The sequence below is a fragment of the Micromonospora sp. LOL_013 genome (assembly GCF_048060315.1).
In the GTDB taxonomy this organism is placed as follows: domain Bacteria; phylum Actinomycetota; class Actinomycetes; order Mycobacteriales; family Micromonosporaceae; genus Micromonospora_E.
This window is the reverse complement of record NZ_JBHMIQ010000045.1, coordinates 1-54,644: the sequence shown is the minus strand read 5'-3', so window position 1 is coordinate 54,644 and position 54,644 is coordinate 1. Positions and strand designations below refer to the sequence as shown.

The window sequence follows — 54,644 nt, the reverse complement described above, 5'->3', positions numbered from 1 at the left end:
TCCACGGCGAACTCGGACACGTCCCGCCCGCCGAGTACGAAGCGCTACACGCGATGACCCAACCGGTCACCGCACCCCTGAAAACCAGCTAACCAACTCTCCATCAAACCCGGGGCTTGACAGACAGATTGGATGACCCTGGTGGCCCGCGAGTGCCGGTCCAGCCTCGCGCCCCTCCCGTTGCCCGTCGCCACGCTACAGCGGGCGGCCGGGGTACCGATGGCGGTAGCGACGGGTGAGCGCGACGTGTTCCTTCCGCCATCGCGACTACGACGGGCGGTGTCACGGTCCCTTGGCGTCGACATGGAGGTGCTGCCAGGCGCGGGGCACCTGGTGCCGGACGAGCACCCCGAACAGGTGCTGAGCCTCGTTGATGAGGTGATTGGACGCGTTATCTAGTGTCCTGCGCCGGAAATTCGCCTGATAAGTGGGTAGGGTGGGGGGGATGCCGAGAACTGGTCGTCCCACCCCGCCGCTGACGCTGACCGACGAAGAGCGGACTACGTTGACCCGCTGGTCACGGCGGGCGACGTCGTCACAGGTTCTGGCGATGCGTGCACGGATCATCCTGGCGTGCGCCGAAGGGGCGTCGAACACGGACGTCGCATCGAGTCTCGGCGTACATTCGTCCGCTGTGGAGTAAGTGGCGGCGGCGTTTCCTGAAACTACGCTGGACGGCCTGGTGGACGAGGAACGGCCGGGCCGCCCGCCGTCGATCAGCCTTGACCAGGTCGAGGATGTGGTGGTCGCGACCCTGAAGCAGACGCCACGTGACGCCACCCACTGGTCCCGCGGGTCGATGGCGGACAGGTCCGGGTTGCCCAAGTCCACGATCGGGCGGATCTGGCACGACTTCGGCCTCAAGCCCCACCGTACCGACACGTTCAAGCTGTCCACCGCATCGGTGCCGCCGCCCTCCACTGGGCGCGACGGTGGCCGGTGTTCGGCCGCGAGGTACGGCGCTTCGGTACGGCCATGGAACGGCCTCCTCTCATTTCCACACAGGAGATAACGGTAGCTCTTTTCATTAAGATCGCCGGCCGGTCGGGCGACCGGAACCGCCGACCGACCACCAGCCGGTCGACCGGTCACCCACAGCGGCCGGTCACCCGTCGTGGTCGGGGGCACGCCCCCCGGACCGTGATCGGGCAGGTCACGATCGGCGTGGTCGGCGTGGAACAGCGCCTCGGCCAGCAACTGCCGGACATGCACGTCGGCGGCCGAGTAGTAGACGAAGGTGCCTTCCCGCCGACCCCGGACCAGCCCGGCCAGCCGCAGCTTGGCCAGATGCTGGCTGACCGCCGTCGGCGCGGCACCGACCAGCTCGGCCAGGCAGGCGACCGACGACTCACCCTGCAGCAGCGCCCACGATCCCCGGGGTCATCGCAGCGGTGGTCAACGCGGCCGGCTCTGCCGACCCGGCCGGCGGCGGTGGCTCGTCCATCTCCAGCAGCAAATCGGCGAGCATTCGCTCGGCCAGACGCAGCACCGCCGACCGGTACGGCACCTGCTCGAACACGGCGGTTACCGGCAGCTCCACCGAGCTGAGGAACATCGCCCCCCGGCCGACCAGCCAGCTGCGCTCACCGGCGGTGCTGCGTTTCGCACCCCGGGCCACGAAGCAGACCATCGGCTCGTACAGCAGATCGGTCGGCCCGGCCCGGTCGTCGTCGAAGCGGACCAGCCGCAGCCGGGGCACGGCGCTCTCGACCGCCGGCACCGGGCGGCAGTGCCGGGTGACGTCATCCGGCGGGCGCACGCCGTCCACCCGGTGTCGGTGCTGCAGACCGAGTACTCGGTGTTCGATCGGGCGGTGGAGCCGCAGGTGCTGCCGACGGTCCGCGAGCTGGGCATCGGGTTCGTTGCGTACTCGCCGCTCGGCTGCGGCTTCCTGACCGGCGCGGTCCGGCCCGCCGCCGAATACCCGGACGGGGACATGCGGACCGGGGACGAACGCTGGCAGCCGGGCAACTACGAACAGAACCTGGCCGCGGTGCGCGAGCTGACCACGATGGCCGCCGCCAAGGGCGTCGCGGTCACCCAGCTCGCCCTGGCCTGGCTGCTTGCCCAGGGCGATGACATCGTGCCGACCCTGGGCACCCGCAACCCGCAACGGCTCGCCGAGAACGTGGCGGCGGCCGCCGTACCGCTCACCGTGGCCGAGGTCGACCGGATCCGCCAGATCCTGCCGCACGGCGCGGCCGGCTCCCGCTACCCGGCCGCCCGGATGCCGGTCTGATGACATTCGACGCGCGGCTCGATCTGCTCGTGGTTCAGGCCACGAGCTGGCCGAGCAGCCACAGTCCGGCGATGGCGAGCGCGGCACCAGCTCGATCAGCATCGCCAGCCCGACCGCCAGCACCGCCCGCTTCGTGGCCGGCCAGGCGGCGGCGAAGTCACCGAGCCGCTGCCGCTCGGCCAGCCAGACGCCGAGCACGAAGCCGATCACCAGGCCGAGTACCGGGACGAAGAAGAAGCCGACCAGGCCCAGCTCGCCGCCGACCAGCAGCGACCGGTTGGGTACGCCGGCCCAGCAGAGCAGCAGAGCAGCAGACCGGGCAGGATCGGCACGATCACGCCGATCAGCCCGACCAGAATGGCCAGGCCGCTGAGCAGGACGACCAGCGTCTGCGTGTCGTCGAGATCCACACCGACAGGGTGACCGACGGCCGCCAGTGTGGCGAACCCGGCGGCGGCAGAGGGCTGCGATTCGGCTACGGATCCGAAACAATGTCCGAAACCTCGGGAGGATCGCGTGGCCGCTGCTGCACCGGCAGACGATGTTCATCCGGCCTGGCTGCCGGCGCAGGCGTGGCGCGCCATCGGGTCGCGGCACACTCTGGTCTCCGGCACCGAGAAGTCCGTCGCCACCGTGTACGCCGAGGTGCAGGCGGCCTGCGACCGGTTTGGCGGATCGGTGACCCGGCTGTCGGTCGACGGTGAGGCGGACCTGATGCTGGCGTTGACCGGTGCCGCCGGTCCCGGGGCGACAGCCGGTGCGGTCGACGACCTCGGTGAGGAGGGCTACACGATCGGCCGGGCCGGCAGCCTCACCACGGTCACCGCCGCCGCTCCCGCAGGGCTGCTGTACGGGCTGTTCCACGTGGTCCGGCTCGGCGAGTCGGCGTTCGGCGACGACATGGCGACGCGGACGCACCGGCCGGCGATCCGGCGGCGGATGCTCGACCACTGGGACAACGTCGACGTGCACCCGGTGATGGGGCAGGTGGAGCGGGGCTACGCCGGCGGGTCGATCTTCTGGCGGGACGGCGCGATCACCGACGACACCGACCGGGTCCGGGCGTACGCCCGGTTGCTCGCCGCCAGCGGCGTCAACGCGGTCACCATCAACAACGTCAACGTGGGGCGTACCGAGGCGCGGCTGCTCACCGACCGGCTCGACGACGTCGCCACGTTCGCCGGCATCTTCCGCCCGTACGGCATCCGGTTGCACCTGTCGGTGACCTTCGCCGCGCCGATGGTGCTTGGCGGCCTGGCCACGGCCGACCCGCTCGACGAGGCGGTACGCGACTGGTGGGCGGCAACCACCGCCCAGGTCTACGCCAGGGTGCCCGACTTCGGCGGATTTGTGGTGAAGGCTGACTCGGAGGGCCAGCCCGGCCCGTTCGCGTACGGGCGCAGTCACGCTGACGGCGCCAACCTGCTCGCCGACGCCCTCGCCCCGTACGGCGGGGTGGCGCACTGGCGGGCGTTCGTCTACAACCACCGGCAGGACTGGCGGGACCGCACCACCGACCGGGCGCGGGCCGCGTACGACCAATTCGCCCCGCTCGACGGCCAGTTCCGCGACAACGCGATCGTGCAGGTCAAGTACGGGCCAATCGACTTCCAGCCCCGGGAGCCGGTGTCGCCGGTGATCGGCGCGATGCCGGCTACCCGGCTGGCCGTGGAGCTGCAGGTCACCCAGGAGTACACCGGGCACCAGCTGCACGTCTGCTATCTACCTCCGCTGTGGAGTGAGATACTCGGCTTCCGGTTCGACGGCGACAGCCTGGAAGCCGACGGTGACATCAGCGGTGACCTGGGTTCGTCGGTCGCCGCAATCACCAGGCGTGGCGGCACCCTGGCCGCCGTGTCGAACGTCGGCGATGACCCGTTCTGGTGCGGACATCCGCTCGCCCAGGCCAACCTGTACGCGTTCGGCCGGCTCGGCTGGGATCCGACCGCCGACCCGGCCGCGCTGCTCGACGAGTGGATCGACCTGACCTTCCCCGTCGGCGACGCGGCCGGCAGCGTCGCCGATCCGGGCCGGTTGCGGCAGGCGCTGCACGCGATAATGGACGGTTCGTGGCGTACCTACGAGCGGTACACCGCGCCGCTGGGTGTCGGCTTCATGGTCAGCCCCGGCAACCACTACGGTCCGTCCGTCGACGGGTACGAGTACTCCCGATGGGGCACCTACCACTTCGCCGACCGCGACGGCGTCGGCGTGGACCGGACCCGGGCCACCGGCACCGGCTACACCGGCCAGTACCCGAAGCCCTGGTCGGAGGTGTACGAGTCGTTGACCGATTGCCCCGACGAGTTGCTGCTGTTCTTCCACCACGTGCCGTACGACCACCTGCTGCACAGCGGCTCGACGGTCATCCAGCACATCTACGACACTCACTTCGCCGGAGTCGACGAGGCGATCGCCATGCGGGAGCGGTGGCTGGACATCGCCGACACCGGCCTCGACCCGGCCCTGTACGCCCGGGTCGCCGACCGTCTCGACGAGCAAGTCCGCTCGGCGCGGGAGTGGCGCGACCAGATCAACACCTACTTCTTCCGCAAGTCCGGCATACCCGACGCGCTCGGCCGCCGGATCCACTGACCGGCCTCGTCACCGGTCGAGCCCGGTCACCCGGCGAGCAGTGCGCCGGAGCCGATGCGGAACGGGACGGCCGCTCGGCGGTCAGCACCTCGCCTTTCGTCGTAGTCATGTGCTCGACGTCGTGTTCACCGTCGAGCCGGAACAGCCGCAGGGTGACAGCGGAGCTCCCCCGCGCCATGATCATTTGATGGCTTGCTGGGAGAATCCCGGCGTGTCGCCCAGCAGAGCATCAAACGATCATCAGAACGACGAACCGCTATGCTGACCGGTCCCAGGCTCGCGGATCACGGCCCAGCAGTGCGAGCAGTTGGATCTGGTGGTCCGTGGTGGGACCCGGATCGTGGCCCAGTACGTCGAAGTCTGGCCGGGCGATGTCGAGCCTGCCGAGTTCGGCAAGGTCGATGCCGTCAAGCACCGGGACCACCGCGAGGTTACCGCGGACCACGTGGTCGACCAGCGCCCGTACGTCCCACTCGGAGCACGGCGTCGGGGCGCTCCACTGGTCGGCGCCGATCTGCGCGACGAGGTCGCAGAAGTACCCGTTCTGCTAGATTCCAGTGGAGTTCTTAATCTTCGGAGGTCAGGTGGGGTATCGAGGTCCGTTGCCGCAGCGACTCGTCGACCGGGTCAACGCCTGTACCGCAGCCCTGTACTCGTCGCCACGGTGGGGGCGGCTGGTCCGTCGGCGCATCACGATGATTACCTACACCGGACGCCGGTCCGGTCGCACGTTCAGTACCCCGGTCGGCTACCGCCGGGCCGACGGCACCATCACCATCACCGTCGTAGTGCCAGACGCCAAGAAGTGGTGGCACAACTTCACCGGTGCCGGTGGCCCGGTTTCGCTGCACCTGGAAGGGATCGACCGATCCGGTCATGCCGTCGCCCGCCGCGACGACCGCGGCCGGGTCACGGTGACCGTCGAACTGGACTCCTGACCGGCGCGGTGCGCCGGCTCAGCTCGACGGCAGCTCCACCCCGTCCGGGGCGCGCATCCGCCAGGCGTCGGTGACGAGTTCGGCTAGCCGGTCGACGTCGACCCGCGCCAGCCGGAGCATCACCAGCGGCAGTCCGTCGTAGCCGGGTGTGGTGAAGAACAGGTCGGGCTCGCCGAGCAGCAACGCCTGCTTCTCCGCCTCGTCGCCGACGTACAGCACGGCGACGTCGGTCCGGATCACCCGTGGCTTGCCGGGCCGACGCTCCGGATAGGACCAGACGAGGCCCTTCCCGGCGACCCGAAAGTCAAATCCATCGCTGTCGATCTCGACGACCTGCGGTAGGGCCGACGCCAGTCGCCGGACGTCATCGGCGTCAGCCATCGGGGCACCCGTACCGCACCGCGCTTCGCATCCCCACAGGTTAGCCAGCCGGCTCCGTCGCCACCACGAACACCCTCGGAACGGGAACGTGACGAGCCATCGAGCGTCCGCCGCCACCGATCGGATCGCCTTATGCGACGGGGCGTCGAAGTTGCCCGGCACCTGAACCGGACCGGTGACCCGAGCGCCCGGGCGGCGGCGACCATCTCGGTCGACGAGTCGATCCCGGTCACGGTGGCTCCCGACCAACGGTCTGCAAGGTGGACGGCGAGGGTGCCCGGCTCGCAGCCGAGGTCGACGACCACGGCCGGGTCGGCGACGGCGACCCTGGCCAGCAAATCAGCGAACGGGCGGGAGCGGTGGTCAGTGAAGCGCAGGTAGGCGGCCGGATCCCACATCGCTGTCTCCTCCCGGCCGATCCGATGTCCGACCGGCGTCACGGCCGGGCCGGCGTCCGACCGTCGCGGTACGCCGCCCACTCGTCGGCCAGCATCGCGAAGTCGAGTTCCGTACTCCATTCGCCTTTGAACAATTCGTTGCGCACCAGCCGGGCCTCCTGACGCATCCCGAGGCGTCGGGCCAGCCGGGCCGACGCCTCGTTGCGCTCGTCGACCCGGGCCACGATCCGGTGCAGGCCCAGGTGGTCGAAGCCGAGACCGAGCAGCGCCCGTGCCGCCTCGGTGGCGTAGCCCCGGCCGGCGGCGTCCGGGTGTACGACGTACCCGATCTCGCCGCCGCGATGGATTCGGCTGCGCCAGAAGAGCACGACGTCCCCGATCAGCCGGCCGGTGGCGGCCACCTCGACGCCGAGGGTGAGGGCCTGACCTTCGTCGCTGAGGCCGGTGTTGGCCCACTGGGTGGCGAGCCGCTGGACGACGACGTCGCGGGTCATCGGCTCGAGCGGCACGTACCGGCAGACGGCCGGCAGACTGCGGTAGGCGAGCAGCGCGTCGACGTCGTCGCCGGCCAGCGGTCGCAGCAGCAGCCGCTCGGTGCGGACCGGATAGTCAGGATGCAGGGCGGGATCTTCGGAATGCAGGGCGGACTGCTGCACGGTCGGCACGCCGCCCATGCTGCCACCACGCCCACCGTCGATCGCCTGCCACCACACCCGCCGCCATCCGATTTGCCGGGCCGTCCAGCAGCTGAGCCAGCCGGTCGACGGACGTGAGATCCAGCTCACATCGACGCTCAAAGCCGGGCCCGTCGCCCGGTCCGTCTTGCCAGTTGTGAACGACGACAGGAACGACGACAGGACGGGGCGACGAGGGTGACGGGTCGGATTCTCTTCGTGGAACTGCGCCGTACCGCGGTGGTGTGGTTCGGTGTCGGGCTGGCGTTCGCGGCGGCCTCGTTGGCCGTCGACGGGGAACGCTGGGACGGGTACTGGATGGCGGGGGTGCTGGCCCATCACGACACGCTGGAACTGATCTGGCCGCTCGCGCTCGCGGTCGGTGCCTGGCACGGGCGCCGGGACCACGCCAGCAGGATGACCGAGCTGATCGCGACGAGCGCCCGACCAGGCCTGGCCCGGGTGGCACCCCGGGCGGTCGCGCTCGTCGGCTGCCTCGCCGGCGGATTCACCGGCGGAGTGCTCGAGGTGCTGGCCCTCGCGGCGCTGGCCGCAGACCATCAGCCGGCCGGCTGGGTCTGGCCGGTGCTGCTCGGCGCGGCGAGCGTCGCGGCGGCCGGTCTGCTCGGCCTCGGCCTGGGTCGGCTGCTGCCGTCCCGGCTGACCGCCCCGCTGCTCGCCATGGGTGCGCTCGCCGCCGTCGTCGCACTGCAGTTGCTGGCCGACAGCGGCGACAACCGGGCGTTGCTGCTCAGCCCGACATCCCTCGGGCCGGTTGACGGCTACTCCACGATCGACGACCGAGCCGTCGCGGGCATGCTGGTGTGGTACGTCGCTCTGGCGGCGACCGGGTGGGCGGTGTACGCCGCCGCCACTCGCCGGTCCCGGCTGCTCGCCGTGCTGCCGGGCGTCGCCGGGCTGCTCGTCGCCCTGATCGTGCTGCCACCGGTCAATGAGGCTGCGCACCCCGACCTACGGGCCACCGAACTGGTCTGTGCCGACGGGACACCCCGGGTCTGCGTCAGCCGGGTCGACGCGTCGGTCCTGCCGGAGCTGGTCGGGCCGGCCCGGCGGGCGTTGGCTCTGCTGGCCAAGCTGCCCGACCCGCCAACCGCCGTCGTGCAGCGGGTCGGCCCGCACGGAGCCTCGACTGTGGAGCGCCGGAAGACGGCCAATTTCCATCTGCTCATCTACGGCGACGGAACGATCGCCACCGGGCTGCGCACGCTCGAAGCCGAAATCCTCGACGGCGCCGGGACCGTCGCGTGCGGTGCCGCTCCCGGCGACGTCGAGGGCTGGGAGCCGATTCAGGCGGCCCGGGCGGCGGCCGGCCTCTGGCTCGCGGGCCGGGACGCGGCACCGGACGAGTTCTGGGATCCCGTACAGGGCATGGTCGACGAGGCGCTGGCCACGCTGCGGTCGCTGCCGGCGGACGAACAGCCGGCCCGGGTCGCCGCACTTCGGGAGGCCGCGCTGAACTGTCGACCCGACCTCTACGAGGTGCTGACCGCCAACTGACGCGTATGGGCGGTAGACCCCATTTCGGATCGTGAGGGGTTGACGGCGAGGAGTCATCGACATCAACATGTTCGCCATTGGCGTTCAACGATCTTCGATGCCAACCGGTTGATCCCGGCCCTGCGATCCAGGAGACGATCGATGTCAGGACGCAAGCCCTCCCTACCACGACTATTGCCCCGGGCACGCCGCCTGCTGGCCGTCACCGCTGGTGCCGTGCTGGCCGGCGGGCTGCTCGGCGTACCACTGCCCGTCTCGGCCGCGCCCACCGACGGCGGTGCCGACGCCCCCGGTGCCGGCGCCGCCGCAGTCGCCGAGGAGCTACAGACCACAGTCGCCGAATCGACCGGCGACCGGGTCCAGGCGCTGCTGATGCTGCCCAACCCGCAACGCTATCCGACCAACCCGGACACCGCCGTCGACCAGCTGCGCGCCCACTCCGAGGAAATCCAGGCCGAGGTCGAGACGGCGCTGGAGGAGCACGCCGAGACCGCCGGCGACGTACGGGTGGTCAACCGCTTCTGGATCACCAACATGCTGCTCGTCGAGTTCACCGCCGACGCCTCCCGGCTGTCGGCGCTGGCGAGCCTGCCCGGTGTGCAACGGGTGCTGCCGAACTTCACCCTGAGCGTGCCGGAGACCGAGATGACCGCCGCCGCCGACCCGGCCGCGTCGATCGTCGACGACCGGATCACCTGGGGCATGGACCGCATCGGCGTCGAAAAGGTCTGGACCGAGCTCGGTCTGGACGGCACCGGCGTCCGGGTGGTCACCCTCGACACCGGGGTCGCCATCGACCACCCCGACCTGGTCGGCAAGATGGCCACCGACGACCCGACCGACCCGACCTACCCGGGTGGCTGGATGGAGTTCAACTCTGCCGGCGGTCTGGCGGCCTCCGAGCCGCACGACTCGTCCACCCACGGTACGCACGTCTCCGGCACCATCCACGGTGGTGCGGCGTCCGGCGTGACAATCGGCGGTGCCCCCGGCGCCGAGATGGCGCACGGCCTGGTGATCCCCGACGGAAGCGGCTCCTTCGCCCAGGTCGCCGCCGGCATGCAGTGGGCGGTCGCACCGACCGACTCCGCCGGCAACCCGGCGGGCCGGCCGGCCGACGTGGTCAGCATGTCGCTCGGCGCGGCGACCTACGCGACGGAGATGGTCGCCCCGACCCGGGCGATCGTCGCCGCTGGCGCATTCCCGTCGTTCGCCATCGGCAACGAGGACATCTTCGGCAGCTGCGGCGTCGGTTCGTCCAGCCCCGGCAACGTCTACGAGGCCGTCGGCGTCGGCGCCACCGACATCGACGACAACGTCGCCGACTTCTCCTGCGGCAATGTGGTCAACAAGTCCAGCTGGGCCAGCCCGCCTGCGGACTGGCCGGACAGCTGGGTCACCCCGGACCTGTCCGCCCCGGGCGACGAGGTGTGGTCGGCCCACCCGGACGGCAGCTACCGCTACGCCAGCGGCACCTCGATGGCGACCCCGCACACCAGCGCGGTCGCCGCGCTGCTGCTGCAGGGCGCACCGGAGCTCAGCGTCGACGCGACCCGTACCGCGCTGATCGACACCGCCTTCTGGGACGACCGGTACGCCGACGTGGCACCGGACACCCGCTACGGCCACGGCCGGATCGACGCGTACGCCGCCGCCGTGCAGGTGGCGCTCGACAGCGGCGTCACCGGCCAGGTCACCACCGCCGGCACCGGCGCCCCGGTCGCCGACGCCACGGTCACCGTCACGCCGGGCGGGGCCTCGGTGCGTACCGGTGACGACGGCAGCTTCACCCTGCGGCTGGCGCCGGGCAGCTACACGCTGACCGCCACCGCGTTCGGTCACGAGACCGCCAGCGTCGCCGACGTCGTCGTGGTCGAGGAGTCGTTCACCACCGTCGACCTGGCAATGGTGCCGCTGCCGATCGGGGTGGTCACCGGTGCCGCGACGTTCGACGAGAGCGGCCACGGCGTACCCGGGGTGACGGTCACGGTCTCCACCGACGGCGCGCCGGTCGGCAGCCCGGTGGTCACCGGCGCCGACGGTAGCTACCGGCTCGAACTGCCGGCCGGCAGCTACCGGGTCACCGCCGAGCATCCCCGGTTCGACGTCTCCCCGGCCGTCGAGGTGGCCATTCCGGAAGGCGGCGCGGTCACCGCCGACTTCACGCTCAGCCCGCCGCCGCAGACGGTCGCCCTGGTCGGCAGCTACGTCGACACGTACGCCGACGAGATCTTCGCCCCGCGCGGCATCGAGACGGTGAGCTACGACTGGGACGAGCTGGTGGCCGCCGCCGACCATCCGGTCGTGGTGCTCGGCTACGGGGTGAGCAGCGACTACGACGAGGCGACCTTCCAGGCGTTCCTGGACGCCACCGACGCCGCCGGCACCGGGGTGATCTTCACCGACCACGCCTACAGCACCGGCAACGGCATCCGGCAGCTGTCCCAGCACACCGGGCAGCCCGTCTCGACCGGCTCCATCACCGGCGGTACCGGCGTGGCCGAGTCGTACTACGAGGTGACCGCCGAACACCCGATCCTCGACGGGTACGCCGTCGGTGACCGGATCCCGCTGGACGACAGCACCCAGGCCAAGTGGATCGCCTGGTTCGGCGACTACTCCGGCGACGGCCGGCAGACCCTCGCCGACCTGGGACGCAGCGACACCACCGGGATCTACGGCGGCGGCATCGGCGTCGACCAGCGGGCCACCAACCGGCACGTCCTGCTGTCCACCCACGGTGTGTCGGTGACCCGCGGCCCGGTCGACTGGACCGAGCAGGCCACCCAGGTGTTCCTCGACGCGATCGACTGGGCAGCCCGCCCGGCCGAGGAAGGGCAGCCGTACTTCGCCGTGCACGGGTTGACGGTCGACCCGGAGGTGGTGAAGAGCAACGAACCGGTACGGGTCACCGCCCAGGTGAAGAACATCGGCGCGGCGGCCGGTCCGTACCAGGCGGTGCTGCGGGTCGACGGTGAGTCGGCGGCGACCACCACGGTCAACCTCGGCTCCGGCGTCAACCAGACGGTCAGCTGGACGGTGCAACGGGCCGAGCTCGGCAACTACGCCGTGACGCTCGAGTACCTGACCGGGTCGTTCCGGGTGCGTCCGCCCCGGGTGAGCCTCACCGCGCGTACCGTCGACGCTCCGGACGCCGAGCCCGGCCCGCTGGCCGACGCCGCGGTCGAGCTGGTCCACGACGGCGCCGTGATCCCGGTCGGTGCGACCGACGACGCCGGCACCCTCACCTTCGAGACTCCGGCCGCCGTCGACCGCTACACCCTGGTGGTGCGCAAGGCCGCGGCCGACGGTGGTACGTCGTACCTGCTGCACAAGGCGATCACGGTGTTCGACGACGACGAGGTGCTGTTCGCGCCCCGGGTGCTGGCCGGTGGGCCGGCCGGGGCCGAGGCGGCCCAGGATCTGTCGACCCGGGTGGACCTCGCCGCCGACCTGGTCGGCGGCGACCATGAGGCGACCGTCTACCTGCGCCCGGCCGGCACCGCGCCGTGGGCGTACTCGTTCGGGCCCGGACCGCTGGTCGCGACGCTGGACAGCTACCAGGCGGTCACCGTGCACCAGCTGCCCCGGTTGGAACGTGACTGGTGGCTGGTCAGCGAGATCCTGCCGGAGATGGACTGGGTCGACCCGTTCGACGCCACGTTCGGCTTCGGCGGCACGGCGCAGGTCGAACTGGCCGCGTCAACCCCGGAGCCGGGCTCGGTCGAGGTGGACTGGTCGGTGACCGACGCGCACGGACACCCGTTCGCGACGGTGCGCGCCACCGACGTACGGCCGTTCGCCGACCTGCCGGCGGTGACCCGCCTGGAGGACGTCGTGCCGGCGGTACGGGCGTTGGCGCCAAACGAGGCCCGGCCGGTGCTGCGGCTGTCCGACCCGACCGGGGCCGAGATCCGGGCCGGTTACCTCGACTGGGCGGCCCAGCCGTACGGGTTCGAGGTCGACGACCCGCAGCCCGGTCGGTACCAGCTCCAGCTGGAGCTGGACACCGGCTGGTACAGCGGGCTGGTCGACGCCGAGTCGTCCCTGGTGCTGGCCGAGGCGGCGACGATCACCTCGACCTACCCGCAGACCGCCGAGGTGGACGGCTGGTTCCACCCGGAGGTCCGGGTGGTCAACCCGAGCGGGATCGACCAGGGCACCGCCGAGTCGACGCTGACGATCACCCACCCCGACGGTGACCTGCTGGCCCGCGACGTCGCGGTGCAGCTGCGGGTCGACGGGGCCTGGGTGCGGACTCCGCTGACGGTGCAGGACGGTGCTCTGGTCGGGACGATCTCGCCAGAGGTGGCGCTGACCGCCGGCACCGACCTGACCTGGGAGCTGCACGTACGCACCCGCCGGCCCGGCGCGTTCACCTTCACCCATCAGCTGGCCGGCGATGCGGTGGCGGTGACCGCCAGCTCGGCGGTGACGGTGGGCTGACGACGTCCGGCCGGTGAGGATAAGGTCTGGCCGTGCGGACCAAGCAGGAGTTGAGCGACGCCATCCGGCAGCGACAGCGGGCGGTGCTGATCGTCAACGCCAGGTCCCGCCAGGGCCGCCAGTTCTACACCGACGCCGTCCGGCGGCTGACCGACGCCGGATTCGAGCTGATCGCCAGCTACCCGGTCGACGAGCCGGGTGAGCTGGAACGCAGCCTGGACGAGGCAGTCCGAATGGCCCCGGACCTGCTGATCGCCGGCGGTGGGGACGGCACCATCGGGGCCGCCGCCCGGCTGCTCGCCCACCGCGATATCGCGCTCGGGCTGCTGCCGTTGGGCACCACCAACAACTTCGCCCGTACCCTCGGGATCCCGATCGACCTGGATGCGGCGGTCCGGGTCATCAGCTCCGGCAAGGTGATCGACGTCGATCTCGGCCTCGCCGGTGACCTGCCGTTCGTCAACCATGTCGGCATCGGGTTGTCCGCCGAGGTGATGCTGCGCACCCCGCCCCGGCTGAAACGGGTGGTCGGCAAGTTCGCCTATCCGACGACGGCGGCGGCGTTGATGGCCCGGCACCGTCCGCTACGGGTCAGCGTCCGCACCGCCGGCAGCAACCGGGACTTCCAGACCCACCAGCTGTACGTCGCCAACGGCGGTCACCAGGCCGGCCGGCCGATCACCGCGGACGCCAACGCCGACGACCGGCTGCTGGTGGCGTACCCGGTCGGTGGTGCGACCCGGCACAGCCTGCTGGCCGCGACGGTACGCAACGCGGCGACCGGTCACCGGCGTACCCTGCGGCACGACCCGTTCCTCGCGGTCGGCGAACTGCTGGTCGAAACGGACCGGCCGGCGCCGGTGGAGATCGACGGTGAGGTGTGTGGCGAGACCCCGATCCGGCTGCGGGTCGACGCCAACGCGTTGCGGGTGATGGCCGCCGCGGGGACCGTCGACCACTGACCCGACCGCGCGGTCGGGCCGCACGACTCCGGCTGGCCGCCGGTCTCGCCCACTGGAGGGCCAGGCCATCGTCGGCGGTGGACATGTAGTTCGACGCAGCACGTACCATGCGCTGGTGTCGACCGTCGCCGCCGCGATACGGCGGGTCCATCTCCGGTCAGTGGTCCGACCGGTCTGGCTGTTTCTTCCGAGTCTTCCTCCGTCACCGCAGGCCCAGGCGGTCGGCCGCACGCCTGGCGGCACCACCCGGCCGCTGGCTGCTCCAGGCATGGCGGCGGACCCGCCAGCTACCAACGCCACCGCCGGAACCGGTACTCGCACCGCACACGGGGTGCCAGCCGCGGTACTACCAGTGATGACGACATGTGGGCCGTCGCGCTCTGTTCAGGCACCGCCGGACTCGACCACGTCGCCGGCGGCGACCGGGTTGACCGAGTCGACCGCAGGTAAATTGGCGACGAAGGGTTCCCGGTCCGCATCGGACATCCGCAGTTCCCGCCGCGACGGCACGACCTCGCCACTCATCTGACCACTCTACGACGCGTTCGCCCACCCCCGGCCGCGCGCGGCGCGGTCCGGCCCGCTGCCTCGGGCCGGACCGCGCCGACGTCAGTGCCGGATCGGCATCAGCAGCGAACAGCTCCGGTCGTCGTCGGGCAGTCGCACGGCCAGCGGCCGGATCGGTCCGTCCAGGTCCAGCACCAGCTGACCGCCGCCGGCGGCCGCCACCGCCTGCAGCAGGAACTCCCGGTTCACCGCGACGTACCGATCCGGTGCGGCGTGCCAGGCCGCCTCGTCGACGCATTCGACGGTGCCGTCGTCGGTCGCCGCCAGCACCGCGACCGGGTGGGTGACGCCGAGGTGTTCGCGTACCACCGCCGGGGCACGGCCCGGCTCCAGCGCCCGTCGCAACTCGGTGGCGTCCACGGTGACCTGCCGTCGGCCCTCGGCGCCCCGGACCGGCAGCAACGGCCGGTAGTCGGGAAAGTCGTGGTCCAGCGGGTCGGTGGTGATCCGCCAGCCCGGGGCGGAGGCGTTGACGCCGTCCGGACCGAAGGCAAGTTCCGCTGTTGGGTTACGGTCGACCTGGCTGCGTACGCCGGTCACGAAGCCGCCGGGCACCAGGACCGACGCCGCTGGGCCGTCGACCGCCGTCGGGACGAGTTCGGCGACCGCAATGCGGTAACGGTCGGTCGCGGCGAACCGTACGGCGTCGGCGGAGACCTCGACGTGCACCCCGGCCAGGGCGGGAATCTCGGGGTCGATGCCGACGGCGAACCGTACGGCGTCCAGCGCGCCGGCCAGGTCGGCGGCGTCGACGGTGACGTGGGTGGTGGTGGTCATGATCGTCCGATTCTCCTCGGCATCGAGCAGGGCATGGATGCGGGAGAGCTCCCGACGGGCATCGGCCAGCCCGTCCTGCAGCCGGCGCAGGTGCACGTCGAGCAGCCGCCGGGCCACCGTGACGTCGGGCAACGCCCGGACCGCCTCGGTGATCTCGGCCAGCGGCAGGCTGACCCGGCGCAGCCCGGCCAGCAGCCGGGCGGCGCGCAGCTGACTCACGGCGTACCACCGGTAGCCGGTGCGCGGATCCACCGCGGCCGGCACCAGCACGCCGGCGGCGTCGTAGAACCGCAGCGCGCTGACGGTCAGCCCGCTGGCGCGGGCCGTCTCGCCGATGCTGTGCATGTCGCTCTCCACGTCCATGGACTCTGCGGCCTAGACCAGGTCGAGGGTCAAGGCCAGCCGGGTACCGGAGCCGACGGGCCGGGCCAGCGGCGGGATGCCGGCCCGTGGCAGCATTGCAGTTCCGACCAGATCGATGTGCGCGTCCAACGAGACCGACGTGCCCCGCCGGGAGGCAGGATGACCCCGCACGCACCTGCACCGCCCGCGATCGCCGGGCTGCCGCCGCTCGCCTGGCAGCACACGCCGGTGGCAGCGGATCATCACGCCGGTCGGCAGGCCCTGTCGCTCACCGCCGGCCCCGGCACCGACTGGTTCGTCGACCCGGTCGGCGAGTACCGCACCCACAACGCCCCGGCGCTGCTGTTCGCCTGCCCGGACGGCGAGTTCGCGCTCTCCGCCCGGGTCACGGTCGACTTCACGGCCGCGTTCGACGCCGGCGTGCTGTGCCTGCGCATCGACGAGGAACACTGGGCGAAGCTGTGCTTCGAGTACTCACCGCAGGGTCGGCCGATGGTGGTGACCGTGGTGACCAACGGCACCTCCGACGACGCCAACGCGGTCACCGTCGAGGCGTCCAGCGTCCACCTCCGGGTGCTGCGCAAGGGGTCGGCGTACGCGTTCCACTACTCAGTCGACGGCATGTCGTGGCAGTTCGCCCGACTGTTCCGGCTGACCGGTGCCGCCGATGCGCCGACCCGGGTCGGCCTCCTCGCCCAGTCGCCCACCGGTGACCGCTGCACCGCCACGTTCGAGCAGATCAGTCTGGACGACGTGGTTCCGGACGATCTGCGCAGTGGGCGGTGACCCGGACGGTGGTCCCGGACCGGGCTGGGTGGCCTGTGCTACCGGCTCGGCTCGCTGCACCTCGCCGACCGGGATCCGGCGGCGGCGGCGCTGGACGACGCGGTACGCGCGTACGCCGGGCTGGTCGGTGCCGTGCCCGACGCGGAGCTGACGCTGGCCGACGTGCTGGCCCGCCGTGGTCTCGCCCAGTCGGTACGGGGATGGGCCGCCTCGGCAGAGGTCGACGTTGACGCAGCGGTCCTGGCCTGTCTGTCGGTGACCGGCGGCGATCCGGCCCACCCGCGACGCCGGGACCTGGCCCGGGTGCTGGCGTCCAACGCCGCGACGCTGGCACCGGACGGTGACCCACAGCTCGCGATCGCCTCGGCCAACGCCGCACTGGGCTACTACGGCCATCCCGACGCGGGCGGCAACGACGCGGACGACAGCGTCGACAGTGGGTACGTACACAGTGCAGCGGTGGTGTCGGCGTTGCTGAACTTCGTCGACGGCCGGGTCGTCGAGGGCTTCGTACCGGCGGCGGTGATCGCCGCCGGCCTGCCGCCGGGCCAGGCCCGGCAGGCGCTGGAGGCCGAGTTGCGGGTGGTCGACGGGCTGCTGTCGATGGCCGGTGGCCCGGTGCCGTTCCCGCCGGAGATGGGTCGCAGCCTGGCGCGGCTGGTGCTGCTGACCGTGCGGGACCGGGGCCTGCTGTGGGTGCCGGCCGACGACTGGCTGGACCGGGCGGCCCAACCGACGCTGACAGCGGTGGCGCAGCGGCACACCGCCGGGGCCGGGCAGGCGACACCGCTGGAGACGGCGACGACACCAGCGATCCGGCGTTGCTCTGGACCGCATCGACGCGGTGGCTGTCCAAGCTGTCGTTGGAGGCGGCGGTGCAGCTGGCGACGGTCGCCGTCGACGTACTGCCCACGGCGTCGGCGTACGCCGACGGACGGCGGCTGGCACCGGCCGCGCACGCGTTGCTCGCCAGCGCATACCGGGCCGCCCCCCCCCGACCGGCCACCGCCGGAACCGGCGGCGTACCTGCCGGTCTGGCAGCGGCTGCTGGAGGTGGCCACCGGCAGCTGCCGGGCGGCCGGTGACCACCCGCTTGCCGACGACTTCGACGCATGGCGCGCCCGGTTGGGGTGACCGGGCGCGCACCTGCGCGACGGTTACCGGCAGGACTCCCACCTGCGTGACGGTTACCGTGCCGGATTCGCACCTGCGTGGCGGTTACCGTGCAGGACGTACCCGCAGGCCGTGCCGAGGACCAGCTCGGCGATGGCAGCGGCGACCAGACCGGTGGCCGGCATCCCGTCCAGAGCGATGCTGAGCAGCCGGGACAGTCCGTACGCCAGATAGACGGTCGCCCCGATCAGCGCCGCGGCGAAGGTCAGCCGGCGGACGAACGCCCCGAGGGTGACCAGGATCCCGGTGGCCAGCAGTGCCCCGCCGGCTGCCCGGGTCTCGCTGAGCAGGCTGCTGTTGCCGGCGAAGTCGATGCCGTTGCCGGCGTGGAAGGCGTCCGGTGCAGTCAGGACCGCGCCCCCGATACCGACCACGACCAGACCGGCGACGACGAGAATCACCTTCTGGCTGCGGCTGCCGGTGCGGGTGTTGATCTGGGGCGGCGCCGGCACCGGGCCGGCGACGGTGGTCACTGCTGCCACGCCCCGGCGGCGGCCGCCTGCCGGCAGAAGTCGGCGAAGTCCCGCGGTGCCCGGCCCAGCGCCCGCTCGACGCCGTCACCGAGCGACGCGTTGCGCCCGTCGAACACCTCCACGCACAGGTCGGTGAGCAGCCGCGCGTAGTCCGGCCCCAGCTGCGAGACCAGGGCGATATGGAACTGCTCGGCGGTGACCGGCTGGTAGCCGACGGCCCGGCCGCTGGCCGTGGCGATCTCCGCCGCCACCTGCGCGAAGGTAAGCAGGCGCGGCCCGGTTACGTCGTACGTCCGGCCGTCATGCCGGCGGTCGGTGAGCACCGCCACCGCGACGTCGGCAACGTCGTCGACGTCCACGAACGGCTCGGCCACCCCGCCGGCGGGCAGGGCCACCGTCCCGGCCAGGACCGGGCCGAGCAGGTGTCCTTCGGTGAAGTTCTGGTTGAACCAGCTGGCCCGCACGATGCCGTAGGTCAGCCCGGAACTGGCGACGATCGCCTCACAGCGGCCGGCGTTGGTCTCGCCCCGACCGGAGAGCAGGACCAGCTTGCGGACACCGGCGTCGCGGGCGGCGGCGGTGAACTTCTCGACCACGGTGGGCGCTTCGGGTGCGGCGAGGTCCGGCGAGTACGACAGGTAGACGGCGTCCGCCCCGCGCAGCGCGGCGAACCAACTGGCCGGCTCCGCCCAGTGAAACGGCTGCTCGCCCTGGCGGCTGGCCCGGACCACGGGGTGGCCGAGTGTGGTGAGCTGGTCGGCGATGCGCCGGCCGGTCTTGCCGGTCGCCCCGGTGACGAGCACTGACGGTCGTGACATGGCGTGGGAACTCCTGTTCGGTCTTAGGTGTCGTGGACGGCCATCTACCGCCCGCTGCTGGCCACCGCCCAGGTCGGGCGAAGCGTCCGACTCGGGCGGGTGATGTCTTGTCGACCAGCCTGCCGGGGTGGCATCGGCGGAACAATGATCCTGATTCCTGATTTCTTTGCTCATCGTCCAGACCTGTGGATGTTCGGCATACTCTCCGGGAAACTGGGCAGGGTGTGGACGACACCCAGCTGCGCGATCCCGGCGATGAGCGACCCGCTCGGCGAGACCCTGCACATGTTCCGGCTGACCGGCACCCTCTACTGCCGGGCCGAGCTGACCGCCCCGTGGGGCATCGACGTGCCGGCTCTGCCGGGCTGCATGACGTTGCAGGTGGTCACCGCCGGCCGGTGCTGGCTGGAGGTGGGCGATGCCGAGCCGTACCTGATCGGGCCGGGCAGTCTGACGCTGATTCCGGACGGTGTCCCGCACCGGTTCCGCAGCGCCCCGGACGCATCGACGCGGCCGTTGTTCGACATTCCGGTGCAGCAGCTCAGCGAGCGCTACGAGATCATGCGACACGGGGGCGGCGGCGAGCTCACCCAGGTGACGTACGCGGTGCTGCGCCCGGACCACGTCGCCGCCCGGCGGTTGATCGCTCAGCTACCGCCCGTGCTGCATCTCGACCGGTTCGACGACGACGAGTCGGGGTGGCTGCACAGCACGTTGCGGCTGGTCGCCCGGGAGGCACAGGCGCTGCAGCCGGGGGGTGAGACGATGCTGACCCGGCTGGCCGACATACTGGTGATCCAAGCGATCCGGTCCTGGTTGGACGCCGCTGCGGAGGCGCGCCAGGGTTGGCTGGCCGCGCTCCGCGACGACCAAATCGGCCGGGCGCTGACCGCGCTGCACCGCGAGCCCGGGCAGGACTGGACGGTCGGCACCCTGGCCCAGCAGGCGGGCATGTCCCGGTCGGCGTTCGCCGCCCGGTTCACCGAACTGGTCGGTGAACCGGTGATCCGCTACCTGGCGACCTGGCGGCTGCAGCTGGCCCACGACCACCTGCGGCGCTCCGCCGACCCGCTGCCGGTGGTCGCCCGCCGGTTCGGCTACCACTCGGAGGCGGCGTTCTGCCGGGCCTTCAAAAGGGCGTACGGGGTTGCGCCGGGCCAGGTCCGTCGGGAACGGCTCGGCGCCGGGAACGACTGACCCGACGCGAGGTCGCGGACCGGTGAACCGGCACACTAGGTGGATGGCACACCTGCGGGTCGACTTCTACTCCGACGTGCTGGAGCAGGCCACCTCGATGACCGTCCTGCTACCCCAGCACACCAGGACCCGGATCGGCGCTACCGCGCGGGCCGGCGACGCCGATTCCCCGGTGCTCTATCTCTTGCACGGGCTTACCGACGATGCCACCGCGTGGACCCGGTACAGCTCCATCGAGCGGTACGCCGAGGAACGCGGCCTGGCCGTGGTGATGCCCCAGGTGCATCGCAGCATGTACGCCGACGAGGTGCACGGAGCACCGTTCTGGACCTTCCTGTCCACCGAACTGCCGGCCGTGGTCGACTCGTTCTTCCGGGTTTCCCGACGGCGGGAGGACACCTTCGTCGCGGGCCTGTCGATGGGCGGGTACGGGGCGTTGCGCTGGGCGCTGCGCCAGCCGCACCGGTTCGCGGCGGCGGCCAGCCTGTCCGGCGTACTCGACGTGGCCGCCCGCCAGCACGGACCGTCGGTGTCCACCACCGACCCACTGATGCGGCGGGTCTTCGGCGAGCAGGACATCGCCGGCAGCGACGACGACCTGCTCGCGGTGCTCGACCGGGCCGACCCGGCGGCGGTGCCGCAGCTCTGGCTGTGCTGCGGCACCGAGGACGTGCTGTACCCGGACAACGTCCGGTTCCGCGACGCCTGCGTGGCGCGGGGTGTCTCGCTCACCGTCCACTTCGAATCCGGTGACCATGTGTGGAGCTACTGGGACGCCAAGATCCGGGACGTACTCGCCTGGCTGCCGCTGTGACCGATGGAACCGACGCGGCGCGAATGGCCGCCGGGCTGGGCGATCAGTTGACCACGCTGACCTTCACCGATCTCGGCACCGAACAGGTCACCAGGACGATCATCGACGCCGTGGTGCGGTGGGGTACCGAGCAGGGCTGGCGGGTGTACCGGCGGGCAGCCAGCGTACTGCCGCTGCCGCCGCCGATGCACGGCCGGCACTCGGTCGTCGACGTGGCCTGTGCCCGGCCCGACGCGCCGCCGCTGGTGGTCGAGGTGGACCACACCGACCGACGCCGTACGGTCGAGAAACTGCTCGCCGAGGCCGCAGCCGGTCGAGTGGCGATCTGGGTCCGATGGGGCAGCCGTGGCTTTACCGCCCCGCCCGAGCCGGTGCGCATGGTCACCGTGCCGGTCACCGCCCGAGCCGCGGAGCGACCGGGCGTACGGTTGTTCAGCCGGCAGCCGGCGCGGCCGTTGGCGCCGCCCGATCACCGGCCCGGCCCGGTGACCGCAGCCGGGCCTCCGTCGTCCCTGTTCGACCCGGCTGACGGCGAGCCGCCCACCGGTGGTTGACCGCCCGGCTGGGCCGGCCGGCGGATCATCCCGCTGCGGGTGCCGGAGCCATCCCCGTTGTCCACGCGCTGAGCACGCGAACCGGTCCCGGCACCCACAGATCGGGACACGGAGGCACGGTGGCTCACGCCCTCCCGCGCAGGAGCGGACCACGTCGGATCTCGCTGTGAACAGTCTCGGCCACCGTGAACGTCCGCAAAAGGCGCATCGCGTGACAGAATCTGGTGCTGATGTCACGGCGAGGACAAGGTGACTCGCTCAGGAAGGACGGTGACATCCGTGTCCGCTGTGGAGGTCAAGTCGGAGCTGCGCACCCTGCGGGCCGGTCGCGGCGTGTCGGCGCCCGATCTGTCCGGTCGGCTCGGCGACCGCCTGCGTACGCTCTGCGGCAACAGTGCGGTGAACCGCGACGACGAGCCCGCCGATTTGCGCGAGCGGGTGATAGCCGAGCTGAACAGCCAGGTCCGACGCCTACCGGACGACATGGCGCTGGCGGCGCGGGTCGCGCTGGGGCTGCACCCGCAGGCGCAGGACGCGCACTTCCGTGGCCGGGTCGCCTGGCTTGCCCGGCGGCTGGGTCGCGAGGACCGGACCGCGCTGCGTCGGATCAACGAAGCGGAAGTGCTGCTGGCCGAGGCGATCGGCCAGGAGCTGGGCCGGCGCAGCTCCAGCCCGGTCGGAGCCGGTTGGCACGTCGCCGGGCTGCGGGTGCTGGTCCGGCTGGACACCCCGACGATGGAGGCGTACGAGGAACGGCGGATCGTCGCCGACCGGGACGGCGTCGACGAGATCATGCTCGGCATGTCGCTGCCCTGCCCGCCGGGCAGCGACGGGCTCGACATCCGGGCAGATGTGCACTGGGGTGGGCGGCTGATCAGACACGAACGACCGCTGCCGCAGCGGTCGCAGTTGGTCGTCGGCCTGCCCCGGCCACTCGCCGCCGGTGAATCATGCGACTTCAGTGTGGTCACTCGACTGGGTCCGAGCCAGATCGCCTCACCGCACTACGTGCTGACGGCCACCCGACGGTGCCGACGGTTCGAGCTGCGAGTGAGATTCGACCCGGTCCGGTTGCCCAAGTGGGTGCGGCGGGTGACCGGGGAGCCCGTTCGGTTACTGGACACACCGCAGCCCGGCAGCGAACTGCTGCAGCCGGACGCGGTCGGCGAGGTCTACACGGAATTCGACGATCCGGAACTGTATCTCGCGTACGGCATCCAGTGGTTTCCGGCACTACAGCCGTGACGCAGGATCGGAACGTTGGCACGGGTCAGTCGGTCTCCATCACGCATCACCTCCGCTGACGTCGACAGGCAGAATCCGGTGAAACTGCCATTGGCAGACAGCGATCGACTGCGTCTCCCCGGCCGGTGCCGGGAATCGCGCCGATCAGACGGGACAAGGTAGTGGTTGGTCGACAACGGTTGCCCGGCATCGGCCCGGCAAGTGCCGGCTAGCCGACGCTAGGCGGTCGGACCCGACCAGGGTGTGACGCTGGCCGGGGGCTGCACACAGGTGGACTGCACCGCAGACCGGCTGGGCCGGGCGGCGAGCGTGGACACCAGGAACGTCGCGCAACGCGACGGCCCGCTGATTCCTCGTGGCCGGCTTTCCGGCCACCGATAGGTCAGTTACCGCTGACCGAGGCTACGACAGCGCGATCCGGCCGGCACGGCCGTCGATCGCCAGGCGAGACAGCGTCGAATCGCTGGGCCGGGTCGTCGGGCAATGAATGCATCGGGCAATGAATGCACGTGGCTCAAGGTCAATCATGATCTGTCTCCCCGTGAGTCGCCGTACAGTAACCTTATCACCGCCCGCCAAGTTTGCCATCGTAAATACGGCGACAACCCGGTCACAGTCCTCTGTCCACAAGGCTGGCCGGTCCGGACAGGCCGGTCGGTCCGGGCGACATCTGATAACCTCGCCGTAGCGTCGCGTGCCGGTGGCAGTCCGTGTCAGGCATGGAGGTGCCGGACCGAAGGGAGCACGACGATGACAAGCGCCGTTTCCTTGCCCTCCACAAGTGAGTGAGGGCGACGAAGCCAGGCTGGTGGCCTGGAGCCGCGAACTGCGCGGTGTGCACAACCGGCTCCGCGAGGCGCTGACCTACACCCGAGAGGCGTTGGCCGCCGGCCGGCCGGCGGAGCCTGCGACCCGGGATTTGCTGCTGTTCTGTCACGGATTCTGCGCCGCTCTGACTGCCCACCACGAGGGCGAGGACGGTCGACTGTTCCCGGCCATCGCCGCACAGCATCCCGAGCTGCACGACACGCTACGCAACCTGCGGCAGGACCATTCGATGATCGCGTACCTGCTGACCGGGCTGCAGGCCGCCGTGGCGCGAGCCGCGCCGCCCGCCGAGCTGGACCGGCACCTGGATGGCCTGGCCGCGATCATGGAGTCCCACTTCAGGTACGAGGAACGCCAACTGCTGACGGTGCTGGAGACGCTGGCGCTGGACGCGGATCCGGGCAGCGTGCTGGGGCCGCTGTAACCCGGCCGGCCGGGCGCCGCTGCGCGTCTGGCCCGCCCGTCCGCCGGAGCCCACCGCGCGTCAGCTCCGGCTGCCCGGCGTGGCCCGACCCCGGCTGCGGCGGGCGAGCCTGCCCTGCAATGCCCGGCGGGCGACCGGCTTCAGGTCGTCGACGACGTCGACCAGCACCGCCATCTGTTCCAACGCGGCCAACGGCGATCCGGCCAGCACCCGGCGGAGCACCAGCTCGATCTCGTCGGTCCACAGCCGCAGCGCGGCCGCCGCAGCCGGAGCGAGCCGCTCGTCGGTCTGCGAACGGAACGTCGGTGCCCTGCTCGGGAAAGAGGATGTGGCGGGTCGCGCCGAGGTGCAGCAACGGCCCGGTGACCGGCGGGCCGCGCCAGAACCGGTCCATCACCCCGGTGCCGACGCAGCCGATGGACTGCTCGCGACCAGTGGTACGGCCAGCAGCGCCAGCCGGTGATCAAGTGCGGCGGCGGCGACCACCAGGGTGAGCCGGACGGCGACCTCGGCGAGTGCCCGGTCACGACCGCGCTCCGGCGGTACGCCCTGCTCCAGCCACAGTCGCAGCCGGTCGAACGACCATGCGGTGGCTTTGCCTGAGACCGGGCGGAAGGCCCGGTCGGCGAGCGGGCCGAGGCGACCCCACCCGGGCGTGTAGTCGTAGCCGGTCCGGAACCGGACGCCGTTGAGGGTCGGCTGGTAGCGCCAGAAGCCGTGGCCGGACCGGATCAGCGACAGCTTGTGGTCGCAGGTGAACCGCAACGCGGAGGCAGCGGAGCCGTCGGGTCGGCGGCGCTCGCCGGTGGACTGTCCGGTGCCGGCGACGGTCAGGCCGGGCAGCAGCGGGTGGCGTACCGGAACCGTCCCTGCGACCCGTACGGCTCGATCCGGGTGAAGCGCAGGTCCCACCGGGCGTGCCGGGCCGGGTCCTGGGTGTACGCCACACCTGGTCAACCGGGGCCTGGATCAGCGCCTCGATGTACAGCACGCCTGACCTCCCTGGTTTGAGCGAATGCTCAACTGAGAGGTTGGCACGAGTCTTGAGCAGTCGCTCAAATGATCGGTGGCCGCGCTGACCTGCAGGCGGCGATCAGTCGGCCGGGGCCCACGGACTGACCGCGATCCGGCCGGTGGTGCCGATGTCGAGGCCGCCGTCGGGCTCCAGCACCTGCGCCGGTACGCCCGCAGCCGGCGCCACGGCCAGGAAGCTGCCGTGCGTCGGCGAGACCCGAACATCGTCCACTGTGTTGCGCCAGACCAGGACCGCGCCGGCCCGCTGACCGGGCTGCACCGTGATCGGTACGGGGCTGCCGGCCACGGTGTCGATCCGGGCGATCACCTCGGCACCCTCGATCACCTCGACCGCCAGCGGCTGCAGTTGCTCGTCGAGGACCGTGAGCTCCGGAAAGCCGTCGACGTGCACCGGTTCCTCGGCACAGTTGACCAGCCGAATCGGCATCGCCCGCAGACCCATCGCGGCGTCCACCTCACCCAGACTGAGCAGCGCTCCGGAGTCCGGGCAGTCAGGTGACGGATCCGCCGACGGCACCGGCGTCGGCGTGGGGACGGGTGCCAGATCGTTGTCCGGTGGCTGCGGACCTGGTTGCGGCAGCTGACCGGCACAGCCGGCGAGCAGCACCGCCGTCAGCAGTAGCGCACCGGCCCGTCGGCGAATCACCGGTCGCCCGTCTGGTTCCCGGAGACAGGCTCGCCGCCGCCGTCGCTGCCGCCGTCCTTCTCGTCCTTGTCGTCCTCGTCGAACGGTTCGTCGCTCCACCGCCACCGGGCCTCGTCGCCCTCGACGTGCAGCAGGAACTCCGACACCGCCGCCCCGTCCGAGTCGATCAGCACGACCGCAGCCCGAACCTGCTGGTACGCCCGTTCCCAGGCGCCGTCGTCCGGACCGTCCTCGACCACCCGCATCGCCCGCAGCTCCGCGTCGAAGATCGGCCGCAGCGGCGCGAACGACTCGGTCGGCCGGAGGGTGGCGTACAGCCAGGGAAAGTCGCCGTCGGTCACCGCCAAATCAGCCAGCAGCACGCCGTCGTGGTCGCGCAGCGACCAGCTCACTCCGAATCCCATGCCACCCATCTCTTCCGCCGCGCGCCGCCGTCGGCACAGTAGTACAGCCGGGCACCTACCGTGGTGCCCCGTCCCAGGCCTGAGGACCGGCCCGCCGGGTGCCGTCCGGCCCTGCCGCCGACCGCGTCGACCCGGGACCGTGAGGGTATGACCGCGCGAGCGCACCACCGACGCCCCGAGGCGAAATGCCCGATCCGGCCAAGCGAGCCCTGCACGCTGTGCCTGCCCGGCGCCACCGGTCCGGCCGACTGCGGCCTCGTCTACCTGGTGATGAGCGACGACGAACTCCGCGCTGGGCTGCACGAGAACCGCCGGGTCGCGGCCTAGCTGATCACGTCCGCTAGGCCAGCGCCAATCGGGCGGGTTGGGATCGGACGCTCCACCGCTGCCCCGCCCCGTACATCCGGTTCTACCCGGTACGCCCCGGCACCGGGCAGGCTGCTGACCGCCTCGACCAGTTCAGTGCCGATGTAGTGCAGGCCGACCCCGTCGTCGGTGGCGTACCCGGCCGGCAGGTCGCCCGACGCGACGCACTCCAGGTACCGCCTCCGGCGCGGCTGTTCCGCCAGGTCATGGTGTACGCCGTTGCTGTACGGCAACAACCCCAACGTCTCGGTGACCGGGTCGAGCCGCTCAGAAAAAGAGTCCGTCACCCCGCCGGTGTGCCAGCAGATACTGCCAGCACTCCCCCCGCCCAACACCACACCGGCCGCCCAGCACTCGCGGAGGATGGCGTCGACCCGGTGCGCCCGCCACACGGCGAGCAGATTCACCACGCTGCCGCCCGTCACCCAGATCAGCTGCTGCTCGCGCAGGAACGCCCCGACGTCGTCGACGTTCGGTCGAGGAAACAACTGCAGGTGGGACGGGATCACCTGCTTGGCGTCGCCGACCGCCGCGTAGAAAGACTCGATCACGTCTAGCTGGTCACCGGTAGCGGTCGGCACCAGGCAGACCTTCGCCACCGGCACACCGGTCAACGAGATTGCGTGGTCGAGCAGCGCGCTGCGGCGCGGAGCCGGTTCACCCGGCGGCGGATGCAGGATGCCGGAGACAGCGAAGATCTGGCGACGACCTGGGGGCATCTGCCCATCATGCAGGAACCACCGCCGCCTTCCAACGAATGACTCAAGATCTATTACACGTTTTCAAGCTATATGTGACCTGTAGACAGCTGAGCAGGATATATTGTGCTTCCATCCGATTTGAGGGGTTAACGGCCGAGACCTGGTTGGGAGCACGCGCATGCCGAGTCACGCGGACGCGTCGGCGCCGGCTTCCGTCCTGCCTGGCGCCGATCGGCGTGTCGCACCCCGGTTGCCGAACGGTGGAGCTGGCCGTCGGCACTCCAGCAAACCGGACGGGAGCCGGGGCGGAAGGGTCCTGGTCCTCGAGAACGACGGGCCCGAGAGCCCGGCGGACCGGCTCGACGAGGAGTTCGACGTCGCGCTCCGCCTGCGCGGGCCGGTAGACCTGGAGGCACTGCCAGCCGTACTCGCTCAATACCAGCCGAAGCTGCTGCTGCTGAAGCAATCCCTGGACGCCGCCGATGCACGGCTGATCGCCGCCTGTCGCGCCCACCGGGTGCCGATCCTCGTCCTCGCCCGACCGGTGTACGGACTTCTCCGGCCAGCCCGCCTACGACGTCACGGCGGGCTGCCCTGGTTCCAGCTGCGTTCCGGTCCACTGACGACGGCAGACATGTGGGCGAAAAGAGGACTCGACCTCGCCTTGATCTTACTCGCGGCGCCGCTGCTCGTTCCCCTGCTGCTACTCGTCGGCGCGGCGGTGGCCGTGACCGGCCCTCCACTGTACGTGCAGACCAGAGTAGGTGCCGGTGGCCGGCTCTTCCGACTGGTCAAGTTCCGGACCATGCACGTCGACGCGGAGTCCGCCACAGGGCCGACGTTGGCCACTGCCGACGACGACCGGATCACCAGACTCGGCCGGTTGCTCCGGCGTACCCGCCTCGACGAGCTCCCGCAGCTGTGGAACGTCGTCCGGGGGGAGATGAGCCTGGTGGGTCCGCGGCCCGAACGGCCCGAGTTCGTCGGCGAGCTGTGCCGGCTCCAGCACTACCACCTGCGTCACCTCATCCGACCAGGGCTGACCGGCATCGCGCAGCTGACCGGCGGTTATGCAGCGACGGCTGAGGACAAGCTTCGGTGTGACCTGCTGTACCTGCACTGCCGGTCGCTGCGGCTGGACCTGGGTCTGCTCCTGCTCACCATCGTGGAACTCTGCCGGGGATTCCCCCGTGGTTAGCCTGTCAACCGGGACCGGCCGCCGGGTGGCCCGCAACACCGCCAGTCTGCTGGGCGGTCGACTGATCGTCACCGCAGTCGGGTTGGTGACGCTGCCCCTGGTGTATCGGCACCTCGGCAGCCAGGAGTTCGGTATCTGGGTGTTGCTCTGCGCAGTCGTCGCTGTCCTGGCCATCATCGACCTGGGCCTCGGCTCGGCCATGGTACGTGAAGTCGCGCGGGACGACGGCGACTCGTCGCCCCGGCGGCTACGTGCCACGCTGGCCCTCGGGCTGGGCTGGGCGGTGTGCCTCGCCGTACTGGCAACGGCCCTACTGACCGCCTCCTGGCCCTGGGTCGGTCGGTTGTTGCAGCTGGGTGAGCTCGCCGGTGAGGCACGCCGGGCGATGTTGTGGTTGCTGGTGTCACTGTTCCTCGGCGGCGTCGAACTGCCGTGGCGCGCGGTTCTGGAGGGCACCCAGCGGCACGGCACGGCGGCCTGGATCGGTGCCGGAGCCGCACTGGTGGGCGGCGTGCTGACGGTCGGGCTGCTCCGGATCGGCGGTGGGCTGGTGGGCCTGGCCGCCGTCACCGCCCTGACCAGCGGCCTGCGGGGCGGACTGACCATTCTGGCCGCCCGCCGGTACTGCCCGGCCTACACCCCGCGGCTGCCCGACATCCGGCGTGAGGATCTGCGTGTGGTCCGCGGCTACGGCCTCCGGGTGCAGGCCACGAGCGCCGCAGGGGTGGTCAACACGGAGCTCGATCGGTTCGTACTGAGTGGCTTCTTCACCCCGGCCACCGCAGGGCACTTCGACCTGGGTGCCCGGCTGCTGAACCTGCTCCGGCTACCGCCGGGGTTCGCGCTGCTCGCGCTTTTTCCGGTCGCTGTCGCGGGCGTGGCCAACCCTGGTTGGCTCAACCGGTTCTACCTGCGAACGACGTGGCGTCTGGCCGCCTTTCTGGCACCGTGCACGGCTGCCGTCGTGGTGGCCGCCGACCCCCTGGTCCGGCTCTGGATCGGCGACCAGGTGCCCTGGGCGGCGACGAACCTCGCGGTACTGGCTCCCGCGTACGCGGTCAACCTGGTGCTCGGCGCGGCGACGATCGTGGCCCGGGCGGAGGGACGCCCCGGTCTCGAGACCCGGTACGTCATGCTGTCGGTCCTGCTCAACCTTGGTACGACGGTCCCCCTCATCTGGTTGTACGGCCCGGTCGGCGTACCGCTCGCCACCGCGGCTGCGATCCTGCTCTCGTCGGGCTATTTTCTGTGGCACTTCCACCGCAGCACGGCTCGGCCGCTGACGCCGGTGCTGCGAATCCTCGGCTGGACAACCACCGCCGCCGTCGTCGCGGCGGCCGTCGGCGGTCTCGTGTCGCCGCACCTGCCGGACGGCGACGGACGGCTGGGCGCTGCGCTCGCGGTGTGCTGCAGAACCGGTATCACGTTGCTGGTCGCGACGCTCCTGGTGGCCGGCGTGCGATGGTTCCGCCCCACGATCGACGGTCGCGCAGCAGATTCGGCGGACCGCACGGCGGCTCAGGTGAACCCGTGTGTCGATACGGAGATTGCCGTTCGCACCGGAGCACCGTTGACCGACGAAGTTGGCAGCCGATGAGTCCCCGTCGTGCCTCCTGCCTGGTCTGCGGTCCGGGACCGACCGACGAAGCCATCCTTGGAGGACGGCTGCGGCAGTGTCTGGCCTGCGGCTTCGCCTGGACGATCGGCGCGGCCGATCCGACACCGGACCTCTACGACGACACGTACTTCGAAGGCGGCGGTTACGAGGACTACTTCCTGCCGGGGCCGCGCCGGTTCGAAGCCAGCCGGCGGTTGCGCTGGCTGCGCTCCACGATCCGGCCGCAGTCCCTGCTCGAGGTCGGACCAGCGGGCGGGTTCTTCCTGGAGGCTGCCCGGAGGTGCGGCATCGACGTGTACGGCGTCGAGGTCTCCGCGGCGGCGACGCGGTACGCCCGCGACCGCCTCAACCTGCCAGTTGAGCAGGGCAGCTTCGAATCCGCGACGCTGCCCGACCGAATCGACGCGGTCTGTGCCTTCCACGTACTCGAACACGTCACGGATCCCTGGCAGTTCCTGCGTGCCGCACGAGCGGCGCTGCGTCCCGGGGGTGCGTTGGTGCTCGAGGTTCCCAACATCGCCTCGGCGGCGGCCCGGCTGCTCGGCGAGCGATGGCCTGGGCTGCAACCCGAGTACCACCGTTGGCACTTCACCCCCGGCTCGCTGGCGCACCTGGTGACGATGGCCGGGTTTCGGGTGCTCCGGCAGGACACCACGGTGTTCCGCTACTACATGCCGCTCCGGTATCAGCTACGGCACGCCCACCGGCTGCTGCCATCGGACTGGTCGGCGACCCGCTCGCTGCGGCTGGTCCATCCACGACAGGGCGACCTGGTCCGTCTGGTGGCGAAAGCGACGGACGGCGAGTGACAGGAGAACCGATGAGATCTGCGGAGAAAGTTGCGACCGGCTGCCTGCTGTGCGGCGACGGCTCGGGCGGTCGCCCCGTCACGGACGGGCTGCTCCGGCGCTGCGACACCTGCCAGTTCGTCTGGACGGTCAGCGAGTTGCCGCCACCCGAGCAGTTGTACGACCGCGCCTACTACGAAACCGACGGATACCAGGACTATTTCGCGTCCGCCGGACAACGACGGTACGAGTCCGCCCGGCGGCTCCGCTGGCTGCGGTCACGGGTTCGCCCGGCGACCCTGCTGGAGGCGGGGTCGGCAGGTGGCTACTTTCTGCGGGCCGCCCGCGACGCCGGCATCGACGCCCGCGGCGTCGAGGTGTCGGACGCCGCCGCCAGCTTCGCCCGGGAGCAACTGGGTGTGCCGGTACGCACGGACCGGTTCGAGGATCAAGCGCCAGGAGCCCCGGTCGAGGCGGTGTGCGCCTTCCACGTACTCGAACACGTGACCGATCCGCGACGGTTCCTGGCGGCTGCCCGGGCTGCACTGCGACCGGACGGCTGGCTGGCGTTGGAGGTGCCCAACATCGCTTCGGCGGCTGCGCGCAGGCTTGGCAGCGGGTGGCCGGCGATCGCCCCCGACTACCACCGTTGGCACTTCACGCCGCACTCGCTCGCCCGGCTGCTGGCCGAGTCCGGCTTCCGGGTGGTCGGTCAGGACACGATCTTTTCCCGCTACTACTGGCGGGCTCCGGCCCGCCTGCGGCAGGCCCGCAACCTGGTGGTCGCCGACTTCGCGGCCTGTCGATCGCTGCGAGTCAGCCACCCGACCCTCGGCGACCTGCTGCGGGTCTTTGCGCGCAGGGAGGATTCATGAGCAGCGTGGACCTGTCGATCCTGCTGGTGAGCTGGAACACCCGGGAGGAGACACGGGCGTGCCTCGAGTCGCTGCCCACTGGGATCCGCGGGGACCTGAGTCTCGAGATCGTCGCCGTCGACAACGGCTCGTGCGACGGGTCGGCCGAGCTACTGGCCGACCATCCCCAGGTACGGCTGCTACGCAACGAGCACAACGTCGGATTCGCCGCCGCCGTCAACCAGGCCTACCGGCAGGCCCGAGGCGCGCTGATCCTGCTGCTCAACAGCGATGTCCGGTTTCACCCGGGCGCATTGAGCACAATGGTCGAGCATCTGCGACAGCACCCCGAGGCTGCCGGGGTCAGTCCGCTGTACCTGAACCCGGACGGGACCTTCCAGCAGCACTATGTCAATCTGCCGAGTTTCACTGCCACGATCGCTCTGGTCACCGCGCTCCGCAAGCTCCCGGTCTTCCGGCAGGCGCTGCACAAATTCCAGATGCGCGGGGAGGACTTCAGCCGACCCCGGTTGCTGGCCTCCGGCAGCTGCATGCTGCTGAGGAGGCAGGTGCTGCCGACGGATCATATTTTCGACGAACGGTTTCCGATTTACTGGAACGACGCCGTGCTCGCCCGCACGTTGCGGGACGCCGGCCGCCAGTTGTGGATGATCCCACACGCGGTGGTGACGCACAGTAGAGGCGCCTCGTGCCGTCGGCTCGGACCAACCATCCGGCAGCGCCATCTACTCGGCAGCCTGGTCGGCTATCTGTCCATGACCGAGCCGCGATACAAGCTGGCTGTCTTCCGCGCGGTGAGCCTCGTCGATCACGGTCTGAAACGGCTCTTTGGCCGGCCCGTGCCGCTGGGACTGAGCGATCTACGAGCGGCGCTACGCGGCGACGTCGGTCCGCTGCCTGATGGTGACATCCGGGACTGGTGGGTGATCGTCGACTCGGGGCGGTCCGTGGCAGCTGCCGGCTCCCCTCCGTCAGGCACGGTGACCTCAGCCCTGGTGACGGAGGCGAGCCGGCGGCAGGACAAGCGGGTCTTGCTGCTGCGCGCGGAGCCCGCCGCGCGGTCACGCTGGCGGTTGACGGTCCAGACGCAGGACCAGTCCGTCTGGACCACAGACCTTCCGTCGGCGCTGCCGTTCGGCAGGTACGTCGGTTGGATCGATCGGGTCAATCTGCAGGTCGGCGCCGGCCGGCTACGTCGCTGGCTGGACCGGCAGGCCGGCGCCCGGGTGCTGTACCTGACCGACGAGCGCGTGACCGCGGTGATCGGATACCTCGGCGAGGATGAAGTACACAGTCTCTCGTCGCCCCTTCCGGCAGCGGCGGAACCAGCTCATGTCTAGGCATGGTCACCCGGTCCGCTCGTCGTCCCGGTCCGTTGCCATGCCACGGCCGCGGCGACACGGTGCCGGCGACACCGATGTGTCACGACAGTCCGTCGGCACCGGCAGCGGGTGGGTGGTGATGTTCAGCGCCACACCATGGCGTGGCGGAGCCCACCGCCAGCACGCGTTGGCCCGGCAGATCGCGGTCGACCGTCGGGTGCTCTACGTGGATCCCCCCGGCCAGCTACCGAGTTGGCGAATGTCGGTCACCCCGGTGGAGCACAACCTGTGGCGCGCCGAGGTGCCCGTCCTCCTACCGCTCGGCCGACAGCTGCCCCCGGCCAACCTGGTCAACCGCCGGTGCGGCGCGTCACTCATCCGTCGCTGGTTGGACGACCGGCCGGGCCACCGGTTGCTGTGGATCGACGAGGACCTGGCCGCGACGGTCGCAGGGCGCTTGGGAGAGCTGGCTGTCGTCTACGACGCAACAGATCTGGACTGGACCTTCACCCGGCGGTGGAACCGATGGCACCTACGGCGGGCCCTGGGCAATGCGCTGGCCGCCGCCGATGTGGTGTTGGCCTCGTCGTCGGCGCTGCCCGCGCGGCTACCCAGCGGGCACCGGTCGGTGGTGGTACTACCGAACGGCTGTGATCCGGACCGGTTTTATCCAGCCGGGCCGGTCTCCTCGTGGCTGGCCCGGCTGCCCCGGCCGGTGCTGGGCTACGTCGGTGCCGTCGACACTCGGGCGTTCGACGCCGACCTGGTGGCGCATCTGGCCACCGAGCACCCAGAGTGGACCTTCGTACTCGCCGGTCCGACGACCCGGGGCGGCCGGAGTCCGCTCGTCAGGCTGCCCAACATCGTTCTCACCGGTCCGGTTCCCTTCGCGGACGTCCCCGGGATCCTGCGCGGCTGTGACGTGACAATCATCCCTTACCGGGTCGGCGGGCTGATCGACTACGTGCATCCCAAGAAGTGCTACGAGTATCTCGCGATGGGCAAACCCGTCGTCGCCACACCGCTACCGGCGCTGCGTAGCATCGGCGCTCCGATCCGGCTGGCGGCGGGGCCGCAGCAGTTCGGCGCGGCGGTCGAGGAGGCGTTGCAGACAGCGGACGTTCCGGCCGAGGTGTCGCTACGCCGGTCCGTCGCGGTCGACAACAGCTGGGCGGTGCGGGGCGCCCAGCTGCGTACTCTGCTCACGGATCTGGCCGGACCGCCACTATGAGACTGGCATACGGCTTGTGGACCGCGCCGCTGCCGATGGTGTTCGCCGCGACCGTCGTCGGGGCGCTGGCCGTCTCACCCGGCACCCTCGGCACCGTCCTGGCAGCCTCGGCTGTCTGCTGCGCGGCGTTCGTGCTCTGGCCGTGGGCGGTGCTCCCAGTCGCCATCATCGGCGGCACGATTGCCGGCGTGACCATCGGCGGCGGCGACGTCGCCACGATCGTCGCGATGCACGCGGCCCTACTGGGTGCCGGGGGGATCGCACTGGCGATCCGGGTGCTGATCGGGGCGGAGAAGCTTCGGCGTACCACTGCGGACCTGCCGATGCTGGGTCTCACGCTGTTGGTGCTGCTGGCGGCGGTGTACGGCCTCTCGCTCGGCAACCCACCCCGGGACGTCCTGGTCGGTGCCTACCAGATCGCGGTCATTCCGGTCTACTTCTGGATCGCGGCCCAGACGCTGGGCGACCTGAGACGGCTGCGCGCAGCCGCCATTCTCTACCTGGTGCCGACCGTGGCACTCACACTGACAGCGCTGGCCACTGCAACCCAGACAGGTGGCTTGATCGCGCTACTCGCCGTACCACCGCTGATCGTCCTGGCCGGGCTCGCCGAAGGTTGGAGCCGGGCCGGCTTCGCCTTGCTCGCCGGGTTACTCCTGGCGGATGTTGCCGTGTCGATGTACCGGGCGCTGTGGTTGGCCGCGGCAGTCGCTCTCGCGGTGATGCTGGTCTGGGGCGGACGGACCCTACGTCGTGGCATGGCAGCGACGGTCGCCGTCGCCGTCGCCGGTGTCGTGTTCTTGGCCCTGGTGTCGAGCCTTGCCAACCACGTCGACGTGGTGGCCCTTGAACTGCAGGAGTCGTCGGGCTACCGGGGCCCCGAGTCCGCTGTCGGAATGAACGTCTTCGCGGAGCGCCCTTTCACCGGCGGCGGGCTGGGGCAGTCGGTGCGGGACATCTACCTACCAGACTTCACCCGAGATGATGTCGGCCCGGTCTACCACGCCTTCTACGTGACCGTCCTGGCGAACATCGGCATCCTTGGCCTCATCGTCGTGCTATGGCCGCTTTACCGCACAATACGGAACGGATTTCTGTACGGTAACGGCATAGCGTTCGGGTTCGCCGCGCTCACCTGTGGATTCCTTGTCGGAGCAGCATTCGCCGGACCGACGGCGGGCCACTGGGAACTCGGCCTGCTGCCAGCTCTGACGATGATCACGGGTTCGATCGATACACCACAGCCGACCGTACCCGAGGAGGTGAGGACATGACCGAGTCGAACGCGACCGCGGTGATCGTGACGCACAACTCGCAAGATCATATTCGCGCCACTCTGACGGAACTGGCGAGAAGCCGACTACCGGTCATCGTGGTGGACAATTCCTCCAGCGACTCCACAGCAACGATCGTACGATCAGAGTTTCCCGAGGTGACGCTGCAGACGAACATCGTGAACGTCGGTTTCGCGACTGCCGTCAACCAGGCAGTCACGGCCGTCCGGACCGATGTCGTACTGCTGGTGAACCCGGACTGCGCATGCCCTTCCGCTACGGTAGACGCCCTCCTCACCGCTTTGCGTGACCACCCTCATGCCGGGATCGTAGGGCCACGCATACGCCGCCCGGACGGGCAGATAGCCATCAGTGCACACCCGTTCGAGTCATTGACCACGGTCGTCGCGTCCCGGTTCGGCGGCAGTCTGCTACCGGTACAGCTACGCCGGCTGGTGTCCGGACGAACCCGCCGGGCGACGTACGACGCGTGCCGGGAGACGGGCGGCCCGGTCTCCGTCGACTGGATCTCCGGCGCGTGCATGGCAGTGCGCGTGCACCTGCTGCGACGAATCGGCGGCCTCGACGAAGGTTACTTCCTCTACTACGAGGACGAGGAGCTGTGCCTTCAGGCATGGCGCAACGATGTCGCGGTCCTGTACCTGCCGTCCGCGGAGGCGATGCATGTGGGCGGCGGCAGCAGCAGCGCCGACCCTGCCCGCACCTGGCCGCACCTGTACCGGAGCATGCTGCGCTTCTTCGCGCTCCACCGACCCACGACGCTCGCGGCCCTCCGCGCCGTGGTACTGCTGCGCGCGATGCTCGGTATAGGTATCGCCGGGATGCGGTTGCCCATCCAACCTCGAACCGGAGCGGCCCGCGCTCGAGCCTGGTCAGAGATCTCACGGATCGCGTTGTCCAGCCGGCCGGAAAAATCGTGGAGGAAAAAGTGCACGTGATGGTCACCGTCGTCGGCGCACGGACGGAACACTGGATCGAATTATTCGCCGCCCTGGCGAATCGCCCTGATGTCACGGTCACGGTTGTCGCGGCCAATGTTTCCGAGCTGACCCGGACCGAGCTCGACCTGGTGTCAAGCAGGTCCACCAGGTTCCGTTACCACGTCGTTCCCCATCTGTTGGGGGAAGGCCGGACCGGGCACATGGCATCGGTCCTCTTCCGGACTGACGTCAGCCGAGTTGTAGAGCAACCACCGGATGTCGTGCATATCATCGGTGAGGCCGCCTACCTGTCGACCTGGCAGGTAATCCGTTCCTGCCGGCGACGCTGGCCGGGCGTACCGGTCTCGCTCTACGCCGCGCAGAACATCGTCATCGGGTTTCCGGCGCCCTTCCCCACCATTGAACGGTACTCCTATCGTCAGGTCGATCACATGTTCCCGATCACCCCGGCGGCGCTCTACGTCCTTCGAGTTAAGGGATACGCCGGCAACGCTTCCGTCGTGCCCCTGGGCGTCGACCCGAAACTCTTCCGGCCAGGACCGACCGGAGACGCAGGCCGTCGCTTCACCGTTGGATTCGTCGGTCGGCTCGAACACCACAAGGGTATCGCCGATCTGCTGCGCGCGGCCGAGTCGGTCGACTGTGACGTGGCGTTCATCGGCGCAGGTGCCCTCCGGCCCCTGGTCGAGCGGGCGATCGGGCGCCGCCCAGGGCGAATCGTGCTGCATTCCTGGGCAGATCACCATGACCTGCCCGGCCACCTCAATCGGATGGATGCCCTGGCGCTGCCCTCCGTCGAGGTCGTGCAGCGCAACGTCCTGCCGTGGGTGGGCATTCCGCTACGCGAACAGTTCGGCCGGGTACTTGTCGAGGCGATGGCCTGTGGCACACCGGTGGTCGGCAGCGACGTCGGCGAGATACCACACGTGATCGGCGATGCCGGCCTGACCTTCACCGCTGGCGACTGGGTCGGTCTTGCCAACTGTCTCTCCCGACTCCGGGATGATTCGGAGCTCGCAGCCAGGCTGTCCGCCAACGGACTGGCCCGAGTCAACCGGTTGTTCAGCTGGGAGAGCATCGCTGACGCCATGTGCGATGCGTGGAACGGGCTTCGCGGCGCCGGGGACCGGCGCTCGGCGACGGGTCTGCCCCGACATCGCGGGGAACCGCACCGTGCGCCGCGCGCCGCCGCAGCACAGCAGTTGGAGGCGAAACCATGACCCGGTGGTCCCGTGGCCTGCCGACAGTCCGTGCCGTCGCCCGGCTCGCCGGGCTTCCGGTCTTCGGATTGTGCCTCGGGCTGCTCGCCGCGCAGTTGGTCACCCAGTGGACCCCGCCCACCTATCAGGCGTCGGCTTCGCTGCTGATCAGTGCGAAGGGCGACGGGGAAGTTGCCGGCCAGGAGACGGCGTCGATCACCCTCGCGCAGAGTCTGGCGCCGACGATCGCCCGGATGGCCGAGACGCGCGAGGTCGCGGCCAGGGCCGCCGACAGTTTGCGGTTGCCGGCGGACGAGGTCGTCGGGCAGGTGACCGGACAGTTCGAGCCCGGCATGCAGATCGTCACCGTGGCGGCGGCCGCCCGCTCGGCCGACCGGGCGGCCGCGATCGCAAACGAAGCCGCAGCCGCGGTGATCGGGCGGCTCGCTGACTTCGCGCTCGCGGAGCAGGTTCAGGTCGATGCGCGGGTGCTGGACCGGGCCACTGCGCCGGCCCGGCCGGTCCTACCGAAACCCACGCTGAACAGCGCGCTCGGTGCGGTAGCCGGCCTACTCGTCGGCCTCGGCCTGACGACCGCCCGCAACCGGTTCGACAATCGGCTACGCGATGTTCAGGCGGTGGACGCCCAGCTGGGTCTGCCGGTGCTGGCGGTCTTCCCGCAGCTGCCGCGACGCTTTGCGCCGCGACATGTCCGGATGCTGCGACACGGTGCGGCGACCGTGGCGGCGGACGCCCTGGTCGCAGCCCTCAGCGTCTTCGTCGATTCGCTGCCCGGCCGGCGGATCTTGGTCACCAGCGCCCGACACGACGACGGGAAGGCCATGGTGGCCGCCCTGCTGGCCCTTCGGATCGCCGACGGCCGCGACAACGCGACGCTCGTCGAAGCTCAGAGCACCGGTCAAGGTGACCCGCAGCCGGCTGCCGACCGCATCGTACTGAGCTTCATGGAACGCACCTTCGGCCGGCCGGCAATCGGCCCTGTTCCGACCGTCGTCGGTGCGGACCTGGTGGGCCAGTGGCCGACCGGCGGGCAGCTCGACGAGACCATCGGCCGCACGGACGACGACCTGGTGCTGCACGCGCCGCCAATCCTGACCGGAACCACGGCGGCCACGCTCGCGAGAAAGGTCGACGCCGTCGTACTGGTGGTCCGGCGAGGTGACACCGACACGGCCGACGCCAAGCAGGCCTCGATGCTGATGCGGCACCTCGGTGTGCCGTTCGTCGGTGTCGTCGTCGTCGACGGCGCGACCATGCTGTCCCACCGGTTGTCCGGTCACCCTGACCGATTCGCGGCTCCGGGCTCCGACGGCGGTCGACACCGACGGACGGATCCACCGTCTGGCACCGAGACTCCGGCCGCTGCCGCCACGCCGACGGCGACCGCTCCTCGATCAACACAGTCCGCAGCACTGACCAGCGTTACACAATCAGCGATTCGCGCCGAATAGCAGCCATTCGATGCTGGTCAGTAGTAACCTATTTCAGCAGATGATGGCTACCGACATCCGTCCAGCCAATCATCAATTGATGAGACTTCTCAGAAGGAGTTCAGATGACCGTCATGCCGGCCATAGATCCGGAACCCACCGGCACCGCCGCCGGCGACCCACGGGCCTTGTACCTGGACCTCATGAAGCGCACCCTGACAAGGTACGCCTTCGGCGAATCATGGATTCGCTACCACCCGCGCCGCAATTCACTGCGCAGCACCCTGCTCCGCCAGGGTCAGCGGCTGCTCAACCGGCGGGACATGGACATCATGGTGCGATTCCCATTCAATGCTGACGAACGCACGAACGGCCGCGACTGGCCCCCGGAAGCCGAGACGATGATCGGTCTACGGCGACTCGACAACCTTGAGAAATGTGTGACTGAGGTGATCGATGACCAGGTTCCTGGGGACCTGATCGAGACCGGAGTGTGGCGCGGCGGTGCCTGCATCTTCATGCGCGCGTTACTCAAGGCGTACGGGGAGACCGATCGGGTGGTCTGGGTAGCCGACTCATTCCGAGGGCTGCCCCGACCGGACCCCGAGCGGCTCGAGGACGTAGAGGATGCCCTCTGGAAAGAGCCGTTCCTCGCCGTGCCGCTGGATCGGGTCCAGGCGAATTTCCGCCGGTACGGCCTGCTTGACGACCAGGTCCGGTTCCTGCCGGGTTGGTTCGAGGAGACGTTGCCGACGGCCGCGATCGACCGGGTCGCGGTCATGCGACTCGACGGGGATCTATACGACTCGACGATGGTGGCGCTCGACGCACTGTATCCAAAGCTCTCCGACGGCGGCTACGTCATCATCGACGACTATCACGCCGTACGTGGCTGCCGGCAGGCGGTCGACGACTTCAGGCGCGCTCACGGCATCAACGACGAGCTCCACCAGGTCGACTGGACCTGCCGGTACTGGCGCAAGTCGCCCTAGCAGCTCACCGGCTGAGTACTCCGACGTCGGTCCCAGCAGGAAGGTCCCCTGGTCCAGGCGTCTACTACCGGCGGTAGGCTTGACCGGTGACGCGACTGGGTGACCTCGAACGCGCGGTGATGGACGTGCTGTGGGACCGCGACCCGGCGGCCGATCCGGTCACCGTCCGCGACGTCGCCGAAGCTCTGCAGGACCGCGACCTGGCGTACACGACGGTGATGACGGTGCTGGACCGGCTGGCCGGCAAGGGCATGGTCAGCCGGGAGCGGGCCGGCCGGGCGTGGCACTACCAGCCGGCGGCCAGCCGCGAGGCGTACATCGCCCAGTTGATGCTCGACGCGTTGGACCTGGCCGGCAGCCGCGACGCGGCCCTGGTCCGGTTCGCCAGGTCGGTCACCGGCACCGAAGCCGAAGTGCTCCGGGCCGCGCTCACCGACCAGGCGCAGGTGGCGGACCGGCGGGGTTGACGCTGCCATGGCACACGGCGCGCACTTCGCCGCGGTGATCCTCGCCTGCTACCTCACCGCGCAGGCGTTGACCCGCTCGGTCTGGTTCGGCCCCGGCTGGACCTGGCGCAGCCCCCGGGTGGCGATCCTCTGCTGGCAGGCGCTCGGCTTGGCGGTCGGACTGGCCGCGATCGGCGTTCCGCTGGCGGTCGGGCTCGCCCCGTACGGCACCGGGCCGGGCCGCGCCGCCGGGCTGTTCGTCGGTAATCTGGCCGCCGGAGTGACCAGCCTGGCCGCCGGACACGGCTGGCCGACGGGCGTCCTCCCGGCCGGGCTGGGGCCGGTCCGGCTGACGCTGGTCGGCGTCGCCGCCGCGATCGCCGCCGTCCTGCTCGGATCCACCGTACGCAGCCTGCTCGCCGCCGTACGGGCCCAGCGTCGCCACCGCGACCTGCTCGCTCTGGTCGGCCGCGCCGATCCGGCCGCACCGGGCGCGCTGGTGCTCGACCACCCCGGCGCGGCCGCCTACTGCCTGCCCGGGGTCCGGCCGACGGTGGTCGTCAGTGCCGGCACGCTCGACCTGCTCGGCCCCGGCGAGCTCGCCGCCGTACTCAGCCACGAGCGGGCGCACGCCGACGAACGGCACGATTTGGTGCTGCTGCCGTTCACCGCGCTGTGCCGGGCCCTACCCCGGGTGCGTTGGCTGCGGGCGGCGCACGACGCGGTCGCCCTGCTGGTCGAGATGCGCGCCGACGACAAGGCCCGGCGTCAGCACGCCGACGAGCCGCTCGCCGCCGCGCTGCGCCGGTTCGCCAGCGCCGGCAGCCGGATCACCCCGGCCGGTGCCCTCGGCGCCGCCGACCTGGAGCTCGACGCCCGGGTACAGCGGCTGCTGCTCGACCGGCCGGCGCCCCGGCTGCGGCCGGCGGCCGCGACTGTGGTCGCCGCCGCGCTGCTCCTGCTGCCCGCGTCGCTGTACCTCAGCTGGTGAGCACCACCGGCACCGCTACCGCACCGGCCGACCGGGCCGGTCGCCGCCGGCCGTTCGATCCCCGGCTGGTGCGGCAGGTGCCGGCGGTACGGGTGCGGCTCGCGCTGCTCGGCGTACTCGGCGTGATCGCCGCCGGTCTGATCATCGCCCAGGCCACCACGCTGGCCCTGGTGCTGGCCGCGGCCGCCAGTGGCGAGCTGCACCGGGCCGCGCTCGGCGGCTTCGTCCTGGCGGTCGCCGGCCGCGCCGCGCTGCTCTGGGCGCAGGGTTACCTCGCCGCCGACGCGGCGGCCACGGTCAAGGCGCAGTTGCGGGCAGACCTGCTGGCCGCGATCCACCGGCGTGGCCCCGCCTGGTTGTCCGGTCAGCGCGCCGGCCAGCTCGCCACCCTGACCGGCCGGGGCGTCGACGCGCTCGACGGCTACTTCACCGGCTACCTGCCGCAGTTGGTGCTGAGCGTGACCGTGCCGGTGGCGGTGCTCGCCCGGCTGGCGTTCGCCGACTGGAGTTCCGCGCTGATCGTCGCGGTCACCCTGCCGCTGATCCCGGTCTTCGGCGCGCTGCTCGGCTGGCACGCGCAGGCGGCGACCGAACGGCAGTGGCAGCGGTTGGCCCAGCTCGGTGGCCACTTCCTGGACATGGTGGCGGGGCTGGCGACCTTGCGGGCCTTCGGACGGCAGCGGGCGCAGGCCGAGGTGGTACGCCGGATGGCCGACCGGCACCGGGTCGCCACCATGGGTACGCTGCGCATCGCCTTCCTCTCCGGGCTGGTCCTGGAGCTGGTCGCCACGCTGGCGGTGGCGTTGGTCGCGGTACCGATCGGGCTTCGGCTGCTCACCGGTGGGATGGCGCTGTCCACCGCGCTGCTGGTGCTGCTGCTCACCCCGGAGGCGTACCTGCCGCTGCGCGCGGCGGGCAGCCGGTTCCACGCCAGCATGGAGGGTCTGACCGTGCTGGACGAAGCGCTCACCCTGATCGGCGAGGACGATCCAGCGCGCGACGCCAGCGACGGAGAGCCGGTCCACGACGCCAGCCTCGGCGGGCCGGCGGGCCGAGCGGCACCGGCGGTCGTCGGGTCGCCGCCGGCGGAGATCAGGTTCGAGTCGGTCACCGTGGTCCACCCCCGGACCACGGCGCTGCGGGACGTCGATCTGACGATCCGAGCCGGGGAACGGATCGCCGTGATCGGTCCCAGCGGGGCCGGCAAGAGCACCCTGCTGCACCTGCTGCTCGGCTTCGTCGCGCCGACCGCCGGCCGGATCACCGTCGACGGGGTCGACCTCGCCGAACTCGACATCGAACAGTGGCGGCGACGGGTCGCCTGGGTGCCACAACACGCACACCTGTTCGCCGCTTCACTCGCCGACAACATCGCACTGGGCACGCCCGCCGCCGACCCGGCCGAGCTGTCGGCCGCAGTACGCGCCGCCGCGCTCACCGATGTGGTGGCGGCGCTGCCCGACGGGCTCGACACCCGGCTCGGTGAACGCGGCCACGGCCTGTCCAGCGGGCAGCGCCAACGTGTCGCGCTGGCCCGTGCCTTCCTCCGGGACGCGCCGGTGGTCCTGCTCGACGAGCCGACCGCCCGGCTGGACGGCGCCTCGGAGGCGGCGGTCCTGGCCGGGTCACGGCAACTGGTCACCGGCCGGACCGCGTTGATCGTGGCGCACCGGCCGGTGCTGCTCGACGGCGTCGACCGAGTCGTCCGGCTCGACGCCGGCCGAATCACCGGACGCGACCTCGCGGCGGCCACCCCGTGACCGGCGCCCGGCCGGAGCGGACCGTGCTGTCGCTGGCCCGGCCGTACCTCGGCCGACTGGTCGGGGCCGGTCTGCTGGCCGCAGCAACCGAGGCGGCGGCGCTCGCGTTGATGGCCACCGCCGTGTGGTTGCTGATCACCGCCGCCGGTCGGCCGCCGCTGGACGCGGTCACCGTGGCGATCGTCGGCGTACGGGCGCTGGCGATCAGCCGGGGCGTGCTGCGCTACACGGAACGGTTGGCCGGCCACGACGCCACGTTGCGGGTGGTCACCGACGTACGGTTCCGGATCTTCACCGCGCTGGCCGCGCGACGGCCGACCACCGAGGACCGGTCCGGTGACGCCCTCAGCCGGTTGGTCTCCGACGTCGAGGCCGTGCAGGACCTGCTGCTGCGGGTGCTGGTGCCCGGCGCCGCCGCAGCCACCGTCGCGGTACTCGCGGTCGCCGGTGCCGCGACGGTCAGCCCGGCGGCGGCGCTCGCGCTGGCGGCCGGGCTAGCGGTCGCCGGTGCCGGTCTGCCGGCGGTCACGGCGCTGCTCACCCGGCGTACGGCCGACCGGGTGGCGCCGTTGCGCGGCGAACTCGCGGCGGACGGCGCCGATCTGATCCACGGGGCGGCCGATCTGGCGGCGTTCGGCGGCACCGCCGCCGCCCTGCGCAGGAGCACCAGCCGGGCCCGGGAACTCGCCCGGCTGGAGCGGCGGCTGGCGGCGACCGGCTGGGCGGTCGATGGTGTCGGCGTGCTCGTCGCCGGGCTGACCGTGGCGGCGGTGACGGTGACCGCGTTGCGCGCCGGCGTCGGCGGGGTACTGGTCGGCGTTCTCGCGGTCGGCGCCCTGGCCGCCGTCGAGATGAGTCTGGCGCTGGTCGCCGCCGCCCGGCAGTGGGCGCAGTTACGCGGCGGGCTGCGCCGGGTCGCCGACCTGCTGACCGAAGCGGCCCGGACCGGGACAGGACGCGCCGAGACGGGACGGGTTGACGCTAAGCGGGCTGAGACGGAGCAGGCCGACGCCGAGTCGAGTTCGGCGCGACGGGCCGCAGCCGACCCGGTCGGTGCCGCGACGGCCGACGACCGACGGCGGCCGACGATGGTGCTCGACGGCGTCACGGTCCGGTACCGGGCCGGCACGTCACCGGCGTTGGACCGGGTCGATCTGTGGCTGCCGCCCGGACGGCGGATCGCCGTGGTCGGGCCGAGCGGTGCCGGCAAGAGCACCCTGCTCGGCGTACTCACCGGGGCGGTGCCGCCGGACGGCGGCCGGGTGACGGTCGACGAGGTGGACCTGGCCGACGTGCCGGCCGGAGCGCGGCACCGGTTGGTCGGCGGGCTGCTCGCCGAGGCGTACGTGTTCAACGCCACAGTCCGCGACAACCTGCTCCTGGCCCGGCCCGCGGCGACGGACGACGACCTCGCCGCCGCCGCGGCCGCCGCCGGCCTGTTCGACTGGGTACGCGAGCAACCGGACAGCTGGCAGACCCTGGTCGGGGCGGCCGGCAGCCGGATCTCCGGTGGGCAGCGGCAGCGACTCGCCCTCGCCCGGGCGCTGCTGGCCGGCCCATCGGTGCTGGTCCTCGACGAACCCACCGAAGGGCTAGACCCGGCGTCGGCGGACACAGTGCTGGCGTCGGCGCTGGCCGCCGCCGATGACCGCACCGTGGTGCTGGTGACCCACCGGCTGACCGGGCTCGAATCGATGGATGAGATCCTGGTGTTGGACGCTGGCCGGATCGTCCAACGGGGCGACCACGCCGAGCTGACCGGACGGCCCGGCTGGTACCAGGAACAGTGGATCATGCAGCGGGCCGCCGAACAGGGTTACCTGACGGCAGCCAACTGAGGCGGGACGGGGTGCGGGCATGCCACACGGCGGGCAGCCCACTAGGGTGTGCGCAGAGTCACCCACCCGACAGTCCGGGTCTGGGCGCCGTCACCGGAGAACACACGGAGGTCAGCGTGGCCAAGTTGCCGAACCAGCCCGATGCCGACCGGCGCACGGCCGGAGCCGACGGTCCTGACGACGAGGCGGACGTCGCGACGGCCGGTGCCGACGCGACCGCCGACCCCGACGACGCGGCGGTCACCGCCGACCGGTCGCTCTGGCAGGACGTACGGATCGACCCGGTTGAGATCGCGTTGCCGGCTGGCGTCGGCTACACACTGCGCGCCTACCGGTCATCCGCCGCGTTGACCCCCACCGACATCTCCGAGCGCGAGGAGGACGATCTGTTCGCCGCTCGGCAGCGGGCGGCCGCCGAGGAGGACGAGGACGACGAGTCCGTGGTCATCCTGGACGAAGAGTTCGCCGCAGCGCTCGCGGAGGAGGAGAACGAGCAACAGGACGGTTCGACGAGCAAGGCCGGCAAAGGTGACAAGGCCGGCAAGGGTGGCGCCGCCGGTGGGAGTAACGACGCCGACGAAGACGCCGACGAGGATGTCGCCGACACCGAGTCGGCCGACAGCGGTGAAGAGGTGCCGATCTTCCTCAGCCACCGAGGCAAGCTGCTGCTGTTCCGCGACCCCGAGGCGCTGGTCAGCTTCGTCCGGTCCGGCGCGTCGCACGACCTCGCGCAGCTGGACAGCTGGCCGGATCTGGTTGACCGGCTGCAGCCGGCGGACGTGGCGGCACTCCCGGAGGATACCTACGAACTCGACCTCGTGGTGGAGAACCTGCGAGGCGGTCACGACGCCTGGGACGCGGCGCTGCTGATCCAGTCCGGCGAGGTCGCGAGGGACCTCGCGTACGCTCTGCGGATGCCCTCGGTGCTGGACATGCTCTCCACCGGATCCAGGCTGGACGATCTGGACGAGGCGCTAAGGTCGACGGTTGACGGCGGCATCGGCGGTTTCATGGCGCGCCGCAAGTTGAAGAAAATCGGGGCACAAACGGCAAGTCTCGGCTGGCGCACGATCATCGGGAAGATCTCTGCCGCTGCGGACTGGCGCGACTGACCCCTCACCAGGGACCATCAGTCCTTGGCATGACGGGTGTCCGGGAGGAGGACGGCGCGGTGGCGCTCGTGCGGGTGTACTGCGGTCTGGCATCGGCGGACCGGGCTGCCCGGTCGGCTTCGACCGGTCCGGCCCTGTCCGCCGCGATAGTCGACGACGCCGGCCGGCTGCTCGACGTCTGCGAAATCGGCGACGACCCGGCCGGCTACGCCCGGCTGAGCTGCATGCTCATCGAGCGGTCAGGCGGCGCGAGCGGAGCTGCCATCGCCGCTGACAGCGACGACCACGTCGTCACCTCGCTGCTGACCGCCGCCGGTCGCCCACTCGCGGTGGCCGACGACGACGCTGCGGACGACTACGCCGAACGGTTCGCCGACGACGAGTCGCTGGACGAGATGTCCTCCGCGCCGGCCCAGCGGCGCGCCGTCGGGCTGGCCCGGGCGCTCCAGGCCGGGGCGATGTCCGCGGTGGCCCTGCCCGTCTCCCGCGACCTCGTCGCGTACAAGCCGGTGCTGGCCGCGCACGCCGCGTTGGCCAACGGGCGGCAGGCCGCCGCCGTGGCACTGCGCGAGGTGCTCCGGGAGCTGTACCCGGCCGCACTGCGGGCCTATCCCGACCCGGCCGAGCCGGTCGCGCTCGCGGTGCTCGACGCCCTGCCGGAGCCGGGCATGCTCAGCGGCACCAGCTCGCGCAACCGGGAGCTCACCGTCGCCGCTCACGCGGTCGCCGCCCACCTCGCCTCCGACGGGGTGGCCGACGCGCAGACCATCGACGCGGCGGTGACCGCCCTACGGGTGGCGATCGTCGAGTCGCCCCGCCGCGGCACCGTCAACAAGGCGCTCACCTCCGCCACCGCCGAGACGGTGCGGCACGCCGTCGCCGCCGTCCGGGCCTGCGACGCCGCCGCCGACGCTCTGGTCGCCACCCTGACCGCCCGGGTCGTCACCCCGACACCGATCGGCGGGCCGCACGTCGCGCGTCGGGCCGCCGACCCGATCTCCGGTCCGCCGTCACCCGGGCTGCACGCGGTACCGCCGGCCCCGGACGCCGGCCCGAGCCGTACCCCCGCCGGCGGCCGGCGGGCCCGTCCACAGCCGGTCGGCGGCAGCGTTCCCGCCTCCCCCCAGCCGATGACCACACCTCCGGTGGCACCGGCCCCGGTGGCGCCGCCGCCGAACGCACCGGCACCGCTCACCCCGCTCGCCCCGGTGGCCAGGCGGTCCGCCGATCCGGGCAGCGACCGGCCGGTATCCGCCCCTCCTCCGCCACCGCCCGGGATGACCCCGATGCCGGCGCAACGTCCCGGCATCGCGCCGGCGGACGCCGGCGAGCCGTTCCGCGCCACGCTCACCACCGCTGCCATCAACGACGCGCGGGCACAACGCCGACCGACCCCGATCACCCCTCGGCCCGACACCCGGGCAGGTGCCGGTCCGGCAGGTCCTGACCCGGCCGCCGCACCACGGTCGGCGCCGCCGGCGGGTACGGAGCCGGTCTCCGGGACCCCGGTGTCGGCGCACCCGATCTCTGCCAGCCCGATGTCCGGGGCACCGACCTCGGCAGCGCCGGCCAGTGGTTCACCGCTTGCCGAGCCGCCGACCGGGGGTTTCTCCGCGACCGATTACAGCCTGCCCGTTCCCGCCCCGCGGCCCGGTCCGCCGACGTCGTCGCCACCCGGTTCCCGGTCCAACTGGCCGCTGGTGCCGCCGGGTCCCGAGGGCGGCGACGAATCCGATCCGGGCTACCCGGGAGGGCACGAGGAGCACCGGCCGGCCGCGTCCAACGGGCCCAGCGGCCGGGTCAAGCCACCGTGGCTGGCCGACGACCTGCCGCCGGAGCCGCCGATGCTGCGTCTGGTCGAGCCACCGGTCGCCGACCAGGTCCGTCGCGACGACTTCCGACCCGACGGCTACGGACGGCCCGAGGACTACGGCCGGCCCGACGCGCCGGTGGAGACGCCACCGCTGCGCCTCGTGGACGCTCCCCAGCCGCCCCCCGAGTACGGTCGCGGCCGACGGGCCGCCGTAGAGCCGCTGAGCGCCCCACCCGTACCCGATGAGGGCGACGGCGACCTGCTGATCTTCGCGGCGGCACGGTCGGCCTGGTTCGTCCGGCATCCGGAAACCGACGGGGCGGAGTTCGCGACGCAGGCGGACAACGGCTGGCGGGCCGCCGAGTTGGCCGCGCAACCCTCCATCGGTGCCGCGACCAACGCCGGGCTACCGAAGCGGGTGCCGCAGGCCAACCTGGTTCCGGGCTCACCGCTGCGCGACGAACGCCCGCTGCGGATCGTCCGGGACGCGGCGAGCATCGCAGAGCACACCAACGGCTACTTCCGGGGCTGGCGTCGAGGTCAGGAGATCGGCGGGTACGCCGTCGGCGGGCGGCCCGGCCGGGAGGCCGCCGGCGGGTGGGACTTCAGCCGGGACCAGAGCGGGCAGGGCGACGGCCGCGAGTACGAGTACCGGCCGGCCGGTCACCACTCCTGACCGGGGTCACCACCCGCAGCTGACGGGTCGCCCGCGTGCTCGGGCTCGGCCCCTGCGTGCTCGGGCCTGGTGCCGGCGTGCTCCGGCTGCCCGTCGTGCCGCAGGCACCAACTGCCGCCCATGCCCACCCCGCCGATGTCGACAGGCACCACAATCGGACCGGCCGCAAACGACACCTACCGGCGGCACCTGGGTCAGGTGCCGCCGGTTCAGACCGGAGATCGGGAGAGTCTGTGCCGGGTGAGCTGGCGGTCAGGCCGGTGCCACCGCACGCTGACGCCGCATGGTCAGCACGTACTCGACCAGCGAGATCAGCACGTGCTTCGTCGACTCACGGTTCCGCGCGTCACACGCGACGACCGGGACGTCGCTGGAGATGGCCAGCGCGTCCCGCACGTCCTGCGGATCGTGGTACTGCATGCCGTCGAAGCAGTTGATCGCCACCAGGTAGGGCAGCCGCCGATGCTCGAAGAAGTCGATCGCCGCGAAGCAGTCGGCCAGTCGACGGGTGTCGACCAGCACCACCGCCCCGATCGCTCCCCGCACCAGTTCGTCCCACATGAACCAGAATCGAGTCTGGCCCGGCGTACCGAACAGATAGAGGATCAGATCTCGGTCGATCGAGATACGTCCAAAGTCCATGGCGACCGTGGTGGTCGTCTTTCCCGGCACCTGTCGCGTGTCGTCCACGCCGACACCGGCCGAGGTCATGATCGCCTCGGTGGTCAACGGCGTGATCTCCGAGACCGAGCCGACCAGCGTCGTCTTGCCGACGCCAAACCCACCGGCGATCACAATCTTCGCCGATGTCACGCGCCCGGCCATGGGGCGGTGCGCCATGTCAGAGCCTGCGAAGTCCACTCAGCACCCTCTCCAGCAGTTCCGTGCCCACCGCGTCGTTCGTGTCGTCCAGGGATGTCGGCTCGTACACCGCGACCAGGCCGTCCGAGGCCATGTCCGCAATGATGACCCGGGCTACTCCGAGTGGAAGCTGCATCCGCGCCGCGATCTCCGCGAGCGACTGCAGCCGGCCGTCACACAGCGCGGCAATGTACTGGTGCTCCCGGCCCGAGCCGCCCTTCACAGCGCCTGAGGACCGGCCGCGCACCGTCGTTTCCACGAGCGCCTCGAGGGCGATTTCCAGCTTCGGCCGGGTACGACCACGGGTAACGGCGTACGGCCTGACCAGAGCACCGGTCGGTTCATCGCGCTCGGTCATCTGCCGTCACCCCCTCTCGTCCTACCCGCAGCTCCACCTGTCGGAGCTCGTAGCGTCCAGTTCTTCTCTGCGGACCGGCGCCGGTCGTCGACGCCGGCACCGGTCTCGTCAGCGTGGTCAGCCCAGCATTCCAGCGGCCGTGCGGGGCGCTGGCGTCAGCGCCTCGCCAACCCGGTCCACCAGCAGGGCCATCTCGTACCCCACCTGACCGACGTCGGAGCTTCGGGCGGCCAGTACCGCGAACGACGAACCGTCCGATATCGACATGAGGAAGAGGAAGCCGTTGTCCATCTCAACCACTGTCTGCAGCACCGCACCACCCTCGAAACACCGCGCCGCGCCCTGGGTGAGGCTGACCAGTCCGGAGGCGATGGCCGCGAGCTGGTCCGCACGGTCCCGGGGAAGATCCCGGGACGCCGCCAGGAGCAGACCGTCCGCTGAGACCGCAATCGCGTGAGCGACCCCCGGCACGCGATCGGCGAAGTTGGCCAGCAGCCAACCGAGATCCTGCGTAGTTGTCATCCCTCATGCTCCTTGCCAGCCTGCGAGGATTGCTGCCCTCCCGGGGTCGCCCCCGGGTTGGTCGAGTGGTCGTCCTTGGGCTGAGTACGGCCGCGTTGCACACCACGGTGGTACGCGGACAATAGCCCACGGACCGCTTCCGGTGTGCGACGCTGTACCGAACTTGACGCCTTGTCTACGCCACCTGGTACTAGCTGTGCCATCGGGACCCGCTTCGGCAGGCCCGCCTGGGTCTTTTCGGCCACTTCGACATCAGCCGCAGCGCTTGCCGCGCGCCAGCCGTCGTCTGCGGCAGTCTGCCAACTGTCCGGCGTACCCTCGCCACCCCCGCCACCGGCGGCAGCCGGCCGCGAGGTGGCGGCCACCGGCTCCGGCCGGCGCGGCAACGACGAACCGGGCCTGCCGGCCGTGGTCGTCCCGGCTTCCGACGCCGGAGTGGGAGGCCGGGAGGCGTCCACCTTGGCGATCGGCTGGGTGGTGGCGGTCGAGGCCGCACCACCGGACTGCTTGATCATCGCCCCCGCCGCCGCCCGCGCTTCGTCCGCGGTGGGGCGCCGGGTCCGGAACCAGGCCGACTCCAGCTCGCGGAAGATCGGCAGTTCCATTGTCTCGTCGGCGAACTGCTTGGGTGCCGCTGGCGGGGTGACCGTCGGGTGTTGGGCAGTCGCCGCGTTGTCCGGACCCGACCGGGACACCCTCGGCAGTTCGGCGGTCATGTCCAGCGCCGCAGCGAGCTTCTCCGGCACCGGCGGTGCCGGAGTGTCCCGCTGCTCTGCCGCGACCGGCGGCCAGGCCGGAGGTGCCGCGCTGGGCGGCGACGCAGCCGGAGGTGCCGCGCTGGGCGGCGGCCCAGCCGGAGGTGCCGCGCTGGGCGGCGGCGCGACCGGAGCGGCCGGCGGCGGTGTCGCCGACCGCTGCTGGTGCGGCGGTGGCTGCGGTGGGCGTTGGAAACTGGCCGGCTGCTGGAACGCGGTGGGCTGCGGGGCCGCTGTCGGCGGCACCGGTGGAGCCGAGAACGGCCGCACCGGGGGCGCGGAGACCGGCGGGACGTACGGCTGCCCGCTGACCGGTTGGTGGCCGGTCGGCGCGCCGTGGGTCTCCGGCGAGGTGGCGGCCTGACGCGGAATGCCGCTGGTAGGTGCTGCTCCGGTCACCTCGCCGTCGACTGTCCAGTGATCGTTGGATCGGCGCTGTGGCAGCGGACCGGTACGCTGCTGACCATTGGCCGGCGGAGCTCCCAGCACGTCGGAGCCGTTGGCACCGTTCGTGCCGTTGGTCGCTCCGGTCAGGTCCGACCAGGCTGGCATCGGGCGGGCCGGGGCGGCCGGCGGTGTCGCCGGGCCACCACCATTGATCGGTGCCGGTTCGAACGGTCGTGGCGGGGGGCCGGCCGGTGCCGGTGGCTCGGCCGGTCGGCCGCCGAAGCCACCGCCCGACGACCCGTTGCCGCCCTCCAACGCAAGGGGTGCGGCGAACGACGGCCGGGCGACGGCGGGCGTCTCCTGGCCGCCACCGGAGCCGAACGCGGCCGGGGCGGCGTTGCGGCCGGCGAGGGCCCGCGGAATCAGCACCGAGGTCGGCAGGGTGACGTCGGCGACTGTGCCCCGGTCGGCGGCCGGGCGCAGCTCGACCTTGACACCGTGCCGCTTGGCCAGCCGGGCGACCACGACGAGACCCATCATCCGAGACACCGCCACGTCGACCATCGGCGGGTTGGCCAACCGGTCGTTGAGCTCCCGCAACTGGTCGGCGCTGACGCCGATACCGCGGTCCTCGACGTAGAGCACGGCACGGTCGCCGACCCGGCGGGCCTCGACCATCACCTGCGAGTCCGGCGGCGAGAAGGCCGTGGCGTTGTCGAACAGTTCGGCGACCAGGTGGACCAGGTCGTTGACGGATTGCGCGGCGACCTCGATGTCCCGGTCGACCATCCCGAATTCGATCCGGGTGTAGTGCTCGACCTCGGACTGCGCGGCGCGCAGTACGTCGATCAGTGCCGCCGGCTCACGCTGCACGCGGGTAGAGTCCGCGCCGGCGAGAACCAGCAGGTTCTCGTCGTTCCGCCGCATCCGGGTGGCAAGGTGGTCGAGCTGGAATAGTTCGCCGAGCCGGTCCGGGTCCTCCTCGCCGCGCTCCAACCGGTCCAGGTGGCCGATCAGCCGGTCGACCAGGATCTGTGACCGGCGGGCGAGGTTGACGAACATCGTCGACACCGAGGAACGCAGTGCGGCCTGTTCGGCGGCGGTCTTCACGGCCTCCAGGTGAACCGCGTTGAACGCCTCGGTCACCTGACCGAACTCGTCCTTGCTGCGCACCGGCAGCGGCTCGGCGATCTGGTTGGCCAGTTGCATCGGCGAGCTCTGCGCGGAGACCTGCGGGTCCCGCAGTCGGGCAACAGCATGCGGGAGACCGTGCTGGGCCACGGCGAGCGCGCCCTGGCGCAGTTCACGTAGCGAACGCGCCATCGCCCGGGCGACCAGAGCGGCGAAGAGGATCGCCAGCAGCAGAACGACGAGTAGCAGGATCGTCTCGACCAACAACTGCTGCTGTACGTCGTTGCGCAGGATGGTGGCCTCGTTGACCACGTCGCCGTCGATCTTCTGCTCGACGGTGCGGATCAGGTCCGCGTGTCCGGTCAGCGCCGCGTCCCAGGCGTCGGCGTCGAACGGCGTGTCACGCATCGACTCTTCGTTCTGGCCCCGGATGAAACCGCCGTAGGTGTCCGCTTCCCGCAGCGCCGGACCGGCCACCGTCTGGTTGTAGAACTCCAGGTCGTCCTGGACGGCGGCAGCCTCGAAGCTCTGCCGGGACTGGGCCTGGCCGGCCCGGGTACTGATGTAGTCGGTACGCAGTGACGGGGTCAGCGCGTTCTGACTGAACGCCCGCAGCACGACGATCCGCTCACGGGAGAGGAACTCCTTGTTGCGGGCCAGCGAAGCGGCGGCCCGCATGTGGTCGCTCAGCTCGGTGTCGTTGGCCAGCTGGGCGGCCGAGTCGCGGATGTCGAGCAGGTCGCTGAGCAGCACCTCGTAGGCGCGGGCAGCCTCGGTGAGACGGTAGGTGCCGTCAGCGGTGGCGCTGTTGACCACCTGACTGCGCACCCCGGGCAGGTCGGCGAGGTTCTGGTCGATCCGGGAAAGCAGGTTACGGAAGTTCACCGGCAGATCGGTCAGCTCCACGCGGCGCTGCGAGTACGGCGTCCGGGCCTCGTCGACGGTGTCGTGCAGGGCGTTGTACGCGTCGAGGTAGCCCTGCCGGCGCTGCTCGTTCCCGGTGCCGAGCAGGAGCACTGCGGCGGCCCGCTCGTTCTGCAGACCGTGGACCAGGTCGCCGGACGCGGCCGCCAGCGTGGCAAGCGTGCGTGCCTGGGACGCGTTCCCGGCGGTCTCCAGGTGCCCGATGAGGCCGTTGGTGCCGACCACGATCGTCGCCAGGGTCGGCACGATCATGATCAGACCGAGCTTGGACCAGATCGGCAGATCGTTGAGCCGGCCAACCGGCCGGCGGAGACGCGACAGGAATGAATCTGCCGTCTTCGGCCGCTCGCTCACGTCACCGCCCTCCTCATCGGTGCCGGTCCGTTGCACCGGACACCGCCCATCGGCCGACCCGGGCGGATCGGACCCCCGAGATTCCATCACGACGCCACGCAAAGAGAAAGCCCAGGTGGCTCGTCACCGCGAGTGTGATGCGATGGTTATCCCGACATACGACAAATAGCACTTGCCTGGTCACGCTAAGTAAACGCTTCGGTCCGTGTTGCCGGCTTCGAGAGCAACTGTGCTCTCGGAGCGCGACGAGCATCTTACGCCCACCACGTCGAGCCGCCACCACCGATGGGACCCGCCGGACATGGCCCTCCGCGACCAGCCACCGACCGAGTGGTCGGCTGCCAGTGGCCCGAACGGGGGACAGCTGTCGGCGGCAGACGGGCCGTCGGCGGGCCGGCTACCAGATCAGCCGATCAGCTTGGCGTACGCGGGCTTGATGACGTCGTCGATGACCGCCAGCCGCTCGTCGAACGGGATGAACGCA

At 71.1% G+C, this 54,644-nt stretch carries 52 protein-coding genes and 7 pseudogenes; 34 read left to right on the top strand and 25 right to left on the bottom strand.

Annotated features, from left to right (window positions below; translation table 11 throughout):
* Positions 1-132: 132 nt before the first annotated feature.
* Both ACFHWS_RS24685 and ACFHWS_RS24680 read left to right on the top strand, forming a co-directional pair.
* Positions 133-399 (top strand): alpha/beta fold hydrolase, encoded by a 267-nt coding sequence (locus ACFHWS_RS24685; RefSeq protein ID WP_416569198.1) that lies wholly within the window; start codon positions 133-135, stop codon positions 397-399.
* Between the two features lie 244 nt (positions 400-643).
* Positions 644-787, top strand: a pseudogene (locus ACFHWS_RS24680) (IS630 family transposase); the annotation flags it as partial.
* A gap of 97 nt (positions 788-884) precedes the next feature.
* Here ACFHWS_RS24680 and rpmF read toward each other — a convergent pair.
* The 3 genes and pseudogenes from rpmF to ACFHWS_RS24665 all read right to left on the bottom strand — a co-directional run bounded on the left by rpmF (position 885) and on the right by ACFHWS_RS24665 (position 1,759).
* The gene (rpmF, locus tag ACFHWS_RS24675; RefSeq protein ID WP_416557655.1) at positions 885-977 is read right to left on the bottom strand and encodes a 50S ribosomal protein L32; all 93 of its coding nucleotides are present in this window, start codon (positions 975-977) and stop codon (positions 885-887) included.
* 274 nt (positions 978-1,251) lie between these two features.
* A pseudogene (locus ACFHWS_RS24670) lies at positions 1,252-1,323 on the bottom strand (ArsR family transcriptional regulator); the annotation flags it as partial.
* A 25-nt stretch (positions 1,324-1,348) separates the two neighbouring features.
* Positions 1,349-1,759 (bottom strand): AraC family transcriptional regulator, encoded by a 411-nt coding sequence (locus ACFHWS_RS24665; protein WP_416557605.1) that lies wholly within the window; start codon positions 1,757-1,759, stop codon positions 1,349-1,351.
* Between the two features lie 12 nt (positions 1,760-1,771).
* Between ACFHWS_RS24665 and ACFHWS_RS24660 the strand changes: the two genes are divergently transcribed.
* Positions 1,772-2,239, top strand: a complete 468-nt coding sequence (locus tag ACFHWS_RS24660; RefSeq protein WP_416569199.1) for an aldo/keto reductase — start codon at positions 1,772-1,774, stop codon at positions 2,237-2,239.
* Between the two features lie 144 nt (positions 2,240-2,383).
* On the opposite strand, the pseudogene ACFHWS_RS24655 reads toward ACFHWS_RS24660, so the two are convergent.
* A pseudogene (locus ACFHWS_RS24655) lies at positions 2,384-2,485 on the bottom strand (DUF456 family protein); the annotation flags it as partial.
* Positions 2,446-2,649 carry a hypothetical protein gene (locus ACFHWS_RS24650; protein WP_416557600.1) on the bottom strand — a complete coding sequence of 68 codons (204 nt, stop codon included), beginning with the start codon at positions 2,647-2,649 and terminating at the stop codon, positions 2,446-2,448. The pseudogene ACFHWS_RS24655 and the gene ACFHWS_RS24650, both read right to left, overlap by 40 nt.
* A 106-nt stretch (positions 2,650-2,755) precedes the next feature.
* Between ACFHWS_RS24650 and ACFHWS_RS24645 the strand changes: the two genes are divergently transcribed.
* On the top strand, positions 2,756-4,834 hold the full coding sequence (locus ACFHWS_RS24645; RefSeq protein WP_416557601.1) for an alpha-glucuronidase: 2,079 nt from the start codon (positions 2,756-2,758) through the stop codon (positions 4,832-4,834).
* A 256-nt stretch (positions 4,835-5,090) separates the two neighbouring features.
* Here ACFHWS_RS24645 and ACFHWS_RS24640 read toward each other — a convergent pair.
* Positions 5,091-5,351 (bottom strand): annotated as a pseudogene (locus ACFHWS_RS24640) (maleylpyruvate isomerase N-terminal domain-containing protein); the annotation flags it as partial.
* A 67-nt stretch (positions 5,352-5,418) separates the two neighbouring features.
* Between ACFHWS_RS24640 and ACFHWS_RS24635 the strand changes: the two are divergent.
* Positions 5,419-5,772: a nitroreductase/quinone reductase family protein gene (locus tag ACFHWS_RS24635; RefSeq protein ID WP_416569197.1), complete on the top strand. Its 354-nt coding sequence runs from the start codon at positions 5,419-5,421 to the stop codon at positions 5,770-5,772.
* Between the two features lie 18 nt (positions 5,773-5,790).
* On the opposite strand, the gene ACFHWS_RS24630 is transcribed toward ACFHWS_RS24635, so the two are convergent.
* The 3 genes and pseudogenes from ACFHWS_RS24630 to ACFHWS_RS24620 form a co-directional block, all read right to left on the bottom strand.
* On the bottom strand, positions 5,791-6,153 hold the full coding sequence (locus ACFHWS_RS24630) for an MmcQ/YjbR family DNA-binding protein (protein ID WP_416557603.1): 363 nt from the start codon (positions 6,151-6,153) through the stop codon (positions 5,791-5,793).
* Between the two features lie 96 nt (positions 6,154-6,249).
* Positions 6,250-6,551 (bottom strand): annotated as a pseudogene (locus tag ACFHWS_RS24625) (methyltransferase domain-containing protein); the annotation flags it as partial.
* Between the two features lie 38 nt (positions 6,552-6,589).
* Positions 6,590-7,216: a GNAT family N-acetyltransferase gene (locus ACFHWS_RS24620; protein WP_416557542.1), complete on the bottom strand. Its 627-nt coding sequence runs from the start codon at positions 7,214-7,216 to the stop codon at positions 6,590-6,592.
* A gap of 207 nt (positions 7,217-7,423) precedes the next feature.
* On the opposite strand from ACFHWS_RS24620, the gene ACFHWS_RS24615 reads away from it, so the two are divergent.
* From ACFHWS_RS24615 to ACFHWS_RS24605, 3 genes are all read left to right on the top strand, one after another.
* Positions 7,424-8,743 carry a hypothetical protein gene (locus ACFHWS_RS24615; RefSeq protein WP_416569196.1) on the top strand — a complete coding sequence of 440 codons (1,320 nt, stop codon included), beginning with the start codon at positions 7,424-7,426 and terminating at the stop codon, positions 8,741-8,743.
* A 141-nt stretch (positions 8,744-8,884) separates the two neighbouring features.
* Positions 8,885-13,189, top strand: coding sequence for a S8 family serine peptidase (locus ACFHWS_RS24610; RefSeq protein ID WP_416569195.1), 4,305 nt, complete (start codon positions 8,885-8,887; stop codon positions 13,187-13,189).
* Between the two features lie 32 nt (positions 13,190-13,221).
* Positions 13,222-14,151, top strand: a complete 930-nt coding sequence (locus ACFHWS_RS24605; protein WP_416557545.1) for a diacylglycerol/lipid kinase family protein — start codon at positions 13,222-13,224, stop codon at positions 14,149-14,151.
* Between the two features lie 384 nt (positions 14,152-14,535).
* Here the strand turns inward: ACFHWS_RS24605 and ACFHWS_RS24600 are convergent, their stop codons facing one another.
* From ACFHWS_RS24600 to ACFHWS_RS24590, 3 genes are all read right to left on the bottom strand, one after another.
* Positions 14,536-14,676 carry a hypothetical protein gene (locus ACFHWS_RS24600; RefSeq protein ID WP_416557546.1) on the bottom strand — a complete coding sequence of 47 codons (141 nt, stop codon included), beginning with the start codon at positions 14,674-14,676 and terminating at the stop codon, positions 14,536-14,538.
* A gap of 84 nt (positions 14,677-14,760) precedes the next feature.
* The gene (locus tag ACFHWS_RS24595) at positions 14,761-15,840 is read right to left on the bottom strand and encodes a MerR family DNA-binding transcriptional regulator (protein ID WP_416557547.1); all 1,080 of its coding nucleotides are present in this window, start codon (positions 15,838-15,840) and stop codon (positions 14,761-14,763) included.
* A 30-nt stretch (positions 15,841-15,870) separates the two neighbouring features.
* On the bottom strand, positions 15,871-16,029 hold the full coding sequence (locus ACFHWS_RS24590; RefSeq protein WP_416557209.1) for a hypothetical protein: 159 nt from the start codon (positions 16,027-16,029) through the stop codon (positions 15,871-15,873).
* Between ACFHWS_RS24590 and ACFHWS_RS24585 the strand changes: the two genes are divergently transcribed.
* Both ACFHWS_RS24585 and ACFHWS_RS24580 read left to right on the top strand, forming a co-directional pair.
* A complete protein-coding gene (locus tag ACFHWS_RS24585) occupies positions 16,018-16,644 on the top strand; it encodes a DUF1349 domain-containing protein (protein ID WP_416557210.1) in 627 nt (208 codons plus the stop codon). The genes ACFHWS_RS24590 and ACFHWS_RS24585 overlap by 12 nt on opposite strands.
* A gap of 132 nt (positions 16,645-16,776) precedes the next feature.
* Positions 16,777-17,778, top strand: coding sequence for a hypothetical protein (locus ACFHWS_RS24580; RefSeq protein ID WP_416569194.1), 1,002 nt, complete (start codon positions 16,777-16,779; stop codon positions 17,776-17,778).
* A gap of 53 nt (positions 17,779-17,831) precedes the next feature.
* Here the strand turns inward: ACFHWS_RS24580 and ACFHWS_RS24575 are convergent, their stop codons facing one another.
* Positions 17,832-18,290, bottom strand: coding sequence for a DUF4345 domain-containing protein (locus ACFHWS_RS24575; protein WP_416569193.1), 459 nt, complete (start codon positions 18,288-18,290; stop codon positions 17,832-17,834).
* Positions 18,287-19,108 (bottom strand): NAD(P)H-binding protein, encoded by an 822-nt coding sequence (locus ACFHWS_RS24570; protein ID WP_416557213.1) that lies wholly within the window; start codon positions 19,106-19,108, stop codon positions 18,287-18,289. Before ACFHWS_RS24570 ends, ACFHWS_RS24575 begins: the two co-directional genes overlap by 4 nt.
* Before the next feature lie 255 nt (positions 19,109-19,363).
* On the opposite strand from ACFHWS_RS24570, the gene ACFHWS_RS24565 reads away from it, so the two are divergent.
* From ACFHWS_RS24565 to ACFHWS_RS24545, 5 genes are all read left to right on the top strand, one after another.
* Complete coding sequence (locus ACFHWS_RS24565; RefSeq protein ID WP_416557214.1) at positions 19,364-20,305, top strand: AraC family transcriptional regulator; 942 nt, start codon at positions 19,364-19,366, stop codon at positions 20,303-20,305.
* 43 nt (positions 20,306-20,348) lie between these two features.
* Complete coding sequence (locus tag ACFHWS_RS24560) at positions 20,349-21,119, top strand: alpha/beta hydrolase (protein ID WP_416569192.1); 771 nt, start codon at positions 20,349-20,351, stop codon at positions 21,117-21,119.
* Positions 21,116-21,673, top strand: coding sequence for a hypothetical protein (locus ACFHWS_RS24555; RefSeq protein ID WP_416569191.1), 558 nt, complete (start codon positions 21,116-21,118; stop codon positions 21,671-21,673). Before ACFHWS_RS24560 ends, ACFHWS_RS24555 begins: the two co-directional genes overlap by 4 nt.
* Before the next feature lie 279 nt (positions 21,674-21,952).
* On the top strand, positions 21,953-22,918 hold the full coding sequence (locus ACFHWS_RS24550; protein WP_416557217.1) for a hypothetical protein: 966 nt from the start codon (positions 21,953-21,955) through the stop codon (positions 22,916-22,918).
* Between the two features lie 781 nt (positions 22,919-23,699).
* On the top strand, positions 23,700-24,170 hold the full coding sequence (locus ACFHWS_RS24545; RefSeq protein WP_416557218.1) for a hemerythrin domain-containing protein: 471 nt from the start codon (positions 23,700-23,702) through the stop codon (positions 24,168-24,170).
* 60 nt (positions 24,171-24,230) lie between these two features.
* Here the strand turns inward: ACFHWS_RS24545 and ACFHWS_RS24540 are convergent.
* From ACFHWS_RS24540 to ACFHWS_RS24520, 5 genes and pseudogenes are all read right to left on the bottom strand, one after another.
* A pseudogene (locus ACFHWS_RS24540) lies at positions 24,231-24,464 on the bottom strand (hypothetical protein); the annotation flags it as partial.
* A gap of 40 nt (positions 24,465-24,504) precedes the next feature.
* Positions 24,505-24,564 (bottom strand): annotated as a pseudogene (locus tag ACFHWS_RS24535) (hypothetical protein); the annotation flags it as partial.
* Positions 24,564-25,082, bottom strand: a complete 519-nt coding sequence (locus ACFHWS_RS24530) for a hypothetical protein (RefSeq protein ID WP_416557219.1) — start codon at positions 25,080-25,082, stop codon at positions 24,564-24,566. The pseudogene ACFHWS_RS24535 and the gene ACFHWS_RS24530, both read right to left, overlap by 1 nt.
* Before the next feature lie 181 nt (positions 25,083-25,263).
* Positions 25,264-25,851 (bottom strand): DUF4232 domain-containing protein, encoded by a 588-nt coding sequence (locus tag ACFHWS_RS24525; RefSeq protein ID WP_416569190.1) that lies wholly within the window; start codon positions 25,849-25,851, stop codon positions 25,264-25,266.
* Positions 25,848-26,255, bottom strand: coding sequence for a hypothetical protein (locus tag ACFHWS_RS24520; RefSeq protein ID WP_416557221.1), 408 nt, complete (start codon positions 26,253-26,255; stop codon positions 25,848-25,850). The genes ACFHWS_RS24525 and ACFHWS_RS24520 overlap by 4 nt, the downstream gene beginning before the upstream one ends.
* 147 nt (positions 26,256-26,402) lie before the next feature.
* Between ACFHWS_RS24520 and ACFHWS_RS24515 the strand changes: the two genes are divergently transcribed.
* The gene (locus ACFHWS_RS24515; RefSeq protein WP_416557222.1) at positions 26,403-26,582 is read left to right on the top strand and encodes a DUF6767 domain-containing protein; all 180 of its coding nucleotides are present in this window, start codon (positions 26,403-26,405) and stop codon (positions 26,580-26,582) included.
* Here the strand turns inward: ACFHWS_RS24515 and ACFHWS_RS24510 are convergent.
* Entirely contained in the window at positions 26,579-27,340 is a 762-nt protein-coding gene (locus ACFHWS_RS24510; RefSeq protein ID WP_416569189.1) for a Type 1 glutamine amidotransferase-like domain-containing protein, read from the bottom strand. The genes ACFHWS_RS24515 and ACFHWS_RS24510 overlap by 4 nt on opposite strands.
* A 160-nt stretch (positions 27,341-27,500) precedes the next feature.
* Between ACFHWS_RS24510 and ACFHWS_RS24505 the strand changes: the two genes are divergently transcribed.
* The 17 genes from ACFHWS_RS24505 (at position 27,501) to ACFHWS_RS24425 (ending at position 48,868) form a co-directional block, all read left to right on the top strand.
* Positions 27,501-28,520, top strand: coding sequence for a sugar transferase (locus tag ACFHWS_RS24505; RefSeq protein WP_416557224.1), 1,020 nt, complete (start codon positions 27,501-27,503; stop codon positions 28,518-28,520).
* Entirely contained in the window at positions 28,513-30,117 is a 1,605-nt protein-coding gene (locus tag ACFHWS_RS24500) for a lipopolysaccharide biosynthesis protein (protein ID WP_416557225.1), read from the top strand. The genes ACFHWS_RS24505 and ACFHWS_RS24500 overlap by 8 nt, the downstream gene beginning before the upstream one ends.
* Entirely contained in the window at positions 30,114-30,947 is an 834-nt protein-coding gene (locus ACFHWS_RS24495; RefSeq protein ID WP_416557226.1) for a methyltransferase domain-containing protein, read from the top strand. The genes ACFHWS_RS24500 and ACFHWS_RS24495 overlap by 4 nt, the downstream gene beginning before the upstream one ends.
* Positions 30,948-30,958: 11 nt before the next feature.
* Entirely contained in the window at positions 30,959-31,801 is an 843-nt protein-coding gene (locus ACFHWS_RS24490; protein ID WP_416569188.1) for a class I SAM-dependent methyltransferase, read from the top strand.
* Entirely contained in the window at positions 31,798-33,141 is a 1,344-nt protein-coding gene (locus ACFHWS_RS24485; protein WP_416569187.1) for a glycosyltransferase family 2 protein, read from the top strand. Before ACFHWS_RS24490 ends, ACFHWS_RS24485 begins: the two co-directional genes overlap by 4 nt.
* A 79-nt stretch (positions 33,142-33,220) precedes the next feature.
* Positions 33,221-34,354, top strand: a complete 1,134-nt coding sequence (locus tag ACFHWS_RS24480) for a glycosyltransferase (protein ID WP_416569186.1) — start codon at positions 33,221-33,223, stop codon at positions 34,352-34,354.
* A 188-nt stretch (positions 34,355-34,542) separates the two neighbouring features.
* Complete coding sequence (locus ACFHWS_RS24475) at positions 34,543-35,628, top strand: O-antigen ligase family protein (RefSeq protein WP_416569185.1); 1,086 nt, start codon at positions 34,543-34,545, stop codon at positions 35,626-35,628.
* On the top strand, positions 35,625-36,587 hold the full coding sequence (locus ACFHWS_RS24470; RefSeq protein ID WP_416557231.1) for a glycosyltransferase family 2 protein: 963 nt from the start codon (positions 35,625-35,627) through the stop codon (positions 36,585-36,587). Before ACFHWS_RS24475 ends, ACFHWS_RS24470 begins: the two co-directional genes overlap by 4 nt.
* Positions 36,566-37,810, top strand: a complete 1,245-nt coding sequence (locus tag ACFHWS_RS24465; RefSeq protein ID WP_416569184.1) for a glycosyltransferase family 4 protein — start codon at positions 36,566-36,568, stop codon at positions 37,808-37,810. The genes ACFHWS_RS24470 and ACFHWS_RS24465 overlap by 22 nt, the downstream gene beginning before the upstream one ends.
* Positions 37,807-39,261 (top strand): hypothetical protein, encoded by a 1,455-nt coding sequence (locus tag ACFHWS_RS24460; RefSeq protein ID WP_416569183.1) that lies wholly within the window; start codon positions 37,807-37,809, stop codon positions 39,259-39,261. Before ACFHWS_RS24465 ends, ACFHWS_RS24460 begins: the two co-directional genes overlap by 4 nt.
* 104 nt (positions 39,262-39,365) lie before the next feature.
* On the top strand, positions 39,366-40,232 hold the full coding sequence (locus ACFHWS_RS24455) for a TylF/MycF family methyltransferase (RefSeq protein WP_416557234.1): 867 nt from the start codon (positions 39,366-39,368) through the stop codon (positions 40,230-40,232).
* Between the two features lie 86 nt (positions 40,233-40,318).
* Entirely contained in the window at positions 40,319-40,699 is a 381-nt protein-coding gene (locus ACFHWS_RS24450) for a BlaI/MecI/CopY family transcriptional regulator (protein ID WP_416557235.1), read from the top strand.
* A gap of 7 nt (positions 40,700-40,706) precedes the next feature.
* Positions 40,707-41,669 (top strand): M56 family metallopeptidase, encoded by a 963-nt coding sequence (locus ACFHWS_RS24445; protein ID WP_416557236.1) that lies wholly within the window; start codon positions 40,707-40,709, stop codon positions 41,667-41,669.
* Complete coding sequence (gene cydD, locus ACFHWS_RS24440) at positions 41,666-43,429, top strand: thiol reductant ABC exporter subunit CydD (protein WP_416569182.1); 1,764 nt, start codon at positions 41,666-41,668, stop codon at positions 43,427-43,429. The genes ACFHWS_RS24445 and cydD overlap by 4 nt, the downstream gene beginning before the upstream one ends.
* Positions 43,426-45,267, top strand: coding sequence for a thiol reductant ABC exporter subunit CydC (gene cydC, locus ACFHWS_RS24435; protein ID WP_416557238.1), 1,842 nt, complete (start codon positions 43,426-43,428; stop codon positions 45,265-45,267). Before cydD ends, cydC begins: the two co-directional genes overlap by 4 nt.
* 80 nt (positions 45,268-45,347) lie before the next feature.
* Complete coding sequence (locus ACFHWS_RS24430) at positions 45,348-46,379, top strand: DNA primase (protein ID WP_416557243.1); 1,032 nt, start codon at positions 45,348-45,350, stop codon at positions 46,377-46,379.
* 29 nt (positions 46,380-46,408) lie between these two features.
* The gene (locus ACFHWS_RS24425) at positions 46,409-48,868 is read left to right on the top strand and encodes a transposase (RefSeq protein WP_416557239.1); all 2,460 of its coding nucleotides are present in this window, start codon (positions 46,409-46,411) and stop codon (positions 48,866-48,868) included.
* Here ACFHWS_RS24425 and ACFHWS_RS24420 read toward each other — a convergent pair.
* From ACFHWS_RS24420 to ACFHWS_RS24400, 5 genes are all read right to left on the bottom strand, one after another.
* Positions 48,856-49,017: a hypothetical protein gene (locus ACFHWS_RS24420; RefSeq protein ID WP_416557240.1), complete on the bottom strand. Its 162-nt coding sequence runs from the start codon at positions 49,015-49,017 to the stop codon at positions 48,856-48,858. The two genes, ACFHWS_RS24425 and ACFHWS_RS24420, sit on opposite strands and share 13 nt — an antisense overlap.
* Positions 49,018-49,120: 103 nt before the next feature.
* Positions 49,121-49,708: a GTP-binding protein gene (locus ACFHWS_RS24415; RefSeq protein WP_282232215.1), complete on the bottom strand. Its 588-nt coding sequence runs from the start codon at positions 49,706-49,708 to the stop codon at positions 49,121-49,123.
* A 1-nt stretch (position 49,709) separates the two neighbouring features.
* Positions 49,710-50,087: a DUF742 domain-containing protein gene (locus tag ACFHWS_RS24410; RefSeq protein WP_123605492.1), complete on the bottom strand. Its 378-nt coding sequence runs from the start codon at positions 50,085-50,087 to the stop codon at positions 49,710-49,712.
* Positions 50,088-50,204: 117 nt separating this feature from the next.
* On the bottom strand, positions 50,205-50,609 hold the full coding sequence (locus ACFHWS_RS24405) for a roadblock/LC7 domain-containing protein (RefSeq protein ID WP_278171351.1): 405 nt from the start codon (positions 50,607-50,609) through the stop codon (positions 50,205-50,207).
* The gene (locus ACFHWS_RS24400) at positions 50,606-54,160 is read right to left on the bottom strand and encodes a nitrate- and nitrite sensing domain-containing protein (protein ID WP_416569181.1); all 3,555 of its coding nucleotides are present in this window, start codon (positions 54,158-54,160) and stop codon (positions 50,606-50,608) included. Before ACFHWS_RS24400 ends, ACFHWS_RS24405 begins: the two co-directional genes overlap by 4 nt.
* A 301-nt stretch (positions 54,161-54,461) precedes the next feature.
* Between ACFHWS_RS24400 and ACFHWS_RS24395 the strand changes: the two genes are divergently transcribed.
* The coding region (locus tag ACFHWS_RS24395; RefSeq protein ID WP_416569180.1) for a hypothetical protein at positions 54,462-54,644 on the top strand (183 nt) is incomplete at its 3' end.

Coding starts and splice junctions, on each gene's coding strand:
- ACFHWS_RS24560 (WP_416569192.1), top strand. CDS start 20,349: ATGGCACACCTGCGGGTCGACTTCTACTCCGACGTGCTGGAGCAGGCC.
- ACFHWS_RS24610 (WP_416569195.1), top strand. CDS start 8,885: ATGTCAGGACGCAAGCCCTCCCTACCACGACTATTGCCCCGGGCACGC.
- ACFHWS_RS24505 (WP_416557224.1), top strand. CDS start 27,501: ATGCCGAGTCACGCGGACGCGTCGGCGCCGGCTTCCGTCCTGCCTGGC.
- ACFHWS_RS24410 (WP_123605492.1), bottom strand. CDS start 50,087: ATGACCGAGCGCGATGAACCGACCGGTGCTCTGGTCAGGCCGTACGCC.
- ACFHWS_RS24565 (WP_416557214.1), top strand. CDS start 19,364: ATGAGCGACCCGCTCGGCGAGACCCTGCACATGTTCCGGCTGACCGGC.
- ACFHWS_RS24445 (WP_416557236.1), top strand. CDS start 40,707: ATGGCACACGGCGCGCACTTCGCCGCGGTGATCCTCGCCTGCTACCTC.
- ACFHWS_RS24595 (WP_416557547.1), bottom strand. CDS start 15,840: ATGCACAGCATCGGCGAGACGGCCCGCGCCAGCGGGCTGACCGTCAGC.
- ACFHWS_RS24495 (WP_416557226.1), top strand. CDS start 30,114: ATGAGTCCCCGTCGTGCCTCCTGCCTGGTCTGCGGTCCGGGACCGACC.
- ACFHWS_RS24425 (WP_416557239.1), top strand. CDS start 46,409: ATGACGGGTGTCCGGGAGGAGGACGGCGCGGTGGCGCTCGTGCGGGTG.
- ACFHWS_RS24570 (WP_416557213.1), bottom strand. CDS start 19,108: ATGTCACGACCGTCAGTGCTCGTCACCGGGGCGACCGGCAAGACCGGC.
- ACFHWS_RS24515 (WP_416557222.1), top strand. CDS start 26,403: ATGACCGCGCGAGCGCACCACCGACGCCCCGAGGCGAAATGCCCGATC.
- ACFHWS_RS24455 (WP_416557234.1), top strand. CDS start 39,366: ATGACCGTCATGCCGGCCATAGATCCGGAACCCACCGGCACCGCCGCC.
- ACFHWS_RS24470 (WP_416557231.1), top strand. CDS start 35,625: ATGACCGAGTCGAACGCGACCGCGGTGATCGTGACGCACAACTCGCAA.
- ACFHWS_RS24405 (WP_278171351.1), bottom strand. CDS start 50,609: ATGACAACTACGCAGGATCTCGGTTGGCTGCTGGCCAACTTCGCCGAT.
- ACFHWS_RS24485 (WP_416569187.1), top strand. CDS start 31,798: ATGAGCAGCGTGGACCTGTCGATCCTGCTGGTGAGCTGGAACACCCGG.
- ACFHWS_RS24685 (WP_416569198.1), top strand. CDS start 133: ATGACCCTGGTGGCCCGCGAGTGCCGGTCCAGCCTCGCGCCCCTCCCG.
- ACFHWS_RS24520 (WP_416557221.1), bottom strand. CDS start 26,255: ATGGGATTCGGAGTGAGCTGGTCGCTGCGCGACCACGACGGCGTGCTG.
- rpmF (WP_416557655.1), bottom strand. CDS start 977: ATGGCCGTACCGAAGCGCCGTACCTCGCGGCCGAACACCGGCCACCGT.
- ACFHWS_RS24585 (WP_416557210.1), top strand. CDS start 16,018: ATGACCCCGCACGCACCTGCACCGCCCGCGATCGCCGGGCTGCCGCCG.
- ACFHWS_RS24490 (WP_416569188.1), top strand. CDS start 30,959: ATGAGATCTGCGGAGAAAGTTGCGACCGGCTGCCTGCTGTGCGGCGAC.
- ACFHWS_RS24415 (WP_282232215.1), bottom strand. CDS start 49,708: ATGGCGCACCGCCCCATGGCCGGGCGCGTGACATCGGCGAAGATTGTG.
- ACFHWS_RS24460 (WP_416569183.1), top strand. CDS start 37,807: ATGACCCGGTGGTCCCGTGGCCTGCCGACAGTCCGTGCCGTCGCCCGG.
- ACFHWS_RS24630 (WP_416557603.1), bottom strand. CDS start 6,153: ATGGCTGACGCCGATGACGTCCGGCGACTGGCGTCGGCCCTACCGCAG.
- ACFHWS_RS24510 (WP_416569189.1), bottom strand. CDS start 27,340: ATGCCCCCAGGTCGTCGCCAGATCTTCGCTGTCTCCGGCATCCTGCAT.
- ACFHWS_RS24600 (WP_416557546.1), bottom strand. CDS start 14,676: ATGAGTGGCGAGGTCGTGCCGTCGCGGCGGGAACTGCGGATGTCCGAT.